Annotated in this window: 58 protein-coding genes (1 of these 58 running past the window's edge); 25 read left to right on the top strand and 33 right to left on the bottom strand. The window is 38.3% G+C overall.

Annotated features, from left to right (window positions below; genetic code table 11):
• Positions 1–291 carry the 3' portion of a Cys-tRNA(Pro) deacylase gene (gene ybaK, locus AC1M9P_RS13670; protein WP_180028959.1) on the top strand. Its footprint begins 180 nt before the window's first position, so the window shows 291 of its 471 coding nt (coding positions 181–471); its start codon lies beyond the left edge, outside the window; its stop codon occupies positions 289–291.
• Between the two features lie 10 nt (positions 292–301).
• On the opposite strand, the gene ppk1 is transcribed toward ybaK, so the two are convergent.
• The 6 genes from ppk1 to AC1M9P_RS13640 all read right to left on the bottom strand — a co-directional run bounded on the left by ppk1 (position 302) and on the right by AC1M9P_RS13640 (position 6590).
• Positions 302–2368 (bottom strand): polyphosphate kinase 1, encoded by a 2067-nt coding sequence (gene ppk1, locus AC1M9P_RS13665; RefSeq protein ID WP_481587970.1) that lies wholly within the window; start codon positions 2366–2368, stop codon positions 302–304.
• Between the two features lie 176 nt (positions 2369–2544).
• A complete protein-coding gene (locus AC1M9P_RS13660) occupies positions 2545–3609 on the bottom strand; it encodes a porin (protein WP_035266542.1) in 1065 nt (354 codons plus the stop codon).
• A gap of 218 nt (positions 3610–3827) precedes the next feature.
• Positions 3828–4241 (bottom strand): HIT family protein, encoded by a 414-nt coding sequence (locus tag AC1M9P_RS13655; protein WP_481587969.1) that lies wholly within the window; start codon positions 4239–4241, stop codon positions 3828–3830.
• A 29-nt stretch (positions 4242–4270) separates the two neighbouring features.
• Complete coding sequence (locus tag AC1M9P_RS13650) at positions 4271–4537, bottom strand: YARHG domain-containing protein (RefSeq protein ID WP_481587968.1); 267 nt, start codon at positions 4535–4537, stop codon at positions 4271–4273.
• An 83-nt stretch (positions 4538–4620) separates the two neighbouring features.
• Complete coding sequence (locus AC1M9P_RS13645; protein WP_481587967.1) at positions 4621–5490, bottom strand: NAD(P)-dependent oxidoreductase; 870 nt, start codon at positions 5488–5490, stop codon at positions 4621–4623.
• A 5-nt stretch (positions 5491–5495) separates the two neighbouring features.
• Positions 5496–6590: an alpha/beta fold hydrolase gene (locus AC1M9P_RS13640; protein WP_035266546.1), complete on the bottom strand. Its 1095-nt coding sequence runs from the start codon at positions 6588–6590 to the stop codon at positions 5496–5498.
• A gap of 141 nt (positions 6591–6731) precedes the next feature.
• Here AC1M9P_RS13640 and AC1M9P_RS13635 point away from each other — a divergent pair, with 141 nt between their 5' ends.
• The 9 genes from AC1M9P_RS13635 to trpB all read left to right on the top strand — a co-directional run bounded on the left by AC1M9P_RS13635 (position 6732) and on the right by trpB (position 14396).
• Entirely contained in the window at positions 6732–7919 is a 1188-nt protein-coding gene (locus AC1M9P_RS13635; protein ID WP_481587966.1) for an O-succinylhomoserine sulfhydrylase, read from the top strand.
• A gap of 24 nt (positions 7920–7943) precedes the next feature.
• Entirely contained in the window at positions 7944–8273 is a 330-nt protein-coding gene (locus tag AC1M9P_RS13630; protein ID WP_481587965.1) for a YbaB/EbfC family nucleoid-associated protein, read from the top strand.
• Between the two features lie 12 nt (positions 8274–8285).
• Complete coding sequence (recR, locus tag AC1M9P_RS13625) at positions 8286–8882, top strand: recombination mediator RecR (protein WP_092768447.1); 597 nt, start codon at positions 8286–8288, stop codon at positions 8880–8882.
• Between the two features lie 209 nt (positions 8883–9091).
• Positions 9092–10234: a ribonuclease D gene (locus AC1M9P_RS13620; protein WP_481587976.1), complete on the top strand. Its 1143-nt coding sequence runs from the start codon at positions 9092–9094 to the stop codon at positions 10232–10234.
• Between the two features lie 129 nt (positions 10235–10363).
• Positions 10364–10669 carry a YcgL domain-containing protein gene (locus tag AC1M9P_RS13615; protein ID WP_035266558.1) on the top strand — a complete coding sequence of 102 codons (306 nt, stop codon included), beginning with the start codon at positions 10364–10366 and terminating at the stop codon, positions 10667–10669.
• Between the two features lie 34 nt (positions 10670–10703).
• A complete protein-coding gene (locus AC1M9P_RS13610) occupies positions 10704–11075 on the top strand; it encodes a hypothetical protein (protein WP_035266633.1) in 372 nt (123 codons plus the stop codon).
• Between the two features lie 29 nt (positions 11076–11104).
• Positions 11105–11956: an AAA family ATPase gene (locus AC1M9P_RS13605; RefSeq protein ID WP_092768445.1), complete on the top strand. Its 852-nt coding sequence runs from the start codon at positions 11105–11107 to the stop codon at positions 11954–11956.
• An 8-nt stretch (positions 11957–11964) separates the two neighbouring features.
• Positions 11965–13152 (top strand): vWA domain-containing protein, encoded by a 1188-nt coding sequence (locus tag AC1M9P_RS13600; protein WP_481587964.1) that lies wholly within the window; start codon positions 11965–11967, stop codon positions 13150–13152.
• A gap of 35 nt (positions 13153–13187) precedes the next feature.
• Complete coding sequence (trpB, locus tag AC1M9P_RS13595) at positions 13188–14396, top strand: tryptophan synthase subunit beta (RefSeq protein ID WP_179999795.1); 1209 nt, start codon at positions 13188–13190, stop codon at positions 14394–14396.
• A 35-nt stretch (positions 14397–14431) separates the two neighbouring features.
• Here trpB and AC1M9P_RS13590 read toward each other — a convergent pair whose 3' ends face one another.
• The 4 genes from AC1M9P_RS13590 to AC1M9P_RS13575 form a co-directional block, all read right to left on the bottom strand.
• Complete coding sequence (locus AC1M9P_RS13590; protein ID WP_481587963.1) at positions 14432–15340, bottom strand: hypothetical protein; 909 nt, start codon at positions 15338–15340, stop codon at positions 14432–14434.
• A 174-nt stretch (positions 15341–15514) separates the two neighbouring features.
• Positions 15515–15946, bottom strand: a complete 432-nt coding sequence (locus AC1M9P_RS13585) for a CBS domain-containing protein (protein ID WP_035266567.1) — start codon at positions 15944–15946, stop codon at positions 15515–15517.
• Between the two features lie 87 nt (positions 15947–16033).
• Positions 16034–16417 (bottom strand): DUF2750 domain-containing protein, encoded by a 384-nt coding sequence (locus AC1M9P_RS13580; protein WP_035266570.1) that lies wholly within the window; start codon positions 16415–16417, stop codon positions 16034–16036.
• A 139-nt stretch (positions 16418–16556) separates the two neighbouring features.
• Positions 16557–16790, bottom strand: a complete 234-nt coding sequence (locus AC1M9P_RS13575) for an SEL1-like repeat protein (RefSeq protein WP_035266572.1) — start codon at positions 16788–16790, stop codon at positions 16557–16559.
• A 225-nt stretch (positions 16791–17015) separates the two neighbouring features.
• On the opposite strand from AC1M9P_RS13575, the gene AC1M9P_RS13570 reads away from it, so the two are divergent.
• The gene (locus AC1M9P_RS13570; protein WP_481587962.1) at positions 17016–17375 is read left to right on the top strand and encodes a hypothetical protein; all 360 of its coding nucleotides are present in this window, start codon (positions 17016–17018) and stop codon (positions 17373–17375) included.
• A gap of 106 nt (positions 17376–17481) precedes the next feature.
• A complete protein-coding gene (locus AC1M9P_RS13565) occupies positions 17482–17802 on the top strand; it encodes a hypothetical protein (RefSeq protein WP_180028944.1) in 321 nt (106 codons plus the stop codon).
• Here AC1M9P_RS13565 and AC1M9P_RS13560 read toward each other — a convergent pair.
• A complete protein-coding gene (locus tag AC1M9P_RS13560; RefSeq protein ID WP_481587961.1) occupies positions 17799–19310 on the bottom strand; it encodes a M16 family metallopeptidase in 1512 nt (503 codons plus the stop codon). The genes AC1M9P_RS13565 and AC1M9P_RS13560 overlap by 4 nt on opposite strands.
• 7 nt (positions 19311–19317) lie before the next feature.
• The gene (locus tag AC1M9P_RS13555) at positions 19318–20625 is read right to left on the bottom strand and encodes a M16 family metallopeptidase (protein WP_481587975.1); all 1308 of its coding nucleotides are present in this window, start codon (positions 20623–20625) and stop codon (positions 19318–19320) included.
• A gap of 252 nt (positions 20626–20877) precedes the next feature.
• On the opposite strand from AC1M9P_RS13555, the gene ftsY reads away from it, so the two are divergent.
• The 4 genes from ftsY to AC1M9P_RS13535 all read left to right on the top strand — a co-directional run bounded on the left by ftsY (position 20878) and on the right by AC1M9P_RS13535 (position 24146).
• Entirely contained in the window at positions 20878–21957 is a 1080-nt protein-coding gene (ftsY, locus tag AC1M9P_RS13550) for a signal recognition particle-docking protein FtsY (protein WP_481587960.1), read from the top strand.
• Positions 21958–22194: 237 nt separating this feature from the next.
• The gene (locus AC1M9P_RS13545; protein WP_179999782.1) at positions 22195–22788 is read left to right on the top strand and encodes a nitroreductase family protein; all 594 of its coding nucleotides are present in this window, start codon (positions 22195–22197) and stop codon (positions 22786–22788) included.
• Positions 22789–22901: 113 nt separating this feature from the next.
• Positions 22902–23543, top strand: coding sequence for a DUF2057 family protein (locus AC1M9P_RS13540; protein WP_481587959.1), 642 nt, complete (start codon positions 22902–22904; stop codon positions 23541–23543).
• A 66-nt stretch (positions 23544–23609) separates the two neighbouring features.
• Complete coding sequence (locus tag AC1M9P_RS13535; RefSeq protein WP_481587958.1) at positions 23610–24146, top strand: GNAT family N-acetyltransferase; 537 nt, start codon at positions 23610–23612, stop codon at positions 24144–24146.
• A 30-nt stretch (positions 24147–24176) separates the two neighbouring features.
• On the opposite strand, the gene AC1M9P_RS13530 is transcribed toward AC1M9P_RS13535, so the two are convergent.
• The 8 genes from AC1M9P_RS13530 to AC1M9P_RS13495 form a co-directional block, all read right to left on the bottom strand.
• Positions 24177–24473, bottom strand: coding sequence for a cyd operon YbgE family protein (locus tag AC1M9P_RS13530; RefSeq protein WP_481587957.1), 297 nt, complete (start codon positions 24471–24473; stop codon positions 24177–24179).
• Position 24474: 1 nt separating this feature from the next.
• Positions 24475–24576 (bottom strand): cytochrome bd-I oxidase subunit CydX, encoded by a 102-nt coding sequence (gene cydX, locus AC1M9P_RS13525; RefSeq protein ID WP_035266590.1) that lies wholly within the window; start codon positions 24574–24576, stop codon positions 24475–24477.
• Between the two features lie 26 nt (positions 24577–24602).
• Complete coding sequence (gene cydB / locus AC1M9P_RS13520) at positions 24603–25748, bottom strand: cytochrome d ubiquinol oxidase subunit II (protein WP_481587956.1); 1146 nt, start codon at positions 25746–25748, stop codon at positions 24603–24605.
• A 1-nt stretch (position 25749) separates the two neighbouring features.
• Entirely contained in the window at positions 25750–27330 is a 1581-nt protein-coding gene (locus AC1M9P_RS13515) for a cytochrome ubiquinol oxidase subunit I (RefSeq protein ID WP_035266593.1), read from the bottom strand.
• On the bottom strand, positions 27330–27521 hold the full coding sequence (gene cydP / locus AC1M9P_RS13510; protein ID WP_481587955.1) for a cytochrome oxidase putative small subunit CydP: 192 nt from the start codon (positions 27519–27521) through the stop codon (positions 27330–27332). Before cydP ends, AC1M9P_RS13515 begins: the two co-directional genes overlap by 1 nt.
• A 413-nt stretch (positions 27522–27934) precedes the next feature.
• Positions 27935–28549 (bottom strand): OB-fold-containig protein, encoded by a 615-nt coding sequence (locus AC1M9P_RS13505; protein ID WP_035266601.1) that lies wholly within the window; start codon positions 28547–28549, stop codon positions 27935–27937.
• Between the two features lie 17 nt (positions 28550–28566).
• Positions 28567–28875 carry a Rieske (2Fe-2S) protein gene (locus tag AC1M9P_RS13500; RefSeq protein WP_481587974.1) on the bottom strand — a complete coding sequence of 103 codons (309 nt, stop codon included), beginning with the start codon at positions 28873–28875 and terminating at the stop codon, positions 28567–28569.
• A 16-nt stretch (positions 28876–28891) separates the two neighbouring features.
• The gene (locus AC1M9P_RS13495; RefSeq protein ID WP_481587954.1) at positions 28892–29896 is read right to left on the bottom strand and encodes an adenosine kinase; all 1005 of its coding nucleotides are present in this window, start codon (positions 29894–29896) and stop codon (positions 28892–28894) included.
• A gap of 258 nt (positions 29897–30154) precedes the next feature.
• On the opposite strand from AC1M9P_RS13495, the gene AC1M9P_RS13490 reads away from it, so the two are divergent.
• Together AC1M9P_RS13490 and AC1M9P_RS13485 are read left to right on the top strand one after the other, a co-directional pair.
• Entirely contained in the window at positions 30155–33094 is a 2940-nt protein-coding gene (locus AC1M9P_RS13490; RefSeq protein ID WP_481587953.1) for an insulinase family protein, read from the top strand.
• Between the two features lie 73 nt (positions 33095–33167).
• On the top strand, positions 33168–34259 hold the full coding sequence (locus AC1M9P_RS13485) for a phospholipase A (RefSeq protein WP_481587973.1): 1092 nt from the start codon (positions 33168–33170) through the stop codon (positions 34257–34259).
• A gap of 37 nt (positions 34260–34296) precedes the next feature.
• Here AC1M9P_RS13485 and AC1M9P_RS13480 read toward each other — a convergent pair whose 3' ends face one another.
• The 7 genes from AC1M9P_RS13480 to AC1M9P_RS13450 form a co-directional block, all read right to left on the bottom strand.
• The gene (locus tag AC1M9P_RS13480; protein WP_481587952.1) at positions 34297–34932 is read right to left on the bottom strand and encodes a CoA transferase subunit B; all 636 of its coding nucleotides are present in this window, start codon (positions 34930–34932) and stop codon (positions 34297–34299) included.
• A gap of 3 nt (positions 34933–34935) precedes the next feature.
• Positions 34936–35640, bottom strand: a complete 705-nt coding sequence (locus AC1M9P_RS13475; protein ID WP_092768413.1) for a CoA transferase subunit A — start codon at positions 35638–35640, stop codon at positions 34936–34938.
• 78 nt (positions 35641–35718) lie between these two features.
• On the bottom strand, positions 35719–36651 hold the full coding sequence (locus tag AC1M9P_RS13470) for a hydroxymethylglutaryl-CoA lyase (RefSeq protein ID WP_481587972.1): 933 nt from the start codon (positions 36649–36651) through the stop codon (positions 35719–35721).
• A complete protein-coding gene (locus tag AC1M9P_RS13465; RefSeq protein WP_481587951.1) occupies positions 36651–38645 on the bottom strand; it encodes an acetyl/propionyl/methylcrotonyl-CoA carboxylase subunit alpha in 1995 nt (664 codons plus the stop codon). The genes AC1M9P_RS13470 and AC1M9P_RS13465 overlap by 1 nt, the downstream gene beginning before the upstream one ends.
• Positions 38646–38658: 13 nt before the next feature.
• On the bottom strand, positions 38659–39459 hold the full coding sequence (locus AC1M9P_RS13460) for an enoyl-CoA hydratase/isomerase family protein (protein WP_481587950.1): 801 nt from the start codon (positions 39457–39459) through the stop codon (positions 38659–38661).
• A gap of 12 nt (positions 39460–39471) precedes the next feature.
• Positions 39472–41073 carry a carboxyl transferase domain-containing protein gene (locus AC1M9P_RS13455; RefSeq protein WP_481587949.1) on the bottom strand — a complete coding sequence of 534 codons (1602 nt, stop codon included), beginning with the start codon at positions 41071–41073 and terminating at the stop codon, positions 39472–39474.
• A gap of 26 nt (positions 41074–41099) precedes the next feature.
• A complete protein-coding gene (locus AC1M9P_RS13450) occupies positions 41100–42272 on the bottom strand; it encodes an isovaleryl-CoA dehydrogenase (protein ID WP_481587948.1) in 1173 nt (390 codons plus the stop codon).
• Positions 42273–42417: 145 nt separating this feature from the next.
• Here AC1M9P_RS13450 and AC1M9P_RS13445 point away from each other — a divergent pair, with 145 nt between their 5' ends.
• The 5 genes from AC1M9P_RS13445 to AC1M9P_RS13425 all read left to right on the top strand — a co-directional run bounded on the left by AC1M9P_RS13445 (position 42418) and on the right by AC1M9P_RS13425 (position 48235).
• A complete protein-coding gene (locus AC1M9P_RS13445) occupies positions 42418–43044 on the top strand; it encodes a TetR/AcrR family transcriptional regulator (protein ID WP_092768402.1) in 627 nt (208 codons plus the stop codon).
• 102 nt (positions 43045–43146) lie between these two features.
• Positions 43147–44838 (top strand): AMP-binding protein, encoded by a 1692-nt coding sequence (locus AC1M9P_RS13440; protein ID WP_481587947.1) that lies wholly within the window; start codon positions 43147–43149, stop codon positions 44836–44838.
• Positions 44839–44940: 102 nt separating this feature from the next.
• Complete coding sequence (locus tag AC1M9P_RS13435) at positions 44941–45615, top strand: class I SAM-dependent methyltransferase (RefSeq protein ID WP_481587946.1); 675 nt, start codon at positions 44941–44943, stop codon at positions 45613–45615.
• Positions 45616–45737: 122 nt separating this feature from the next.
• Positions 45738–46736, top strand: coding sequence for a cysteine synthase A (gene cysK / locus AC1M9P_RS13430; RefSeq protein ID WP_481587945.1), 999 nt, complete (start codon positions 45738–45740; stop codon positions 46734–46736).
• A 182-nt stretch (positions 46737–46918) separates the two neighbouring features.
• A complete protein-coding gene (locus AC1M9P_RS13425) occupies positions 46919–48235 on the top strand; it encodes a flavin monoamine oxidase family protein (protein ID WP_481587944.1) in 1317 nt (438 codons plus the stop codon).
• Between the two features lie 60 nt (positions 48236–48295).
• On the opposite strand, the gene AC1M9P_RS13420 is transcribed toward AC1M9P_RS13425, so the two are convergent.
• Entirely contained in the window at positions 48296–49918 is a 1623-nt protein-coding gene (locus tag AC1M9P_RS13420; protein WP_481587943.1) for a long-chain-fatty-acid--CoA ligase, read from the bottom strand.
• 113 nt (positions 49919–50031) lie between these two features.
• On the bottom strand, positions 50032–51387 hold the full coding sequence (locus AC1M9P_RS13415; protein WP_213032621.1) for a flavin-containing monooxygenase: 1356 nt from the start codon (positions 51385–51387) through the stop codon (positions 50032–50034).
• Positions 51388–51491: 104 nt separating this feature from the next.
• Between AC1M9P_RS13415 and AC1M9P_RS13410 the strand changes: the two genes are divergently transcribed.
• Positions 51492–52109, top strand: a complete 618-nt coding sequence (locus AC1M9P_RS13410) for a TetR/AcrR family transcriptional regulator (RefSeq protein WP_035270045.1) — start codon at positions 51492–51494, stop codon at positions 52107–52109.
• A 4-nt stretch (positions 52110–52113) separates the two neighbouring features.
• Here the strand turns inward: AC1M9P_RS13410 and AC1M9P_RS13405 are convergent, their stop codons facing one another.
• The gene (locus tag AC1M9P_RS13405; protein WP_481587942.1) at positions 52114–52986 is read right to left on the bottom strand and encodes an alpha/beta hydrolase; all 873 of its coding nucleotides are present in this window, start codon (positions 52984–52986) and stop codon (positions 52114–52116) included.
• A gap of 152 nt (positions 52987–53138) precedes the next feature.
• On the opposite strand from AC1M9P_RS13405, the gene AC1M9P_RS13400 reads away from it, so the two are divergent.
• Positions 53139–53807 carry a phosphatase PAP2 family protein gene (locus tag AC1M9P_RS13400; RefSeq protein ID WP_481587941.1) on the top strand — a complete coding sequence of 223 codons (669 nt, stop codon included), beginning with the start codon at positions 53139–53141 and terminating at the stop codon, positions 53805–53807.
• A 4-nt stretch (positions 53808–53811) separates the two neighbouring features.
• Here the strand turns inward: AC1M9P_RS13400 and AC1M9P_RS13395 are convergent, their stop codons facing one another.
• Genes AC1M9P_RS13395 through AC1M9P_RS13385 form a run of 3 tightly spaced genes read right to left on the bottom strand, consistent with a single transcriptional unit; the run spans position 53812 to position 57496 of the window.
• Positions 53812–55125 carry an ATP-binding protein gene (locus AC1M9P_RS13395; RefSeq protein ID WP_481587940.1) on the bottom strand — a complete coding sequence of 438 codons (1314 nt, stop codon included), beginning with the start codon at positions 55123–55125 and terminating at the stop codon, positions 53812–53814.
• Positions 55126–55140: 15 nt separating this feature from the next.
• Positions 55141–55821 carry a response regulator transcription factor gene (locus AC1M9P_RS13390; RefSeq protein ID WP_179999736.1) on the bottom strand — a complete coding sequence of 227 codons (681 nt, stop codon included), beginning with the start codon at positions 55819–55821 and terminating at the stop codon, positions 55141–55143.
• A gap of 1 nt (position 55822) precedes the next feature.
• The gene (locus AC1M9P_RS13385; protein WP_481587939.1) at positions 55823–57496 is read right to left on the bottom strand and encodes a phosphoethanolamine transferase; all 1674 of its coding nucleotides are present in this window, start codon (positions 57494–57496) and stop codon (positions 55823–55825) included.
• Positions 57497–57671: the final 175 nt, after the last annotated feature.

Below are 57671 nucleotides of genomic sequence, written 5' to 3'. Positions count from 1 at the left end.
TTACCAGTGGACCATCAACTTAATTTAAAAAAGGCGGCGAATGCTTTCAGTTGTAAAAAACTTAAAATGGCTGATCCGAAAGTGGCTGAGCGACTGACCGGTTACTTAGTGGGTGGGATTAGTCCAATTGCTCAAAAAAAGCGACTTAATACAGTCATTCACCAATCGGCAAGTTCTCTTAAAAAGGTGTACGTGAGTGGTGGAAAACGAGGGCTAGATATTGGATTAGATCCTCAATCATTGGCCCAAGTATTAGATGCTCAATTTAAGGACATTGTGGATCACACTTAATGTTTGATCACTACATTTGACGTAGATTGGTTAGATATTCTTGAGCGATAAAAATTTCTTGATCATCAGTTGGGCATACTTTGTTCCATTGATGTTCTTGATCTAATTCCCAAGCACGTTGATTATCGTTCAGATAATTCAGTAGACCATCTTTAATAATCGTTTTCTTTAGTTTTTTATCTTCAATCGGAAAACAAGTTTCTACTCTTGAAAATAAATTACGTCCCATCCAGTCTGCACTTGAACAATATAATTTCTCATTGCCTTGATCTAGAAAATAGTAGACCCGTGTGTGTTCTAAAAAACGTCCTACAATGGATCTGACGCGGATATTTTCTGATAACTGTGGTACTTGAGGTCTTAATGAACAGATGGAACGAATGATCAGATCGATTTGAACACCTGCATTTGACGCTTGATAAAGTGCCGCGATTAATTTAGGTTCAGTTAAAGCGTTAACTTTGATAATAATATGCGCTTTATGACCAGTCTTAGCATGGTGGATTTCATTGGCAATGAGTTTTAAAAGCTGTTCATGCAAGGTAAAAGGTGCATGGAACAGCTTTTTAGGCTTTGCCATTTTTCCCATACCTGTCAATTCTTGAAAGATTTTATGGACATCTTCACAAATGTCATCATCAGTGGTCAGAAGACCGTAATCGGTATACATTTTTGCATTACCAGCATGATAATTGCCAGTTCCCAAATGAACATACCGTTTCAGATGATCTGCTTCTCTACGAACAACCAGAATCATTTTAGCGTGAGTTTTATAGCCCACGATACCATACACAACAACAGCTCCAGCTTCTTGTAGGAGGTTGGCGACCATGATATTGGATTCTTCATCGAATCTAGCACGTAATTCAATAATCGCAGTAACTTCTTTACCATTTCGTGCTGCTTCTGCTAAGACCTGAACGATCTCTGAATCTGGTCCGCTGCGATAAAGAGTTTGCTTAATTGCCAAGACATTAGGGTCTTTTGCAGCCTCTTTTAACAGGTTGATGACGGGTGAAAATGAGTCAAAAGGATGATGTAAAAGGACATCACGTTGTTTTAATACATCAAATATACTTTTTGATTGTCTTAGTATCTTCGGTATCACGGGTTGATAGGGTTTAAACTTTAAATCTGGACAATCAAAATCTGAAAATAATCGAGCTAAATTTACAGGGCCTTGAACACGATAGAGTTGTGAAGGTTCTAAATCAAATTGTTCAAGTAGATATTGGTTAATCGTTTCTGGGCAATTGTGATCAATTTCAAGTCGAACTTCACGTCCAAATCTTCGCGAAGAAAGTTCATCTTTAAGAGCAACTGCCAGATCGTCTACATCGTCAGCTAAATTTAAGTCAGCATTGCGTGTAACACGGAATTGGTAGCATCCTGTCGCCTTCATTCCTGGAAATAAGTCATTGATATGTTGTTGCAGAATAGCCGACAACAGGATGTAATGTTGCTTATCTTTGCATAAGTCATCAGGAATTTTGACCGCCCTTGGTAAAGTTCTCGGTGCAGGTACGATCGCGAGCTCAATCTGACGACCAAAAGCATCTTTACCTTCAAGCGTGATAATAAAATTAAGGCTCTTATTGACTAAACGGGGAAAAGGATGGGCAGGGTCTAAACTGATGGGCGTGATTACTGGTTGAATAAATTTACTGAAGTAGTTTTGAATCCATTCAGTATATTTATCTAAAATTCCATGATATTGAATAAATTCGATACCATAAGATTTAAGTTGAGGAATGAGCTCGTTATTAAGTATCTGATATTGTTCTTGAACCGCATGATGCGTTGTTTTAGATATTTGTTCTAAAATAATTTCATTGGGAATAGCATCAGGCGCAGTTGTTATTTGATTTAATTCGATCTGTTTTAAAAGTCCAGCAACGCGTATTTCAAAAAACTCATCTAAATTCCGAGAAAAGATGATTAAAAAATTTAGTCGCTCTAATAAGGGGTGGTGAGGGTCTTTAGCTTGAGCTAAAACTCGTTTATGGAATTCTAATAATGAAAGTTCGCGATTAATGTAAGTGTCTGAATTGTGTTGAAAGTTTTCAAAAGAGTGCATAGTACCAATTATTGCTTTAAAAGCCGTCAGGAAAGACCTTGCAGCGATGGTACGTTTGATGTGTGACAGTAATATTACATTGGTTGGTATATATACGATAAATATAAGTTATTGGATTTATTTTATTTCAATAAAAAAGCACACTTTTGAAGTGTGCTTTTTTTGTCCTTTCTAATTTAGAAGTCGTAGCGGAAACCAAGTGAGAGACCTGTAGAATTTTCACCGTTGGCGCCTGCAACATTATTCGTTCTTGCTTGAGACCATGGATTTAAATTAACATTTTCATCATTAAGTACAGTTGCTAAATTGGCATAAACACGCACAGCTTTGTCTAAACGATGCTCAACACCTAATGCTAATAGAGTTGAGTCTCTTTCATCAGCATCTACACTACGTTGAAAAACTTGACCACGAACTGTAGTTTTTGGTGTTAATTTATAGTCTGCAGCTACACCATACACATCTGAATCACGATTGTCCTGACCGTCAACTTTAGCCATTTGATAGAATGCGCCAAGATTTAAGCTGTCAGTAAGTTTGTAGGCGCCAGCGATACGTAATGCATCACGATCAGAACTAGCACGAGCATTCGTTGCATTCTCTTCATACATCGCATATGCAATAGCAAAATCGATAGGGCCTTCTTTGTAGGTCAAAGCAAGATCGTACGCTTTGTTGTCTTTTTCAGCTTGACCATTCTCTTGTTTATCGATGGTAGTTCCAGAGTGTAGTGATAATGCAGCAGCAACATTAAAACCATTTCCGAATTTTGGAGATTTATATTCAATGGTATTTTCATTACGTTCATCGAAACGTTGATCACTTACACGAGTCACGTTACGTAAATCACCAACTTGATCACCGAAATAATTTACTGGAGAACGAGCTGCTTTAAAGGGTGTGTCGAAACGACCAACTTTTACTTGACCAAAGTTACCTTTCAAACCAACGAAAGTATCACGAGTTGAAAATTCAGTACCACCATCAGTGTTACCACTTGTAAAGTTAATTTGTTGTTCGATTTGGCCAAAAACAGTCATGCCATTTTCTAATTTTTGTTCAGCTTTAAAGCCTAAACGAGATGAGTTAGATGATAGACCTACTTCATTATAATCTTTACCATCATCAAGGTAATCTAATGAAACATGTGCGCGACCATAAATTTTAACGTCAGCTGCCATTGCGATTGCTGGTGTAATAAGTGTTGCCCCAACTGCTAATGCGCAAAGTGTTTTTTTCATTTCTAGCTCCAGTAAAGACTGATTTTTTGTCCTAATAATCATGATCAGTAGTTTTTTTGTAACTACTGTTCTCTATTGGTGCTAAGTATTCATTACAAATAAGTCAGTAATATTAAGAATTTATTTCATTATCATTAAAATGGGTAGAAACAATTTATAGTAATCTAAAGGCATAAAAACAAAAAAGGAGCCAAAGCTCCTTTCTTTATGAGGATCTGTTATAAAGCAGCTTTAATCTTCTCAGCCAAAGCCTTGATACGTTCTTGATCACCCATTTGTGCTGCGTGTTTACCCAGTTCATGAATTGAACTTGGAATAAGATGAAAGTGTACGTGAGGCACGGTTTGCCCAGCTGCAGCACCAGATAACTGCATCAACACTATACCTTTTGCATCTAGTGCTTTTTCAATCGCTTTTGCAATTTTTTGAACGATTTGAATCGTGTATGCTGCAGTGTTTGGGTCCAAGTCGAGTAAAGTTACGGCAGGTGATTTAGGGATGACTAAAGTATGACCATCTGCCTGAGGCATAATGTCCATAAATGCAAGAACTTGCTCATCCTCATACACTTTAATTGCAGGAAGTTCACCTCGTAGAATTCTTGCAAAAATATTTTGATCATCATAAGCCATAGCTATTCCCAGAATGTAATTAGATTGAATTATTTACAGTTTAATTCTTTCTGACGTTGCTTAATAGATTCAAGTTTTTGTTGCTCTTTTTCTGAGAACTTAGGTTTAGTTGTATTGCAATTTTCATTGCCAAACTTTGCCTTAGTATCTGGATCTTTAAAACAGAAGCCTTTTGATGCATAGATGATGTTGTAATCATCTTTAAGTTTTTCACACTCTTTTGTAGTGTCGGCAAAAGCATTAACCCCAGCTGAAACAGATACAGCAGTAATTAAACCTAATAAAAACTTATTCATGAGTATCCTCATTTAGAAATGGACATTTGATATTGTCACATTTCAATTATATGGGCTTTATATTTGAATTCAATGGCGAAAATTTATTCTAAGGTAATTTTGCTCCATGATTCGTACATTTTAACTGCTGTCGAAAAATCACTATTAGGTTCAGCTATTGCATTAGCAGCACCAATTAGACTTTGAGTAAGCGTAATGACAGGTGCGGATAATTTTGCTTGATGAATGAGGTCTACTGCGATACCAGTGTCTTTGCTCAGTAACGGTAAGGCAAAAGTATTTGGAAAACTTCGATTTAATACCCGTTGAGGCAATACATTTTCAGTCACACCACTTTTACCACTTGAAGCATTGATGCACTCTAAAGCTTCATTTAAATCCACACCATGTGCTTTAAGTGCAGTAAAACCTTCAGCAGCGGCACATAAGTGAACAGCTAAGAGCATGTTGTTCACTGCTTTCACAGCAAAACCAGATCCTGAGTCTCCTACATGCTTAATCAGTTTACCCATGGCTTGCATTGCTGGTAATGCAGCTTCAAAAGCAGCTTTTTCACCACCTACCATGAAGGTTAAAGTCGCATTTTCAGCACCTATAGTTTGTCCGCTAACCGGTGCATCTAGAAAAAATACACCTTTTGATTTTAAAAAAGCATGTTGTGCTTTAGCTGCATCAGGCACGCCACTGGTACAGTCTACCCAAATTGATCCAGATTTAATGTCGACTTGATGAATGATCTCATTGACTTGCTGACTCGTTGGTAAGCAACTAAAAATGATATCAGCTTGGGCAGCTTCTTGAAGTGATACAGCTTGTGTTTGATATTCAGTTGCATGTTGTTTGGCTTTCTCGAAATTTCGATTCCATACCAAAACTGATTCATAGTGTTTGGGTAAATGGGCTGCCATACGGTAACCCATTGCTCCTAATCCAATAAATGCAACTGTCGTCATTTTCTTTACTCTATTTGTGTTGAACGCTCTGCTAACCAGTGAGCAAGTTCAGGCCAAAATTGATCGGCACTTTTTTGACTCGACATTAAACCTAAATGCCCACCAGGAATAAGAGTAAACGTGACATCACGACTATTTGTCAATTCAGTCAATGGTCTAACAGCATCAGCTGTGACCATTTGATCGCTTGAACCAGCGCCAATCATAAGAGAGCAGTCTATATTTTTTAATTCGATTTTCTTATCTTGAAGTTCGATATAACCATTTTTTAGCGGATTTCTTAACCAGACATTGAATAACATGTCTTGGTTTACCCCAGCAGGATAATCAATCATATGATTGAGGAAATAACCTAAAGTGGCGTGTTCATGCAAAAGTTTTTTATCATCAAGATTCAGTAATAATTGTTTATGGCCTTCATACCAACCTTTAGGATCTAAAATTTTAAATCCAATTGCATTTAAAATACCTGGGGAGTGAATGAGGCGCTTAGGAATACGACCGTTATAAACTTTATGTTTGAGTAGACGAGTTCTTTCAAGATAGCGATTCATCTTAGCATATAGCTTTCCGATACTGCCTGAAGCAAAGCTATCAATTGGACTACCTAAAACAATTAGATTTTTTACATGGTTCGGCTGTCTGAGCGCTGTGTACAACAGAACAAATATTCCCGCCATACTCCAGCCATGTAAAGAAATTTGATCAGATTTAGCGTGTGTGCGTATTTGATCGATACAATTCGGGATTGCATCATCAATAAAACCTAAAAAGTTGAGATCGCGATCCTTATAGCTAAAGTGTCCCCAATCCAATAAATAGACATCAAAACCTTGCTCTGTATAATATTTAATAAGAGAACGGTATGGATAAAGATCATAAATATCCATCTTGATCGCTAAAGGCGCGACAAAGACCAATGGCTCAACATATTTTTTATTTTCAGATGCGTAATATCGAATTTTACTCGATTTATGAGTACCTATCACATCATACGGCGTTGCTTGAGATAAAACCAAAGATTTACCGTAAAAAATGCGTGTCCCTAAATTTTTTAACTTGCTTTGTTTAGAACGCCAGTTAGTTTTTAAATGTTCCATGAAGGTTGAAGATCTCATAAGCATGTGATTTGAACGAAGTCTAAGCGATATTTATATATTTTACCTTGACCTTAAATGCTTTGGGCGCTCAAAATGTTGGCAATTATTCACAAAGGCAGTTTTTAGGACTGATTTAGAGCAATGAGCCAGCAAGACGACATTGAATACCAACTTGATACATTAGCGCTTCGTACAGGTCATACACGCAGTTTTGAAGGTGAGCATGCTGAACCGATGTTTCTAACTTCTTCATTTGTATATGCAAATGCAGCAGAGGCAGCAGCTAAATTCTCTGGGAAAGAGCCTGGTAATATTTATTCTCGCTTTACAAACCCAACAGTCGCAATGTTTGAAAAAAGATTGGCTGCAATGGAAGGTGCTGAACGTGCAGTGGCAACAAGTACGGGTATGGCTGCGATCATGGCGGTGGCGATGTCATTCTTAAAGGCTGGTGATCATGTTGTATGTTCTCGCGCAGTATTTGGTTCAACCGTGGCCTTATTTGAAAAATACATTTCTAAGTTTGGTGTGACTGTCAATTTTGTTGATTTAACAGATTTAGATGCTTGGAAAGCTGCGATCAAACCAGAAACTAAACTACTATTTGTAGAATCTCCGTCAAATCCATTATCGGAAATTGCTGATATTCGTGCATTAGCAGATATCGCGCATGAAAATGATGCCTTACTCGCAATTGATAATAGTTTCTGTACGCCAGTGCTACAACAACCATTAAAATTGGGCGCGGATCTAGTTGTCTATTCAGCGACAAAATATTTAGATGGTCAAGGTCGTGCGTTGGGTGGTGCTGTCGTAGGTAGTCATCAATTACTTGAAGAAGTTTTTGGCTACGTTCGTACAACTGGGCCTTCTATGAGTCCGTTCAATGCTTGGGTTTTCCTAAAAGGTTTGGAAACGCTTCGTCTACGTATGAAGGCTCATTCTGAAAGTGCACAAAAGATTGCTGAGTGGCTTCATCAGCACGATAAAATCGAAAAAGTATTCTTTGCTGGCTTAGCGGATCATGTAGGTCATGATTTGGCTAAGAAGCAACAAAAAGGTTTTGGTGGTATCGTTTCATTCGTGGTAAAAGGTGGGCGAGAAGCTGCTTGGAAAGTGATTGATCACACTCAATTTATTTCTATTACTGGAAATCTTGGGGATGCAAAATCAACGATTACTCATCCTGCAACCACTACTCATGGTAAATTGTCTGATGAAGCGAAGGCTGCAGCTGGCATTGCAGAAGGTTTGATTCGTCTTTCAGTAGGTTTGGAAGACGTTGATGATATTATTGCAGACATTCAACGTGGTCTTGATTTAGTCTAATTTAAATTTGTTCGGAGTATACAAATGAACATTAACATGCTTATGCAACAAGCACAGCGCATGCAAAAGGAAGTAGAGTCCAACATCAAGAAAGCGAAAGAAGAGCTTGCACAGAAAGAAGTGCATGCTGAAGCTGGTGGTGGTTTGGTTAAAGTGACAATGACTTGCCGTAATGTAGTAAAACGCATTGAAATCAATCCAGAATTATTTCAAGACGATCCAGATATGATTGAGGATTTGATTGCAGCTGCTATGAATGACGCTGCACGCCAAGCCGAAGCGATTTCAGAAGAAACAATGAAGTCTGCAAATAGTGGTATGGGATTACCTCCTGGCTTGTCAGGTTTATTTTAAGGATATTGCCGAGTGTTCAGCGAACGGTTTGACCAACTCGTCCAAGCACTGCGAATATTACCAAGCGTTGGGCCTAAGTCGGCTCAGCGCATGGCGTTGCATTTGATCATGAAGAATAAGCAAGGTGCTTTGGCATTATCTGAAGCACTTAGCGATGCCGCTGATCATATCCATGAATGTTCTATTTGCCACTCATTGACTGAGAATGAGGTGTGTGACATTTGTCTGTCGCAAGACCGAGATGATACCTTGCTCTGTGTGGTTGAATCTCCTGCAGACGTGATGGCAATTGAGCAAAGTGGAAGTTTCAGAGGCAAATATCATGTATTGGGGGGGCATTTATCTCCTTTAGATGGTATAGGGCCTGAAGAGGTTGGCATACCTGCATTAGTTCAACGCTTAGCTGAAGGTCAGGTAGCAGAGGTTATTCTCGCTACCAATGCAACGGTTGAAGGACAGGCTACGGCACATTATTTGGTAGAAGCTACACGTCATTTGAATATCAAAATGACACGTATTGCTCAAGGTGTACCACAAGGGGGTGAGCTTGAGTATGTCGATAGTCACACATTAAGCCAAGCAGTTCATAATCGTATGCAAATGAAATAAGCACAAATTGTGCTTATTTTTTTGATTGGAGAAATATCACTTTTCTGAATTGTTTTTTAGTCAAAAAAAATATTAAATTTTTCATGTTTTATAACTATTTACACTGTATACATAGATTTGCTTGACGCTTTAATTGAAAATTTATATTTAAAATTGATAATTTAAGCTAAAATACATCCCGATACCAATCTAGCACATTGTTTTTTATGATGTTTCAATTTATCCAAGAGCAAAAAGAACTCGAGCATGTTTTGACACTAATGAGTCAACAAGATGTTTATGGTTTAGATACTGAATTTATCAAAGTTGATACACTATGGCCAAAATTGGGTGTCTTGCAAATCAATGTCGCAGATCAGGTGTTTTTATTAGATGGTACACGTCTAGATTTTTCGAGTTTCTGGCCTAAAGTTTTTGCTGCAAAGCAAAATATTTTCCATGCTTGTGGTGAAGATATTGATCTGATTTACCATTATTCAAAAGGTAATCATCTTAATAATGTATTTGATACTCAGGTGGCTTTGTCTTTTCTCGGACACGGATTACAGGTCAGTTATCAAAATGCGCTTAAAGAAATTTTAAATATAGAAATTGATAAAGATCAAACACGTTCAGATTGGCTTGCACGTCCTTTAACTGAAGAGCAAAAAGCATACGCAGCGAATGATGTCTTATATATTGTGAATTTAGCCGATGCGCTAAAAAATGAATTAGAGAAAAAAGGGCATTATCAGTATGTACTAGAGGACTGTAAGAGCCTCACGCTTGAGATTGCGACAGAAACGCCGAAAGAGAAACTATACGAAGATGTCGGAAATTATAGACACTCTCGAAAGCAGTTAATGCAGCTACAATTGCTCAGTGTTTGGCGTGAAGAAATGGTGAAGGCTTTAAATCAGCCTCGAAGTTTTATTCTGAAAAATGCCACTATGATTGATTTGGTGGAAAAAAATCCAAAAAATACATTTCAATTATCCCAAGTTAAAAATATTCGTCCGAATGTGGTTCGTGAGCACGGTAAAACGATTTTGGATATTATTGCGTTGCTGCCCCCAATGGAAGAATGGCCATTACGAATTGCTCGACCAATTAAACACTCATCTAAAGATATTACACATGATGTTGATAACATGATTGGTAATCTTGCAGAAGAGTTGGTGATCCCCAAAGAAGTGTTAATGCGAAAAAAATGGCTCGGGGCTTTATATCAGCATGTGGTTTTTCATGGCGATGAACAAGATTTACCTCAATATTTACTCGGTTGGCGTTATGATTTACTGACGAAGCCATTAATTGAGTTGCTTCATAAAGATGCACAATATTTGAGTATGCAAATGAAAGTCAATGAATGACTTCTCTCAAAATTTGATTAAAGAATTACCAGTCATCCTAAACTAGACTGATGCGTTAACAAACGCTAATGTTTCGCCGTTTTTTTTGATGTATGCTTTGCTTTGAGTTTAAAAGGTGTTGTTTGAATCATGTGGTGTGAAATCTACAAATCTAGTAAGAAAGACGAAATGTATATTTACGTTGCGCGTCCTGAACAAGCGGAAAACCAAGAAGCTGTTGATCCGTTATCAGTATTATCTGATGCAATGAAAAATGCATTTGGCCGAGCGACATTTGTGATGTCACTGGAATTACATGCAGAACGCAAATTAGCGCGTGCAAATGTTTTACATGTGATGGATTCAATTCAGACGAAAGGATTCTTTTTACAATTGCCGCCTGAAGGATTGATCAATCCTAATGCGGTAGAGCCAGAGGGACTACGCGGTGCGTGATAATCAAGTTGGAGGATGGGATCAGTTTGTTTCAATGTTGGATTCAATTCCAGAATATAACATTGCAATTACCGTCTATATTCTCGGAACTTTGATTATTCTGTGGTGTTGGTACGGCATAGCGAAACGCCTACCTTCACCTTTAGGTGGAGTGACTTGGATTTTTGTGTTTGCTATTTTGGCAACACCAACGATTTCTGAAGGTCCTAATTCCGCCTTAGCACCTGCAACTTTTGGTTTGATCTTTGGGGTTTTAACAAAAGATTCACCGTTGATCTGGTCCAATTTCTCATTGATTGCCTTTGTTATTGCTTTAGGGTTATTGGCAGGTTATTTCTGGTCTAAGTACGCTTCTAAACAAAAGAATCCAAGACACACATCGTCAGTGAAGACACCACCACTTTAATTATCCAAATAAAAAAATAAGGTTTCATTATGTCTGTTGATGCACATCAATTTACGGGTACAGATCAATATATCGCCACAGATAGTCTCAAGCTTGCTGTGAAGGCCGCTCGAGCGTTGCAAAAGCCTCTTTTAGTGAAGGGTGAGCCAGGTACAGGTAAAACATTATTGGCTGAACAAGTTGCTGATAGCCTGGGTTTAAAACTGATTACTTGGCATATCAAATCAACGACGAAGGCTCAACAAGGTCTTTATGAATACGATGCCGTTTCGAGATTGCGCGATAGTCAATTGGGCGATGAGCGTGTTTATGATATTAAAAACTATATTAAACCAGGTAAATTGTGGGAAGCATTTACCTCTGAAGAACGTTGCGTTTTATTAATTGATGAAATTGATAAAGCAGATATCGAATTCCCAAATGATTTGCTTCATGAACTAGACAAAATGTCATTCTTTGTTTATGAAACTGGTGAAACAATTACTGCAACACAGCGTCCAATTGTGATCATCACTTCAAATAATGAAAAAGAACTTCCTGATGCTTTCTTACGCCGTTGTTTCTTTCATTATATTGAATTCCCAGATGAACAGACCATGCGTGAAATTATTGCAGTTCATTTTCCAAGAATTTCAACGACATTGGTCAGTGAGGCACTTCAGGTCTTCTTTAAGCTTCGCCAAATACCTGGTCTTAAGAAGCCACCTTCAACTTCTGAATTAATTGATTGGTTAAGCTTATTGATGGCTGATGATATGCCTGAAGATATTTTAAGAAACCATGATAAGTCAAAAGCAATTCCACCGCTGTATGGTGCGCTCATCAAAAATGAGCAAGATGTGCAGCTACTTGAGCGCCTCGCATTTATGACTCGTCGATAGGTGATACTATGTTCGTAAGACTGTTTTACACCTTGCGAAAATACGGAATTCCCGTAACGACGCGCGAGCTGATTGATCTGAATCAAGCAATTAGTCTAGGTTTGGTTTTTGCAGATCAAGATGATTTTTATCAGCTTGTGAAGACAGTCATGGTCAAGGATGAGCGTTACTTCGATAAGTATGATCGTGCTATGAAGGATTATTTTCAGGGCATTCAAACCTTTGATGTAGATGATTTACTCAGTAAAGTTAATCAACTTCCTAAAGAATGGTTTGATTTAGAACTCCTTGAAAAACACTTAACGCCCGAGCAACGTGAAGCATTACAAAAAGCAGGTTCTTTAGAAGAGCTTATGAAAATGCTAGAAGAGCGTTTGCGTGAGCAACATAAAAAACACCAAGGTGGTAATCGTATGATTGGCACTGGTGGTACTTCACCGTTTGGAGCTTTTGGTGATCACCCAGAGGGGGTGAGAATTGGAGGGCCGGGACGTAAAAAATCTGCGGTGAAAGTGTGGGAACAACGTAAATACCAAAATCTTGATGATGATCAAATTTTGGGAACACGTCATATGCAAATGGCGTTGCGTCGTCTGAGAAAATTTGCGCGTCAAGGTGCGGAAGAAGAGCTTGATATAGATCAAACGATTCGCGAAACGGCTAAGCAGGGAATTCTTGATGTACAGATGGTGCCAGAGCGTCGTAATCGAATTAAAGTTTTGATGTTGTTCGATGTAGGCGGTTCTATGGATGCCTATATTGCACAATGTGAAAAACTGTTTAGTGCAGCCAAAACAGAATTTAAGACCTTAGAATATTTCTATTTCCATAACTGTCTTTATGATTACGTGTGGAAAGACAATCATCGCCGTACTTCGACAAAAATGAATACCTTAGATTTATTTAATACCTATGGTAAAGATTATCGAGTGATTGTTGTTGGTGATGCAAGTATGGCGCCATACGAATTAAAATCTGCTGGTGGTTCTGTCGAATACATGAATGAAGAGTCGGGGGAAATTTGGTTGCGTCGTTTGCGCCAGCATTATGAAAAGACGGCTTGGTTGAATCCTGAAACTGAGAATTACTGGCATTACACTCAAACGATAGGAATGATCAAAGAAATATTTGAAGATCATATGTATCCAATGACTTTAAAAGGCATTGAAGATATGACTAAATTCCTCTCGCGCTAACTTTTTTAAATTATATTCATCTAAAGGATCTTGATATGAGCTATCAAATCAATGGTGTGGCATTGCCAAATGAAGAAGGTTTTTTTGGTGAATATGGTGGTCAATTCATTCCACCTCATTTAAAAGCAGCAATGGATCAAATCAATGTTGCTTATGAAGAAATTCGTAAAACACCTGAATTTCAAAATGAGCTTTCAGAGCTGTTTGCGCATTATGTAGGTCGTCCAAGTCCTTTATTTCATGCCAAACGACTTTCAGAACAATTGGGCGGTGCTCAAATTTATCTGAAGCGTGAAGATTTGAACCATACAGGTGCGCATAAAATTAACCATTGTTTGGGTGAAGCTTTACTTGCTAAATACATGGGCAAGAAAAAAGTCATTGCTGAAACTGGGGCAGGTCAACATGGTGTCGCATTAGCCACCGCTTGTGCCTTGGTTGGTATCCCGTGTGAAATTCATATGGGTCAAGTTGATATTGAAAAAGAACATCCAAATGTCGTGAAAATGAAAATTTTGGGTGCGAATCTAATTTCAGTCACTCGTGGAACAGCAACATTAAAAGATGCTGTTGATAGTGCTTTCGAAGAGTATTTGAAAGACCCTGATAGCTTTATTTATGCCATCGGATCAGTCGTTGGTCCACATCCATTTCCTAAAATGGTGCGTGATTTCCAAGCAATTATCGGTGATGAAATTAAAGTTCAATCACAAGACAGATTTAACAAATATCCTGATTATATTGTTGCTTGTGTTGGCGGTGGCTCAAATGCAATGGGAGCATTCAGTGCATTCCTTAATGATGATAGTGTGAAATTAATTGGTGTTGAACCAGCAGGACATGGTTTAGATACGGATCAACATTCGGCAACATTAACTTTAGGTAAACCAAGTCAACTTCATGGTATGGCGTGTTATGTACTGGAAGATGAAAATGGCGAGCCATTACCTGTGCATTCAATTGCTTCTGGATTAGATTATCCTGGTGTGGGGCCTCAACACAGTTTCTTAAAAGATATTGGTCGTGTTGAGTACTCAACAGCAACTGATGAAGAATGTCTGAATGCATTCATGACTCTATCTCGAGTTGAAGGGATTGTGCCTGCATTAGAAAGTTCACATGCTGTTGCTTGGGCGATACGCGAAGCTCCACAACTGTCCAAAGATACCATTGTGGTAGTGAATTTATCAGGTCGAGGTGATAAAGACTCGGACTATGTGGCAGAAAAATTAGGTTTAAATTAACACATAAAAAAACCAGCTTAGGCTGGTTTTTTTAATTACATTTCTGGTGGTTCTTCATTCAAAGGCGTAAGAATATTTTCAAAGGATGAAATTTCAATTGGAATGAGCGGCGTTTCGATTGAAAGATCTTGAACAAGTGTTTCAGTCGCTTGTTGAGCTTGTTGAGCTTGTTGAGCTTGTTGAGCTTGTTGAGCTTGTTGAGCTTGTTGAGCTTGAACCATGGTTTTCATAATTTCATCAGCTGGTGCACTTAGTTCGTGTGCTTTTTTGCTGTCATATTTGGTGGCAAGTTCTTTTAAAATTGCGTAAGACAAATAACTCGTAAATGCTGGATTCTCAGATTTAGCCTTGGATGGAAGTAGAGAAACGCAAGCGGCATGAAATAAACCATGTTGTACGTATGTTGCATTGTATGCAGGATCTTTAGCTTTATCAGGATCACCTAAATAACCAATTTTGAAGCCAATTTCAGATGCAGCACAGGCATTGGTCACTTCAGAAGAGGGATTGCGATAGTCAGCATTTTTTTTGAAATATAGCACTTCTGCGATCGACATCATTTCATCTTGAATTTCTTTGAGTCGGCCATCTAAGTTTGGGACTGCAAAATAATTTTTTAACTTAAATAGCGTTACAGTACCTTCGAGCCATTTTTGGGGTTGTTCTGTATAATTCAAATTTGTATAACAGGCAGAAGTTTGCAGAGCGGCTTCAACAAATTCTTTGTTTTTTCTTGGATTTTTCATATCTTGATCAGCCCCTAAATATCCCATTTTGTAGGCTTTTTCATAGGTATTACATGCAGGCGTGATAAGTGTCTTTTTTTGATATGTTTTTGCTTTTTTTAGCAGCTCTATTTGATTCTTTATCGTTGGTTCAAGTTCAGATGCATAAGTGGAAGCAGTTACAAATAAAGCGGTGTAACACAATAACTTTTTATACATCATCAGTCCTTAGGCAAAAAATTCCATAATGTAATGACTTTACTGATGCTGTTTAAATAGTTCAATGACTCAATAAAAGAAAATCATTGTAAAAGATGACCAATTTCAATCTATTGTTCAAAATTGAGATCATGATGGAATTATCAAAAAAGCCCCCGAGATGGGAGCTTAGCTTTATCCTGAAATATACTGTTGAAGTTGTTCGATCAACACTTTTTGGTCTTCCATCGCGGCTTTAACTAAGTCACCAATAGATACAATTCCGACGAGTCTATCGTCTTCTAATACTGGCAGATGGCGAATATGACGTTCTGTCATTAAATCTAAACACTCATCTACGGTGTTGCTTTTACTTACAGATAAAACCGTACCAGTCATAATTTCTGAGACTGTAGTTAAGTCAGATGTACGTTGCATAAGTGCAATTTTACGCGTGTAATCCCGTTCAGATAAAATTCCAACAAGTCTTTCATCCTGTACGACAACAACGGCACCAATACCTTTTGTTGCCATTAATGTGATTGCTTCTAAAACCGTAGCATCAGGTGTGATGGTAGAGATTTCTGAATTGTTTTTATTTTGTAGGACTTGAGCTACTGTTGTCATAAAGTTTCCTCTTATTGGTTATTCGTCCATGTATAAGTTAATAACTGAAATCTAAAATCTTTACAATCGTTTTAGTGGAATTTTCTGCTAAATAGAAGGGCTTAAATGATTCTGAAAAAATAGCATCTGCATGTGTGGAATAGTGAGCTTAAAGTGGCGATCTCGATGATTGCACAGGGCAGGTGTGACTTTTAATCGCGTTAGGGTTGGGAGTAGTGAATTTTTAAAATCATCAGGCGTTATTTTTCGAGGCTGATAGTGCGGCCAGTGAATTTTTGCATAATGTAAAGCCTGCACTGAATTGAGCCAGAAGGGGAATATGTATTCTTGATTGATTGATCGGATGGCCCAACCTTGATGTTCTGGATTGTACAGTCCCCACAGTACTCCACAATACATCATGGTTTTAAGGATATTAACTTTGAGTAAAAAATGCTTTGAATTTGGTTGCAACTGTACAAAGGTGTTCATGATCGTTCAATGATTCAATACCAATGATGATAAGTTCAGTCTAATGTTTTTTTCTTAAAGTTTAGTTGCATTAATTTAAAGTTTGGTAAGCAAATATGTAATGAAAAAGCTAAAAAAACGCCACGAATGTGACGTTTATTTATGCTTGCATTGTGGCCATGTTTTGCCAATACTGTGCTTTCAAAGAATCACGTTCTACACGGAAACCTTGAAGATAGAGTTCAGCTAGAAACATCGCTGCTTTACCGTGACCCGCACGTGCTGCATTCTCAAGTTCTGAAACTGCGTCTGTAAAATTCATTTCAAATTGAATGGTATTTACAGCATTCGAATACATATGTTCGAGGTCTTGTTGAGAGAATTGTTTAATCATATAAAACTCCTTATTCTAATTATGATTAGTACTACAGTTATAAAGACCTAAATTAGGTCAAAATGGAATATAACAAAGTAATATTAAACTAATATTACAATTTGCGTTAATTGTCAAATAAATTTTCAAGATAAATCTTTTAAAAAATACTTACATGATTAAACTTTAATCATTTTATATTGGGTTTATGATAAAACTGTAAATAACTATAAAGGAGAATGACTTATGACTAATACCATTGATGGTTTCACATTTGGCAATCCACCAGAGCCATCCGATATTATTGCGCTTGCACATCATCATAAAAAACAACTTGATGAAGCAATTTTTCATCAAGAAATCCATTTAGGTCACTACTGTTTAGAGCAGCGTAAACGTGTGCATGATTATACGCAGACGCTTGATCCTGCAGCAAAAGCTGAATTTTATCGCTACTATGACGGCGAATTAAAACGTATCGCCGTCATTGACGAAGAACACCCTGATGATGCTGAAGGTGGTTTAAGTGTTTTCACTATTTTTATCGTACTCGCGGTGATCGCTGCTATCTTATATTTTGGTGTTGTGCAGAATGTTGTCTCTTAAAGGTGAATAAGCGCCATTTTTTGCATAATGGTTCTTGTTTAAATCAACGTTAACACTATATTTTTAAAGCATCTCGGATTACACTTAAGCTAATCCGAGGTTGTACATGCTCCATTTAAAAAAAATTTCGTCTGATCTTTTCTCACAATTAAATATTGAGCAGATTCAAAATGCTTTCATCATAGGCATTGTACTTTTTATTCTTATTGTCTCTAGTATTGCACTGAATCGTCCAATTAATTCAGCTCACTTTGAACAAGTACAAGCGCTCGCGGCTCAAAATCGTTTAGAGCGAACGCATGAAATGGCAACTTTGTTACTTGCAAAACCTAAGATTAAAAATATTGAATTTTATCGTTTGCTGAATGCTTATCATATCGAGAATGCTCATATAAAAATTTATCCAGCGATTGAAAAGTTGGATTAGTTTTCAATCTTATTCAGCTTGAGCCCAAGATTTTGATTCAGTATTTCTTCGATCTCCTTGGCAGTGACACGGTCAGAGACAGCAATAACAGTCATTTGATCGGGGTGTAAATGTTTTTGTATTGCATTTTGAATATCTTGGCGAGTTAATTTTCGAATCTGCTCCTGATACTCATTTAGATAATTGGAATTAAGTCCGTAAAAACCAATTGATGCGATTTGGGCATTAATATTTGCATTGCTATTTAAGGTCATTGGAAAAGACCGAAGAATACTTTCTTTATTTTCTTTAAGCAAAGAGTCAGTAATTGGCTGTTTTTTGAAGTCAATGAATACTCGATGTGCGAGCTTTAAGCTTTCGAGCAATTGGTCTTGTTGTGTCGCATATCCAAAACTAAAAACGCCAGGTACCTGTGGTGTAGTCAGCGTACTCGATGCGCTATAGGTGAGTCCTCGTTTAACTCGTAACTCTTTTGATAAGATTGAATTAAAACTCCCACCACCAAACATTCTGTTGGCAACTTCCAAAGCGGCACGGTCTGGATGTGCTCGTTCTAAAGATAAATGACCCAATAATGCATGTGCTTGTAGGCTTTCGCGTTTTAGTACTGAAATTTTAAAACCTGATTCACTGACGGGAGTTGGAAGGTCGGGCTGCTTTTGCCCTTGCGGTAAATTGATACTGATCAGTTCCGAGATCTGTTGAGCTTGATCTTGAGTGAGTTGTCCTGTGATTGCTATATTGGAATTTTGAGCGACAAGCAATCGATCTCTAAATTCTTTGAGTAATTCAGGCGTAATGTTTTTTAAACTACCGACTGTCCCAGCTGTTGGTTGAGCATATGGATGATCTCCATACAGCATACGGTACAGTTGTATTGACATTAGTCTAGATGGATTCTCTTGAAGTTGTTTTTGACCAATTTGAGTATTACTGAGCGCGAGATTAATGCCTGATTGTTTGAAGGTGGCATGTTTGATTAAATGCAGTAGTAAGTTCAATGCAGGGTCAAATTTTTCAGGATCATTTAACACTCTTAGTCGAACAACAAACATATCGCGATAGGCATTGAAAGAATATTTGGCGCCTAATCCCTCAAATGTGGTGGTAATCTGTTTGGCACTGAGCTGATCTGTTCCTTCAAGCATAAGGCGAGCTGCCATATTGGATATACCGTAAAGTCCTTTACCTATGACTTCATCTCGTGCAGATCCAGCATAAAATGTAATTTGAATGTCGACCATTGGCAGATCATTCGTTTCGACAAATAAGGTTCGTACATTTAAAGAGTTTTTAAGTTCTTGAACAAAAGGCGCTTGATAATTGTGCGAATTTTTTTTGATCTCTTTTAAGCTTAACAAGTTTTTGATTGAGCTTAGACCACTGGGATCTTCTTCGATGATTTGTTCGATTGGTTCAGCTTCTATAAGTTCCTCCGCATGTGACAGTGAACTCAAGATGGCACCACACAATACACTCGTTAAAAATAGAGAAGACAAATAATTCATAAAACGCCTAGTTGTTGTTTTTCTGTTCAGGATAAAGATGTAAAACGCTCAAATTGTCACGATTAAAATAAATATTGGCAATGCGTTGTAAATCATGCGGTGTGACTTTATCGAAGTAATCAGGGAGTTGATCAATCATGCGATAGTCTAGATCATTGATGCTGAGCAAACCAATGAGTCGAGCTTGCCCAATAATATCATCTTGGCTATACACTAAATTGGAAACGAAATTCGCCTTGACCCGATTGAGTTCTTTTTCATTGATCAATTCTGATTTGAATAAATCTAGTTCCTGCTGTATGCGTTTTTGCGCTTGATCAAGACTGATACCCTCAGCAGGTATGGCAGAGATTAAAAATAGGCTATCCCCACGATTATATGGATCATAACTCACATTAATTGAGGTCAGAATTCGCTTATCTCGGATCAGTCTCTCTTGTAGACGTGCTGAAATTCCGCCGTCCAATAGATTTTGAATAATGGTTAAAGCGTAGGCGTCTTGAGGGTTTTTTGCTGTTTTAATGGAATTGACATTCCAAGACATAAACAAGTTGGGTACATGTACAGCCTGATATTGCTCCATGAAGCGATATCCAATTCTTGAAAATTCAAGCACATCATTTCGTTCAGGAACGGATTTTTTTGGAATCTTATTAAAATATTTTTTGACTTCTCGAATGGTTTGTTCAGGATCTACATCCCCAATAATGACTAATGTTGCATTATTCGGCGCGTACCAAGTTTCGTACCATTGTTTTAAATCATTCAATTGAATGTTATTCAGATTTTTCATTAAGCCAATCACTGGTTGGCGATAGTGACTGGTCGGGTATGCAATCCATTTAAATCTTTCAAAAGCAAGGTTTCGAGGATTGTCCTCTGTTCGTTGCCGTCGTTCAGCCATTACAACTTTAATTTCGGGTTCGAAATCTTCTTGGCGCAGAACTAAATTTTGCATTCGATCTGCTTCTAACTCTAATGCCAGTGGAAGATATTTTTTAGGATAGAATTGATAGTAATTGGTGTAATTTGTAGATGTGAATGCATTGACACTACCACCATAAATTCGACTAAGGCGTGTGAATTCATCATTCGGTACTTTTTTAGTGCCCTTGAACATCATATGTTCTAGGACGTGTGAAATGCCGAGTAAATTCCCTGACTCGTCACTACTGCCGACGGCATACCAGATTTGGCTGATTACTACAGGTGCGCGATGATCTTCTCTAATAATGACTCTTAAACCATTGTCCAGTGTTGTTTCGACGGTATTTCGAGAGAGTTGAGCTGTTTGCTGATTTGCAAATGTCATCATCGGTGCTGATGTAATCGCAGCAATGATGATTGTCTGTTTGAAAATGAGTTGCAGAGAGAATTTGAGCCGGCTGAGAGACACAATTAATCCGAATAATGACTTTAAAATTATTCTTGATGATGTCGTATATTTATTCAAGATTGAACTGTTGCAATTTGGTTGATCGTTTTAAAAGTAATTGCAGATCGTGAATTTAAAGCAATCTATGCTAAACTCTATTCTTTTAATCGCAATGCTTTTCAAGGAATCGGCATGCAAGAACAGCAAAATAAATTCTTGATTGATGCGGATATTGGTGATGACGATGTCACCTTACCGAGCCTCCCGGCCGTTAATGTGCCTATTATCGAAAACAATGAAGTAGAAAAGCTGGAAACGGTGCCGGCCTTAGAAGAATCAAAACCGAAAGGTGGCTTCTTCAGTCGTATGAAAGAAGGCTTATCAAAATCTCGTAAAAATTTAGCTGATGGAATGATGAACATTTTAGTCGGTGGTAAAGAGATTGATGATGAGCTGCTCGAAGAAGTTGAAGAGCAATTATTGGTCGCAGATATTGGGGTAGAGGCGACGAAAACAATTATTGCCAATTTAACTGAAAGAACTGCGCGTGGCGATTTGATCTACTCTCATTCTCTCTATAAAGCTCTTCAAGAAGAATTAGTTGCTTTATTAGCACCACGTGTCAAACCGTTACATATCGATCCGAATAAAAATCCCTATGTGATTTTGGTTGTGGGTGTAAATGGTGTAGGTAAGACAACCACGATTGGTAAACTCGCAAAACGATTACAAGGTGAAGGTAAAAAAGTCATGCTCGCGGCAGGCGATACTTTCCGTGCTGCGGCGACTGAACAGCTACAAATTTGGGGTGAACGTAACGATATTCATGTCGTTGCACAAGGTCATGGTGCAGACAGTGCTTCTGTAATTTTTGATGCTTTTGAAAGTGCACGAGCGAAAGGGATCGATGTATTGATTGCAGATACCGCAGGGCGTTTGCATAACAAAGGTCACTTGATGGAAGAGCTCAAAAAAGTAAAACGTGTTATGCAGAAAATTGATGCGACTGCACCGCACGAAGTGATGCTTGTTGTGGATGCTGGCACAGGACAGAACGCGATTAACCAAGTTGAAATGTTTGATGAAGCTGTAGGTTTAACGGGTCTTACTATTACCAAATTGGATGGTACGGCAAAGGGTGGTGTGCTATTTAACATTGCGAGCCGTACACATGTGCCAATCCGATTTATTGGTGTAGGTGAAAAGATTGATGATTTGAGACCTTTCTCAGCAAAATCATTTGTCGCTGCATTATTTGATAACGAAAAATAATCATTCTTGGGTTAATTTAAAAAGCTCCATATACGGAGCTTTTTTTATAAATATTTAAAATTCATAAAGTTAATCAAATATGAGAAAGCCGAATCTTTTGACTCAATACATTAAATACGCAATTTGTTCCAAAAATAGAACACTTTGTTATAAAGATAAGGCTGAAAAGGTTTCGTAATATGAATAAGATAGCATCATCGTTAGCACACAATGAATGTTAAAAATAAGGAATAAGTTATGTCTTTTCTAAATCAAATTAAAAATCGCCGTACCATCTATTCAATTGGTAAGAATGTTTCTTTAGACAATACTCAGATTGAAGAAACCATTAAAGAAGCGGTACGTCAAAGTCCATCGTCATTCAACTCACAGACATCACGTGTTGTGACACTTTTTGGTGAGTCACATGACAAATTTTGGAATATCGTTTTAGAAACGTTACGTAAAATTGTTCCTGCAGAAGCATTTGAGGGAACTCAAAATAAGATCAATAGCTTTAAAGCGGGTCATGCAACAGTATTGTTTTATGAAGATCAAGATACGGTGAAAGGTTTACAAGAGCAATTCCCACTTTACGCTGAGAATTTCCCAATTTGGTCTGAACATTCAACAGCTATTGCTCAATTTGCAGTGTGGACAGCATTGTCAGAAAAAAATATTGGAGCATCATTACAACATTACAATCCAATTGTGGATGAAGAAGTGGCTTCAACATTTGAAATCCCAGCCTCTTGGAAACTTCGTGCACAGCTTGTGCTTGGTTCAATCGAAGCGCCTGCAGGAGATAAAACGTTTATTGATGACGAGATTCGTTTTAAAACTTTTAATTAATCCAAATCATATAAAGGCACTTCGGTGCCTTTTTTTATGACGAGTTCTGTCATTAAATTGTCATCGCTTGGTAGCATAGTAGTCATATCTAACAATCTAATATTGAGTTATTTATGAAATTAAAAATTGCGTCTGCATTGATATTTACGGGTTTGAGCAGTCAAATTTTTGCAGCGGCGACCTTGGTGGTTCCAGAGGAACTGGTCGTAATTTCAGTGAATAATCAAGAGGTTAAATCAGGACTATTTAAATCAAAAAAACAATACCAAATTGATGCGAATCAACCTTTGGTGAATGTTCGATATAATCAATACTTTGAACTACCTTTAAATAATCATGAGATCGTAAAGTCGGATATTCTTACTTTGAAATTGCCAACCCTAGAGGATAATAAGTCATACAAATTGGATTTAATTCATCCACCACGAGATTTGGACCAAGCAAAAACATTCGCCAAAAATCCTCAATTGGCAATTTATAATCAAAATAATCAACTCATTTCAAATAATCTGATTGTCCAAATGACCTCGCAAAGTTTGCTAGGCGGTACGATCAATCAGATATTGCATAATGAGCCACAAGCTAGCCCAATGATCAAGTCAAGTTCATCATCAATAAATACTCAAACAGTGGAACATGTTGACATTAAAAATACAAATTCAAATACTCATGATGGTCAGACGTTGATTGAAGTATGGAAAAATTCTTCAAAGCAGGAACGTCAAAAATTTATGACTTGGCTTGCAACGCAATAAAACATTTAATATTACAAAATGTGGCCATCTGAATGTATGCTTAAGTAAAAAAATTAGAGCTTAAAATTGAAAGATTTAGTATTTCAAATTGCTTCATCTCATGATCATGCTGAATTATTTAAGTTAATTAATTCAGCATATCGTGATCAACATGTTGGATCATGGACCAATGAAGCAATGTTAGTTGAGGGTTTACGCATTACTGAAGAAGCTTTATTCAATCTGATTTTAGGATCACAGCAACTTGAATCATCTGAGATTTTATATGTTGCTCGGGATGAAAATCACTCTATTGTAGGGTGTATAGCTTTAACGGTTTCTGATTGTGCTGCTGAAATAGGGACATTTGCCGTTAATCTAGATCTGCAAAATTGTGGATATGGAAAAAGATTACTTGAGTTTATTGAGAATCGAGTCGAATCAAACTATTCACATTTAGACTTCATAAGAATGTGGGTGCTGAGTCAACGTGTAGAATTGATTCAATTCTATCAAAGACGTGGGTATGAAATAACAACAAAAACGGATAGCTATCCAGTTGATTCGGGTGTTGGGCAGCCAATTCAAGAAGTTCACTTAGTCGAAATGCTTAAACAGATATAAAAAAGCCCTCATAGAGGGCTTTTTTATAAATTAAGTGAACAGCCAAGTATAGTAACCATAAATCATCAATGGCCATGCTACATATGGACTAAATAAATACTTCCATATCCAATAACGTGGTATAAACCCTACGCCATGGATAAATCCACCAGATATTCCTACCATAATCAGCATCATGGCACGATGACTGTAATTACCACTTGCATCCAACATCAGACTTGGGTGGATGAGTAATATGGTAGCGAGAGGCAATGCCATCAGAAATGAAATGATCATTGCGAATGAGTATTTACGTTTTTCAGAATTCGACATTGCAAGCTCACTCATTTCATTCACCGTCTAAGTCTTGATGTTGTTCCATGTAAATGGCTGCAAGTACACTCGCGAAACATGCCATTAACACACCTAGAATCCATGCAAAGTACCACATAATTTTCTCCTAACAGTAATTCAGTTTTAATACAGACTATGTGTGTGGTCTTGAATATGTTTCTTGGTGATCACACCCCACATTTTGTAGTAACACCAAGTGGTGTATGCCAAGATCAGTGGAACAAAAATACACGCAGCAACAGTCATTACTGAAAGCGTCATTTGGCTAGATACTGCATCCCACATCGTCAAGCTAATGTTTGGATGAATACTAGATGGCATCAGGAATGGGAATAGGGCAAAACCAGCAGTGAGAATTGCGCCAATCACAGCGAACGATGTACCCAGAAAACTAAGTCCCGCTTTATTTTTAGACGATGCTAAAACCACAATTATTCCTCCGATAATTGCCATCACTGGTGCCAATATTGTGATTGGATAAATAGAATAATTGTTCATCCAGCCATGATTGGCATCAGTAAGTACTTCTTTAGCGAGTGGATTAGCTACACCATTCGTATCATAAGGTGTTACAAGTGTGTAGCCTTCGATATTGCCGAAATATAACCAAGCACCAGCACCAATAAAACAGATGAGAAAAAGAATACCCATATATCGTGTAGCTTGAGCAGAGCGTGTTCTTAATGCACCTTCAGTGCGTAGCATTAACCATGCACCACCATGCGCAGCAAGCATCGTTAAACTGACCAATCCACAGACCAAGGCAAATGGATTTAAAAGTGCAAAGAAGCTTCCTGTGTAAGTTGAACGCACAGTTTCATCAAGTGTAAAGGGGACGCCAAGGAACATATTGCCAAATGCAACACCAAAAACGAGTGCTGGTACTGCTCCGCCAATACATAAGCCCCAATCCCAAGCATTACGCCATTTAGTATTTTCGAGCTTAGAGCGATAGTCAAAACCAACAGGTCTAAGGAATAAAGCAAATAATACGAGTAACAGCGCCCAGTACATACCCGAGAAAGCTGTTGCATATACCATTGGCCAAGCTGCGAAAAGTGCACCACCCGCCGTAATAAACCACACCTGGTTTCCATCCCAATGTGGTGCAATCGTGTTGATAGCAGCACGACGCTCTTCATCGTCTTTACCGACAAACGGCATCAGTGCCATAGAGCCCATATCAAATCCATCAGTCAAAGCAAACCCAATAAGGAGGACGCCGACCAATACCCACCAAATGATTTTGAGAAGTTCATATTCAATCATGTTAAATCTCCTCAGTTGACTTATTGGCTGCTGCTAGTTTTTCGAAATGATACTTACCAGTATGTAAAGAGCTTGGTCCTAATCTTGAGAACTTGATCATTAAATACATTTCTATAATGAGTAGTACTGTATAGAAAGCAGCGAGTGCTAAAATTGAACCCCATACATCAGCTGAACTAATACTTGATGCAGATAGGTGTGTTGGTAAAACTTCACCAATAGTCCATGGTTGACGACCAACTTCAGCAACGTACCAACCTGTTTGAGCTGCAATCCATGGAAGTGGAAGGGCGATCAGTGCAAACTTGAGCAACCAAGTTTTATTTTCAGCATTACGTTTCATGACAGCGTACGTTGCAAGAATGAACAACAAGAGCATCAAGAAACCTGACGCCACCATCGCTCTAAATGCCCAAAATAAACTTGGAACATGAGGGATAGTATCTAAAGCTGCAGATTTAATTTGTTGTTCAGTAGCATCAACCACAGTTGGTGTGTATTTCTTCAACAATAGACCATAACCCAAATCTTTTTGAGTCTCGTCAAATGCAGCTTTGAGTTCTGGTGATTGATCTCCAGCACGAAGTTGTTCAAGCTGTGCATAAGCGACCATACCATTACGGATACGTTGCTCATGTTGTGCGATTAAATCTTTGATCCCTGTGACTTGTTCAGTTGTAGAGCGAGTCGCAATTAAACCCATCACATATGGAATTTTCACAGCATAGTCTGTTGTTTGCGTCTCAGGATTGGGGATACCAAATAATGTGAATGCAGCTGGTGCTGGATGTGTATCCCATTCGGCTTCAATTGCAGCGAGTTTAGTTTTTTGAACATCACCTAATTCATATCCTGATTCATCACCCAGTAAAATTACGGATAATGTCGAAGCAAGACCGAAAATAGCAGCAATGGCAAATGAACGACGCGCAAAGGCCAAATCACGTTTTTTAAGTAGGTAATAACTTGAAATTGCCAATACAAAAATTGCACCAGTCACATAACCCGCAGAAACAGTATGGACAAATTTAACTTGTGCCACTGGGTTAAAGATTAGTGCGGCAAAATCTACCAGCTCCATTCGCATGGTTTCATAGTTAAATGCGGCCCCGACAGGGTTTTGCATCCAACCATTTGCAACCAAGATCCAAAGTGCTGACATATTAGAGCCTAAAGCCACTAACCATGTCACACATAAATGTTGGACTTTAGAAAGACGTTCCCAGCCGAAAAAGAATAAACCAATAAAAGTAGATTCTAAAAAGAAGGCCATTAATCCTTCGATTGCTAATGGCGCTCCGAAAATGTCACCTACATAATGTGAGTAGTAAGCCCAGTTTGTACCAAACTGGAATTCCATCGTTAGTCCAGTGGTTACCCCTAAAGCAAAGTTGATCCCGAATAACTTACCCCAAAACTTGGTCATGTCTCGGTAAATCTCTTTGCCTGTAATGACATAGGTGGTTTCCATGATGGCAAGGATAAATGCCAAACCTAGAGTGAGGGGTACAAATATAAAGTGATACATTGCGGTCATTGCAAATTGAAACCGCGATAGATCGACCACGCTTTCAGAAATCATCAACGTGTCTCCTTCATTTTAAGTTCGCTGCCCGTAATTCGTTCAGCGACTTGATGGTCAAAGTTTTTGGGAATGGTAGGTGCATCAAACCAGATATTTTTAATCACGATAAGAATGATTACTTTGATAATAAGAATCAAAGTAATCTCTTTGATTAAATTTTTATTTAAACTTGAAGGTTTAATCATCATATTTAAATGCATTATTTAAATCTATTCTAAATATTATTATCTTTTTTTTATTTAAAATAAATACTTTATAGTCATAAATATTTTTAATATAAAAAATATAATAAAAACAATATTTTGTTGTTTTAATTTTTAATTATATTAAATCCGACTAAAATGGTTATATTTAAAAATAAAATAGACTAAATTACTTGGTATTAATATTTTAATTCCAACTAAAATAATAGGATTGTTGTTTTAAAGCTTATTAAATTGGTTGGTTTTAAATCTGATTAAAATAGTTGGTTATAAAGATTTTATTAATTTTATATAATCGTTGAGTGGGTTGGATTTAAATTTAATAGGCGTCACAAATACCTTGAATGAACTATTTTCAAATCAAATGCATATAATTGAAGTGGGGTGTTAATAGCTCATTAATGCTGATCAACATTGAAAAGTTGATTTGTTTTGGCAATTTTTTTAGCAATAAAATGAGATCTTTTTGCACGGATCAGGAGGATTTGAGATTGGAATTCAAGTTCCCCAAACTCTGGTTCAACTTGTACATAATGTAATTGACCGAATTCATCGCGAACGCGTGCTTGAGCAGAGAAACCAGGTCGTGCATTACCACTGGAAACAGTTGCTAGTCGACCAAGCAAATTTGAGTGCTCTGATTTGTACTTGGGTTTGATCACTTGATCCAAACAATGAATCATAAATACCGTAAAGAAGATTGCGATAATTAAAGCGGGTAATAAAACATAGTACCAAGCTAGAAAGGTTTTCTGGCTTGCAAATACAATGAGCTGAAGAAAATATCCAGCAAAACTAAAATTGATCAGAAAAAAAACAAGAATGAGAACTTTGGAAAATTTAACTTGAAGCAAAGGAAGGCGAATAAGCCAATAAGGTGTTAATTTTTTTATAAATTGACTAGGTCTTAATCCCACAAAATAGCCTAAGGTTTCAGCCATGCTGAGCATTAGCAATGCAAACACGCACATATGAAATGGCATTAAATCAATTTCCATTAAAAATGCCAGCATGTCCTTCACCTCATGACTTAAGATTCTAAGTAAATTCCACCATCAGAATGAACTTTAATCTCGACTTTTTCTAAAGATTCACCTTGGCATGGGCCTGAAATGCACACACCAGTTTCTACATCAAATAAAGCACCATGAGTAGAGCATTCAATGAACTCTTGATCACGATCTAAGAATTGATTTTCAAGAAACTCGAGCTCAACTTGCAAATGTGGGCATACATTTTGATACGCATAGAAGCAACCATCTCGTTGCGTAATGAAAATGTTTTCACCATTTTCAGTTTCAAAAGATCGAGATTCTCTTTCAGGAATGTCTTCAGTCATGCAAATTTTATTCATTTTATGCGACTTCTATTTGAAATTCTTTAAGAAATTTAGCGTAATCAGCTACGTCTAAACGTGGACCAAATTGAGCAACCACTTGGCTTGAGATTAAAATAGCCAATTCAGTCGCTGTTTGTAAATCTTTACCAGCATTTAATGCATATAAAAATGCACCAGAGAAAGCATCACCAGCACCGTTCGTGTCTAAAGCAACAACTTTACGTCCTTTCACTTGAAGTGCAGTTGATTCCGTTGCTACAAGAGCGCCGTCTGCTCCAAGCGTAATAATGACGGTAGAGCTTAATTTTTTAAGTGCAGCAAGAGCATTTTGTAAGTCATCAGTTTGTGTATACATCAATGCTTCTTGTTCATTACAGAATAGAACATCTACACCATCATCTAATAATTCGTCCAAGCCTGTACGCGCGTACTGCACCATAGCAGGATCAGAGAGCGTTAACGCAATTTTAACATTATTTGCTTTCGCAATTGCACGCGCTTGCTTCACGGCAGCTCGTGCCGTATCACTCGTAGAAAGGTAACCCTCTATATATAACCATTTAGCGGTTTTTAGCGCTTCAAAATCAATTTGTTCATTACTGAGTTCAGCTGTAATACCTAAGAAAGTATGCATGGTACGTTCTGAATCAGGACTGACCAAAACCATGCAAGTCCCAGTTACGCCTTCACTGATCGAACGTTCAGAGGTTTGTATTCCTGCATCATTTAGACCTTTTAAGTACAACGCTCCAAGATCATCATTGCCGACACGGCATCCATAAAACGCTTGACCACCTAAGGCACTAAAAGCCACTGTTGAGTTGGCTGCAGATCCCCCAGAGGCTTGACCTTTATATTCTTGAGAATTTTTTAAGTTTTGAAATAGACGGGCTTGAGTTTCCCCATCTGTAAGCTGCATAGTACCTTTTTGCAAATTTTGCTCTAAAAGAAATTCATCAGATACTTTGAATTCTTGGTCAATGAGGGCATTGCCAATCGCAAAAAGGTCAACTTTAGCCATGTCTAAATTCACATCACGAAAAAAGAAAACGATTTTACACCAATGCGATTGAATTCAGTAGCGTATAGCTTGATTTTCAAGCTTTAACCCACATTTAATCGAAATGAATCATTTAATTCAGATATAGTTTTATTGATTTAGTTTTAATCTGACTATTTTACTCGGAAAATAGTTGGAGTTTGTTGTATAAATGATGAATTGTATTGAACTATCAGTATAATGATCTTTGTTAAAATTTATGTAAATTAAGGAGCACACATGACCGTAGATGTTACTGAAACAATTCAAAACACCGTTCATCCCGCGTTTCAGTTGGTACGTCAACATCATGTAGCCGCACTCGATATATTAGTTTCAGAATACCGTCATAAAGAAACTGACGCTGTGCATTTTCATCTAGCAACTGAACATGATGAAAATGTTTTTTTAGTTGCTTTCCGTACACAACCGATGGATTCAAAAGGCGAAGCACACATTCTTGAGCATACTGCATTATGTGGTTCTGAAAAATTTCCTGTACGTGATCCATTTTTTTTAATGATTCGTCGTTCTCTAAATACGTTTATGAACGCATTTACAGCTGCCGATTGGACAGCTTATCCATTTGCGACACAGAATAAAAAAGATTTCCAAAACTTACTTTCCGTCTATTTGGATGCAGCATTTGCAGCCAATTTAAACCCTTTGGATTTCGCTCAAGAAGGTATCCGAATTGAGTTGGAGAATGGTGAGCCTGTTTACAAGGGTGTGGTTTTTAATGAAATGAAAGGTGCAATGAGTTCACCTTCAGATCAGTTATATCACCAACTTGCTCATCATTTATTCCCTAAAACGACTTACCACTATAATTCTGGTGGTGATCCGAAGGATATTCCTGATTTAACTTACGAAGAGTTAGTCAGTTTCTATAAGTCACATTATCATCCAAGTAACGCTATTTTCATGACTTTTGGTAATCAATCTGCTTATGAGTTACAAGAGCAGTTTGAAACTTTAGCGTTATCTAAGTTTAAGAAAGGTCAAACCTTATATTCGACACCAGAACAGCGTTTAGAAGCACCTATTGAGGTGACAGAGACTTACGCGGTAGATGCTGAAGATTTGAAAGATAAAACCTACCATGTACTGGCATGGTTACTTCCTGAATCTAGTGATATTCAACTTCGTTTAGGCTTACGTTTGGCTGAAGGGATCTTATTGGAAGATTCTGCTTCACCATTACGTCACTATTTAGAAACGTGTGGTTATGCTCAATCTACAGGACCAATTTTAGGTCTTGATGATTCTAACTATGAAATGACTTTCTACTGTGGTATTCAAGGTTCAAATCCTGAACATGCAGAAACATTCAAAAACGGTGTGTTGAATGTGCTGAACGAGGTTGCCTCGAAGCCTGTAGATCAGTCATTCGTTGATGCGATTTTGCATCAAATTGAATTACACCAACGAGAAATTGGTGGAGATGGCACGCCTTATGGTCTAAGCCTCATCCTCAATGGTTTAAGCAGTGCAATTCATCATAATGATCCAATACATGTTTGGGACGTAGATTCGACCATTGAGCAAGTGAAAGAGCAGTTGAAAGACCCGATGTGGTTGCCTAATCTGATTAAGACCCACTTGATTGATAATCCGCATCGTGTACAGATGACGCTTGTACCAGATGCGAATAAGTCGAAATTAGAGGCTGAAGCAGAAAAACAGCGTTTAGCTGATATAGGTGCACGCTTAACAGATGCCGAAAAAGCGGAAATTGTACGCCAGACTGAGGCATTAAATGAAAGACAGGCAACTCCTGATAACTTAGATTTATTGCCGAAAGTTGGTTTAGAAGATATTCCTGCTGAGCTTCCAGTCGTTCAAGGTCAATTGCGAGAAATCATTTCTAATAACTTAGATACACCCTTGAACTTATACCATGCTGGTACTAACGGAATTTATTATCAACAAGTGATTATTCAAATTCCTGATCAAGTCGTGAAATCACCTTACTTTAACTTACTCTCAGTGCTCATGGGCGAGGTCGGTGCAGGTCAATATAATTATTTAGAATTACAGCAATTACAAACAGCGGTAAGTGGTGGCCTTGGGATGGGGGCATCTCTACGTAGTAAAGTTGATGATAAAGGTAAAATTAGCGCATTTTTAACGCTGACAACAAAATCGCTTGCCCACAAACTAGATACGATTCAATTGTTAAAATTGGCATTTGAGAAACTGCGTTTTGATGAAAAGGACCGTATTATTGAACTCTTACAACAACGTAAGACGCGTTGGGCATCCCGTTTGTCTGGTTCTGGACATAGCTATGCCATGCAGATCGCTTCTCGTAATATGAGTGCATTGGCATTACGTGATTATAATAATACTGGCTTAGGTGCGCTTAATTGGTTGAGCGAGCTTGTTCAAAGAATTGAAACAGATGAGCAAGCTTATGCGCATCTCATTGAAGAACTGCAAAATATTCACCGTTTGTTGTTACTCGCGCCTAAACAGTTCCTACTGGTCTGTGAAGAGCAGCAGTCTGAACGTTTAATTGAAGAAATTCAAAATGTTTGGGATAAACTTGAAGTGAATCGTGAACCAGTGCGTCTTACTGAAGTTAATTTTGAACAAACACAAAATGATGAAGCATGGCTGATTCAATCCAATGTCCAATTCTGTGCTTCTGCTTATCCAGCAGTTGAAGTTTCTCATCCGGATGCAGCACCGTTAATGGTGCTTGCGGGTTATCTACGTAATGGTTTCCTACATAGTGCAATCCGTGAAAAAGGAGGCGCTTATGGTGGTGGTGCAAGCTATGATGGCAATGCTTGTGCATTTAGATTCTATAGTTATCGTGATCCACGTTTAGCAGAAACTTTCCAAGATTTTGAAGCAAGTATTGATTGGTTATTGAATACTGAACAAAAACCACACCAACTTGAAGAGGCGATTCTTGGTCTTGTATCGAGCATGGATAAGCCAGGTTCTCCAGCAGGTGAAGCTATTACTGCATGTTATGCATTATTGCATGGACGTACGCCTCAATTCAGAAAAACTTTACGAGAGCGTTTGCTCAATGTAACGTTAGATGATCTAAAACGTGTAGCAGAAACGTATTTAGTGAACCAAAAACCAACGAAGGCTGTTGTAGCACCAATGGCTAAAAAAGAGCAACTTGCAGAACTTGGGTTTTCAATAAAACAAGTGAATTAAAATTAAAAATGGGGCTTAGCCAATGCGAAATAGAATAAAACGTTCACCAATATGGTTGGGTGTGTCGTCGTTTATGTGTTTGCCTATACAGACTGTTTGGGCAACAGATGTGGTACCAGCGAATCCAGCGTCACCACAAGCGTGCGTTGCACTTGATTCAAATGCAGAGCGTTTAGCCTGTTATGATGCATTGTTCAAAGCCCCTGAACTTGAGCAACCTGCGTATGTTTCTGAGCGTCAGGCTGCGCGTGAAATACCAGCACCGCAGGTTGAACCACAGGATTTAAAGTCTAAAATCGAACAAAAAGTTGAAAACTTGTTTTCAGTGGAAGGTCCTGTAATTACACCAAATTCATCGTTGCTTGATAAACGATGGGAATTGGCTGAAGACAGTAAATTAGGTACATGGAATATCCGTGCACATCAACCTGTGTATTTGCTTCCTGCATTTTGGACGTCTGATAAGAACGAATTTCCATCGAGTCCAAATCCTCAAAACACCGTAGAAGATGAACAAAATTTAAAGTCTTTAGAGTCTAAGTTTCAAATTTCACTGAAAACCAAAGCTGTTGAAAACTTAATCGGGAATAATGGCGATATTTGGTTAGGTTATACCCAGTCGTCTCGTTGGCAGGTTTACAACTCTGAAGAATCACGACCATTTCGTGAAACGAATTATGAACCTGAAGCAAGTATTGTGTTTCGAACCAACTATGAATTTTTAGGTTTAAATGGTCGCTTACTCGGTTTAACGCTGAATCATCAATCAAATGGACGTTCGGATCCTTTATCACGTAGTTGGAACCGTGTGATGCTGAACTTAGGATTTGAGCGTGATAATTTCGCTATGATGATTCGACCTTGGTATCGAATCGAAGAAGATTTTAATGATGATAACAATCCTGACATTAAAAACTACATTGGTCGTGGTGATTTGACGACTTTTTACCGTTGGAATGATCATGATTTTAGTTTGATGTTAAGACATTCACTTAAGGGTGGGGATGATTCTCGAGGAGCTGTACAATTTGATTGGGCATTCCCAATCAGTGGGAAACTTAGAGGTCATTTTCAATTATTCGATGGGTATGGTGAGAGTTTGATTGATTATAATCATCGTGCTACCTATGCGGGTATTGGCGTCTCTTTGATGAATGCTTTCTAAATAAAAAACCACGCTTAGCGTGGTTTTTTTAGAGATCTTATTTCGATTGAATTAGGGGAACACCAGTCACTTTCTGTATCTCATCAAAGGTGACGTCATGAGCCAGTTCTATCAGTTTTACCCCTTGAGGCGTGATATCCAAGACCCCTAGATCTGTGATCACGCGATGAACGACTGCTTTACCTGTAAGAGGCAGTGAGCATTCCGGAACAATTTTTGGGGTGCCATCTTTGGCACAATGTTCCATCAGCACGACGACTTTTTGTACGCCAGCCACCAAATCCATTGCTCCACCCATACCTTTGACTTTTTTCCCTGGAATCATCCAATTCGCAAGATCACCTTGCTCAGAGACTTCCATAGCGCCAAGTATAGCTATATTCACATGCCCACCACGGATCATGGCAAATGAATCAGCACTGGAAAAGAATGCAGCGCCTGCTCGCGCCGTAACGGTTTGCTTACCCGCATTAATCAGGTCAGCATCTACGGTTTCTTTTGTCGGAAATTCGCCAATTCCTAGCAAACCATTTTCAGATTGGAGCCAAACATTGATATTTTCAGGAATATAGTTCGCAACCAATGTTGGCAATCCAATCCCTAAATTGACATAAAATCCATCTTCGAGCTCCAAGGCAGCTCGTTGTGCCATTTCATTACGCGTCCATGCCATAACTTATGCCTCCGCCTTTAAGGTCATTTGTTCGATTCTTTTTTCTGGTGTGGTGTTAAGAACGATACGATTTACATAAATGCCAGGCAAATGTATCGAATCGGGATCGAGCTCACCGATCTCTACAATTTCCTCAACTTCAGCGACTGTAATTTTCCCAGCCATCGCACAAACGGGATTAAAATTTTGAGCTGTTTTCCTAAAGATTAGATTACCCGCCTTATCTGCTTTATACGCTTTGACCAAAGCGACATCTGCAGTTAAAGAGGGTTCTAAAATATATTCTTTTCCATTGAACTCACGTACTTCTTTACCTTCTGCAATCAACGTGCCTACGCCTGTTTGGGTAAAAAATGCAGGAATCCCAGCTCCACCAGCACGGAGTTTTTCAGCCAAAGTGCCTTGAGGGGTTAGCTCGACTTCAAGTTCACCATTTAAGTATTGTCGCTCAAATTCTTTATTTTCTCCGACATAGGACGAGATCATTTTTTTAATTTGTTTCGTTTCGAGTAATAATCCTAAACCAAAACCATCTACACCCGCATTGTTTGAAATACAAGTCAGCTCTTTAGCTCCTGTTTGTTTCAGGGCAGCAATCAAAGCCTCAGGAATACCACATAAGCCAAAACCACCAACAGCTAAGGTTTGACCATCTTGAATGATATCGTTCAGTGCACTTTCAGCACTTTCATACACTTTGTTCGTCATTGAACACCTCATTGTATTTTTATTTTGTTCATCCTGAATCAGCTTCCGATCTTCATCATTTCATAATGCTGATACGTACTAAGCACATTTTTTTTGCCAATATGCATTGGCATAGTTAGATGGATTGTTTCGTTGCAAAACTTGACTAATGTTACGACTCGCAAGCATCAGGGCATCTAGGTCAATGCCAGTTTCATAGCCCATATTGGACAAGAGATAAAATAAGTCTTCAGTGGATACATTACCCGAAGCACCTTTGGCATAAGGACAACCGCCAAGTCCTGCAATCGATGAGTCAAATATGCGAATGCCTTGTGTCAGTGATTGATAGATATTGGCAATTGCCATGCCGTAGGTATTGTGAAAATGACCAGCTAAAAGTTGTGGTTCAATTCGTTCCAAACATGCATTCCAAACTTTGGAAACACGATCAGGTGTAGCTGTGCCGATGGTTTCACCCAAGGATACTTCGTAGCAACCTAGATCAATTAACTTTGCACTGACTTCAGCAACCTTAGATGGATCAATTGGACCTTCATAGGGGCAGTCGACGATACATGAAACGTATCCGCGTACTTTAATATCATGTTTTTGAGCAAACTGTAATACATCAGCAAACTTCTCAAAACTTTCCTCAATTGAACAATTTATATTCTTTTGAGTGAAGCTTTCAGAAGCAGCGGTGAAAACCGCAACTTCTTTACAGCCTACAGCTAAAGCTGACTCGAATCCCTTAAGGTTTGGTGTCAGTAAGCTGAACTGGATATCTTCATCATGTGGTAGGCTAGCATAGAGTTGATCACTTTCAGCCATTTGAGGTACCCACTTTGCAGATACACAAGAACCGACTTCGATATTCTTCAAACCAGTTTTCATCAAATCAAGAATAAGATTGCGTCTGTCTTCGAATGTTAAGGGTGTTTTTTCATTCTGAAGACCGTCACGAGGTCCAACTTCAACGATTTTCACAAAATTATCGTGATTTGGTGTGGTTTGATTGGTTGTTTTCATCATGCCGCATTCTCCTCAGCAGCTTGAAACTCAACCAGCTCATCACCAGCTTTCACTTGATCACCTTGTTGGAAATAAGCTGCGACTACGACACCATCAAATGGTGCACGTATAGCGTATTCCATTTTCATTGCTTCTAACGTTAATAACACTTCATCCTTTTTTACACGTTGATTTGCTGAAACAAATACTTGTGTCACTGCACCCGGCATTGGTGCTTTTAGATTTGAGTCAGATGAAGATTGATCATTTGTATTAAAATTAGGTTTGATGAGTTCAAATTTAAAAGTCTGCCCATTTTTAAATAGGGTGACCGCATAATTGGTTTTTTTAAAACTGATTTTCTCTTGACCGAAAGAGGTATAGATCGCCATGAGATTTTCATTGAGCAACTGACCTGAGATAGCGTAGCTTTCGCCATCAAGCTGTGCTTCGAACCCTTGTGAAGTTGAGATAAATTCAACTTGATACGTTTGTCCGAGATGTTCAAGTTTTATCGGTGTACGCGCATCAACATTACTTCTCCACAGGGGTTTTGCTTTCCAAACTGGATGGCTTGTACGCTTGGATTCATTTAACTGAGAATGCAGTTCAATAAATGCTGCTGTGACAATTGTTTCAGACGAAGAAGGAGTAGTGGTTTTAAATAGGAACTCATCTTCGCGCTGAATTAAATTAGTATCTAGGTTGGCATTTTTGAAAGAGTCACATGCCACTAAGCGATCTAAAAATGCAATATTGTTGCCTAAGCCTTCGACATGAAAGTGGCTCAAAGCATGATGCATTTGGACGAGTGCTGCTTCACGATTTTCTCCCCATACGATGAGTTTAGCAATCATTGGATCATAGAACGTTGTGATCTCATCACCTTGCACAATGCCACTATCAACACGGACACATTCATTTTGAGTCGGATAATGAAGATAATTAATTTTTCCAATTGCTGGGAGAAATCCTTTCTCTGGCTCTTCTGCATAAACACGAGCTTCAAGTGCATGGCCATGAATTTTTAATTCAGACTGTTGTTTTGGCAAAGGTTCACCATAAGCAACACGTAATTGCCATTCAACCAAATCTTGTCCTGTGATCATTTCCGTCACAGGGTGTTCAACTTGAAGGCGAGTGTTCATTTCCATGAAGTATGCTGTACCATCTTGCTCAACAATGAACTCAACCGTTCCAGCACCGACATAGTCTACTGCTCGGGCAGCATTAATCGCAGCTTCACGCATCGCATCGAGTTTAACTTCGGCCATTTTAGGGGCTGGGGCTTCCTCTAGGACTTTTTGGTGACGGCGCTGCACAGAGCAATCACGTTCAAAGAGGTGAACATAATTGCCATGTTTGTCACCAAAAACTTGCACTTCAATATGACGAGGATTGACAACATAACGTTCAATTAGAACGTCATCATTGCCAAAGCTTGATTTCGCTTCACTTTTGCATGAGTTGAGTGCAGGAAGAAAATCTTCAGCACGCTCAACTAAGCGCATGCCTTTACCACCACCACCTGCACTGGCTTTAATCAGTACAGGATAGCCAATCTGATCAGCTTGTTGTTTAAGAAAATCTGCATCTTGATTGCTGCCATGATACCCAGGTGTAAGTGGTACACCTGCTTTTTCCATCAATGCTTTAGACGTTGCCTTTAAACCCATGGCTAAGATGGCAGCCACTGGAGGCCCTATAAAAGTAATGTTGTTTTTTTCACAGGCTTCAGCAAATTGATCATTTTCAGATAGGAAACCATAACCTGGATGGATGGCTTCCGCTCCAGTTTTTAGTGCAGCTTGAATAATACGATCTGCTTGTAAATAACTTTGTGCAGCAGGGGATTCACCAATACAAATAGCTTCATCTGCTAATTTGACATGCTGCGCTTGGGCATCTGCATCTGAGTAGACTGCAACGGTTGCGATACCTAATTTTTGTGCACTACGCATCACACGACATGCAATTTCGCCACGGTTTGCAATGAGAATTTTTTTAAACATATTGAATTCCTTTTTATTGTTCTGCCGTTGCTTGAATCCATGCTGGGCTTTGTTTATTTAAAAAAGCAGTTAAGCCATTTTTGGCTTCATCACCTTGACGTACGTGCGCAATGTGTTGAGCGGTTTGAATCAGTAAATCTTCTGTGACTTCTTGATGATCAACTAAACGAATCAAAGACTTTGACGCAGCTTGAGCTTCAGGGCCACCAAGCAAAATTGCATCAATGATTTCCGATACGGTGGCATCCAACTGTTCTGGCTGACAAACTTCATGGACGAGACCAATATGCTTTGCTTGTTCTGCAGAAATACGTTCAGCAGTGAGAAAATATCGAGATGCTTGACGAGCACCGATGGCACGGATCACGTATGGACTAATCGTTGAAGGTGCTAAACCTAATCTCACTTCTGAAGTGGCAAACTTAGCATCAGCGGAAGCCACACAAATATCGCATGCTGAAGCAAGCCCCATGCCGCCGCCAAATGCAATACCATGGACACGTGCGATAGTCGGTTGTTTCAGCGTGGCTAAACTTTGTAACATTTTGGCAAGTTTCAAAGCATCCTCTTCATTTTCCACTTTTGATGCTTGACCTGCTTGTTTCATCCAATTGAGGTCCGCACCTGCAGAAAAGCTTTTACCACGACCTGCCAAAACGACAACACGGACGTCATCATTAGCATTTAAAGTTGTGAAACAGTGATTCAGCTCTTCTATCACTTGTGTATTGAATGCATTGTGTAATTCAGCACGATTAATCCATACGGTCGCAACTTGGCGTTCAATTTCAAGCTGTAAAAATTCATAACTCATGTCATTTTCTCCTTACATGCGGAACACGCCGAACTGAGTTGGTTCAATTGGTGCATTCAATGCAGCAGCCAAACTCAGACCTAAGACATGACGTGATTCTGCTGGATCAATCACACCGTCATCCCACAACCGTGCAGATGCATAATAAGGGTGTCCTTGCTTTTCAAATTGATCACGATAAGGTTGTTTGAATTGATCTTCTTCTTCAGCTGACCAAGTTTCACCACGTTGCTCAATTTGATCACGCTTAATCGTGGAGAGAACACTAGCAGCTTGTTCACCGCCCATCACGGAAATACGTGAATTCGGCCAAGTCCATAAGAAGCGAGGAGAATATGCTCGACCGCACATTCCATAGTTGCCTGCACCAAAAGAACCACCGACCACCAAGGTGATTTTAGGAACATTTGCGGTCGCTACTGCCATGACCAATTTGGCTCCATTTTTGGCAATACCTTCATTTTCATATTGGCGACCGACCATGAAGCCTGTGATGTTTTGGATAAAGAGCAGTGGAATATTGCGTTGCGTACATAATTCGATGAAATGCGCGCCTTTCTGTGCAGACTCTGAAAATAAAATTCCGTTATTGGCAATGATTCCGACCTTCATGCCGTAGATAGATGCAAAACCTGTAATTAAGGTTGTACCAAAACGAGCTTTAAACTCATCAAGTCTTGAACCATCCACGATACGTGCAATCACTTCACGGATGTCAAAGGGCTTGCGTGAGTCACTCGGAATGACACCATAGAGTTCCTCAGCACTATAAAGTGGTTCTTCAATTTCTGTCTTAAATGCTTTCGGTTCGATATTTAGGTTTTGAACAATATTGCGTGCAATTTGAATCGCATGTTCATCACTTTCTGCAAGATGATCTGCGACACCAGATAAACGGGTATGAACATCGCCACCACCAAGGTCTTCAGCAGTCACCACTTCACCTGTTGCAGCTTTTACCAAAGGTGGACCACCGAGGAAAATCGTACCTTGATTGCGGACAATAATTGTTTCATCGGACATGGCAGGGACATATGCGCCACCCGCAGTACAACTCCCCATAACCACGGCTATTTGTGCAATACCTTTACTCGACATGCGTGCTTGGTTGTAAAAAATTCGTCCAAAATGATCGCGATCAGGGAATACTTCATCCTGCATTGGCAGAAATGCACCGCCTGAGTCGACCATATAAATACAAGGAAGATGATTTTGTTCAGCAATTTCTTGCGCACGTAAATGTTTTTTTACAGTTAAAGGATAATATGTCCCCCCTTTAACCGTTGCATCATTGGCAACGATCATGCAAGTCACACCATGCACTTGACCAATACCTGCAACCACACCTGCAGCTGGAACATCATCAGCATAAACTTGATAAGCAGCGAGTTGACCAATTTCAAGAAAGGCAGTTCCTGCATCAATGAGTTGATCGATCCGCTCACGCGGTAATAATTTGCCACGTGCTAAATGTTTCTGACGTGCTTTTTCTCCACCGCCTAAGGCAATGGTGTGAGCTTGTTTTTTTAAGTCTGCGACCAATTCAAGCATCGCAGCTTGATTGATTTTAAACTCTTCACTACGTGGATTGATTTTGCTTTTAATTTCGTTCATCAATGACTTCCTTGTATTAACTTGAATTATTTGGTTTCGTTGAATAACTCACGACCAATTAACATGCGTCGAATTTCAGAAGTTCCTGCACCGATTTCATAGAGTTTGGCATCACGCCATAATCGACCTGTGCTGTAATCATTGATATAACCATTGCCCCCAAGGGTTTGAATTGCTTCACCAGCCATCCAGGTTGCTTTTTCAGCTGAGTAGAGAATGGCACTTGCTGCATCTTTACGTAAACCACGATCATGATCAGCTTTATCACATGCTGCACCCACGGCATAAACCAAAGCCTTGCTCGCCAACCATGCAGAATACATATCCGCAATTTTGCCTTGCATGAGTTGGAATTCACCTAAACATTGACCGAATTGCTTACGTTCATGAATGTATGGGATGACCACATCTAAACATGCATCCATAATGCCTAGTGGTCCACCACTGAGAACTGCACGCTCGTAATCCAATCCACTCATGAGCACTTTTGTACCGTTACCCACACCACCCATGACGTTTTCTTTAGGCACTTTGACATTGTCAAAGAACAGGGGATAAGTATTTGAACCACGCATTCCGAGTTTGTCTAAGTGACTCCCATGACTAAAGCCTTCCATGCCTTTTTCAATAATGAAAGCAGTCATGCCTTTGGCACCAGCATTGATGTCAGTTTTGGCGTAAACCACCAGCACGTCAGCATCTCCACCATTGGTAATCCACATTTTTGAGCCATTAAGTACAAAGTGATCACCATGCTCTTCAGCACGTAATTTCATACTAACGACATCTGAACCCGCATTTGGTTCAGACATTGCCAAAGCACCGACATATTCGCCAGAAATTAATTTAGGAAGATATTTTTGTTTTTGTTCTTCGCTACCATTACGGTTAATTTGATTCACACAAAGATTTGAATGTGCCCCGTATGAAAGTCCAATGGAAGCAGATGCTCGTGAAATTTCCTGCATGACAATGATATGAGCCAAATAACCCAGATTGACACCACCGTATTCTTCACTCACGGTAAGTCCAAGTAACCCCATATCACCAAATTTTTTCCATAAGTGAGCTGGAAATAAGTTGTCTTGATCAACTTGTTGAGCAATAGGTGCGATTTCCTTTGCACAGAATGCAGCTACAGAATCACGTAAAGCGATTAGTGTTTCGTCTAGTCCAAAGTCGATACTCTGTAAATTCATTTTCATTCATCCTAAAATTTAATTTTTATTTCCAGTGAAGCATTTTGTCCTTGCTTGAGAAATACAATACAGTTATTTTTTAAAAAAGTGAATATAGATTCAGAAAATGATTTATAATTCATTTTAGTTGATTGGGTGAACAATTATGAGTTATAAAAGATCCACTTTGATGCAAGAGCGTATGGAGCAAAATCGTCAATCGATATTGCAATCCGCGCGCGAACTTATTGCGGGTGGTGGTTTTAAAGATGCACAAGTGCAAGCGATTGCAGATAAATCTGGTGTCTCGAGTGGTTTGGTCTATCGCTATTTTGAGAACAAAAATCAGATTTTGATTGAAGTGCTTTCACAGGCCATCAAAGGTGAGGTCGATATTCTGAATCAGATTGCAAAAAATGATTGGACTTCGACTGAGAAGTTGACAAAGGCCGTCACTGCTTTCGTAAAACGTGCTCTGAATAGCCCTCAACTTGCATATTCACTCATGTTTGAGCCCGTAGACCCAACGATTGAGCATGAACGTTTTAGAAGTAAGCAACTGATAAAACAATCCATTAAGGAGATTCTTGCCGAAGGAAAGGTCAATGGTGAGTTCGAATTTGAAGATTTAAATACAGCTGCATTATGCGTGGTTGGTGCGATGACATTCGTTGTGATTGAACCTTTAAATCCATCGCGTAATGTGATGTTTGATGACGGTTATAAAGGTTATTTCGTTAAGCAAATTGCAGACTTTTGTGTCAATGCAGTTAAGGCAAAGGAGGAAAATTAATTTAATTCACACAAAAGGATGTCATGTTTAAACGAGTAATCGCGTAATTAATAACGAAATATTGGATTGATATAAGAAAATAGAATCAAGGAGTATGATTCAATGACGCAATTACGACTCAGTTATGCCTATGGCACCAGTGAGCAACCCTTATTGGGTATGACCATAGGCCATAAATTTGATCAAGCATGCCTACAATATGCCGATCAGGATGCTGTGGTCAGTGTGCATCAAAATGTACGTTTGACCTATCAGCAGTTACAAGAGAAAGTAAATGCTTTTGCATGTAGTTTATTAAAAATCGGTTTAGAAAAGGGAGATCGTCTAGCGATTTGGTCCCCTAATTGTGTGGAATGGACGATCGCACAATTTGCAGCCTTCAAGGCTGGAATTATTTTGGTCAACTTAAATCCTGCGTATAAAAGCTACGAGCTAGAATACGTACTCAATCGAGTATCTTGCAAAGGATTGATCATTGCATCGACCTTTAAGACGACCAATTATCAAGAAATTTTGACGCAAATTGCACCAGAAATTTTACATACGACCAATGGCGTTTTAAATGCTGAAAAATTGCCGCATTTAAAGTATTTGATCAAAATAGATGATCAACAACATACTGGGTTTTATCGCTTTAGTGATTTATTGGCTGAACCGACTTCAGAGCAGTTAGATCAACTTAATGAGATAGCATCTGGTCTTCAATTCGATGAAACCATCAATATCCAGTTTACCTCCGGAACGACAGGTAGCCCCAAAGGGACCATGCTGACACACAATAATATTCTGAATAACGGGTATTTTGTGGGAGAGGCAATCAAACTGACTTCTAAAGATCGAGTTTGTATTTCTGTACCGTTATTTCATTGCTTTGGTATGGTGATGGGTAATCTTGCCTGTATTACACATGGATCAACCATGATCTATCCATCAGCTGTATTTAATCCTCTTGATAGTCTTAAAGCGATTGAACAAGAGAAATGTACCGCAGCTTATGGTGTGCCTACCATGTTTATTGCCATGCTTGATCATGAGCAATTTGACGAATTTGATTTGACCACATTACGTACAGGCATCATGGCTGGCAGTCCATGTCCAAAAGAAATCATGAAGCGCGTCATTGAGCGTATGCATATGCGAGATATCACGATTTGTTATGGCATGACTGAAACAGCGCCAGTAAGCGCACAAAGTTCGATCACAGATTCGCTAGAACAACGAGTGAGCACTGTTGGTCGAGTTCATCCACATATCGAAATTAAAATAGTCGATGAACACGGTAAAGTAGTGCCTCGTGGCAAACTCGGAGAGTTGTGTGTACGAGGATACTCAGTCATGCTGGGCTATTGGGATGAAGAAGAAAAAACTCGAGAAGTCGTAGATGTCGCAAAATGGATGCATACCGGTGATATCGCTGAAATGGATGATGAAGGCTTTATCAAAATCAAAGGTCGCATTAAAGATGTTGTGATTCGGGGAGGTGAGAATTTATTCCCTAAAGAGATTGAAGACTTCTTATATAAACATCCTGCTGTTAGCGATGTCCAAGTGATTGGACTTCCTGACCCGAAATATGGCGAAGAGTTATGTGCTTGTATTATTTTGCATGAAGGACATGAATGTTCTGAACAAGTGATCAAAGATTACTGCAAAGCCAATATCTCACATAATAAAGTGCCACGATATGTACATTTTCTTAAAGAGTTCCCAATGACTGCTTCTGGTAAGGCTCAGAAGTTTAAACTCCAAGAATATATGCGTGAGCAATTCAATATTTTTGATGAGAGTGCTTAATCGTCATTGAGGGATATTTTTTAACTTCAAGCTAGAAAAACAACAAAGCCGAACTTAGTTCACTAAGTTCGGCTTAATTTTAAAAAATAGTAGAAGAGCGATATGGCAAAGAATTTTGATCACCCAAAAATCGTAGAAAACTATGATGAACATATCAGGCAGCTCATACCAGGATATGAACTCATGCATCTACATATACTGGCGCTACTTGAAACTCATCTCAAAGAAGAAGCTAAAATTGCCATTGTCGGGTGCGGAACTGGGTTTGAACTGAATTATTTATTAGATCATTTTCCAAAGGCGGAGTTTGTTGTGTTTGATCCATCGGCAGCGATGCTTGAAAAAACAAAACAGATCGTTCAGTTTAAGCAGCAAATGCACCGAGTCACAATTCTGCAAGGTGACACGACGGTGCTCCAGAAATATCCTGAAAATTTTGATGCAGTATTGAGTATTTTGGTTTTTCATTTTGTTTCACATGCATGCAAAAAGAGTTTTTTAGGTGATATTTACCATGCTTTGAAACACGATGGCATGGTTCTGAGTTTCGATCTGATGCAATTCGAAGAACCAAATGATCAGTTAGTATTAAAAAATTTGGTGACAAAAATAGGATTAAGTGAAAAACAAAGTCAGGTCATGTTGGAAAGAATACATGATGACTTTAATTTAATGACGGTGAAAGAGATGAAGAATCTATACCTTCAGACTGGTTATAAAAATTTAAGAACTTTTTGTCAAATGTCTAATTTTTATGGATTAAAAGCAGTAAAGTGATAATTTCATATTTAGAATAACCTATTCATTTTATCTTATATGAAAATCGTACAAATGGTTATATATCTAAAATGAAAAAGGATTATGATAAAAGTATTGTTTTATGAATATAAGGATTGTTCATGACCACAGAGACTCAATTTCCACAAACTTCTAATCGTGGAATCGCTGTATACAGTAATAACGCTGAAGCGATTGGTAATACACCGCTTATTCGCATTAATCGTGTGATACAGGGTGGGGCTACAGTTCTTGCTAAAGTGGAAGCACGTAACCCAGCATTTTCAGTAAAATGCCGTGTTGGTGCAGCTTTGATTGCAGATGCAGAACAACGTGGTGTGCTTAAAGCAGGCATGCATATTGTTGAACCGACGAGTGGTAATACCGGAATTGCGCTAGCTTTTGTTGCTGCTGCTAAAGGTTATGACATCACACTGACTATGCCTGCAAGTATGAGTATCGAGCGCCGTAAAGTACTCAAAGCATTAGGTGCTCATTTAGTATTAACCGATCCTGCTAAAGGGATGAATGGTGCTGTTCAAGAAGCTGAACATTTAGTTGCTGAGAATCCTGAGCTTTATTATTTACCTCAGCAATTTGAAAATCCAGCAAATCCTGCCATTCATGAAACTACAACTGGACCTGAAATTTTTGAAGCAACGGGTGGTAAGGTTGATATTTTAGTGGCTGGTGTAGGTACGGGAGGTACGATCTCTGGTATTTCGCGTTATTTTGAGAAAGTTAAAAATCAAGCCCTATACTCAGTTGCAGTTGAACCAGCAGACTCACCAATTATTGGACAAGCGAAGCGTGGCGAAACACTGACTCCGGGACCACATAAAATCCAAGGCATTGGTGCAAACTTTATTCCTAAGAACCTAGATTTAGATTTGGTGGATGAAGTTATCGCGATTGAAAATCAAACTGCAATTGATTTTGCGCGTCAATCTGCAATCAAAGAAGGGATTTTTGTGGGGATTTCAAGTGGTGCAGCATTAGCGGCCGCTCATGAACTTGCTCAACGTCCTGAAAATGCCGGTAAAACCATAGTGGTGATTTTACCTGATGCTGGAGAGCGCTATTTATCTTCAGTTTTATTTGAAGATATCTCAGCAGATTAACGAGAAAATCAAAGCATTCTAAAAAAACGGTCTTCATGGCCGTTTTTTTGTGATTTATTCGATTCAAACAATTTTAAACTCTTCTTAAGATTACCAATCTTTTTAAATTCATTACATCACACGACTATTTTAACAGTTTTGAAAGCGATATCTTTAAGCCAATTCCCTCAAATAAAAAACCAATGAACGACTTTAATCATCCTATTTATATTATCGGCGCTGGTGTTGCAGGATTAAGTTGTGCTCAGCATTTAAAATCAGCAGGATTTAATGTTGTTGTATTAGAAGCACGTGATCGTATAGGTGGGAGAATACATACACAAAACATTAATGGTCATTATTTTGACCTTGGTGCATCATGGATACATGGTATTGTTAATAATCCGATATGGAAAATTGCAGAGTCCAATCGGATAAGTACTCAAGTTTTTAATTATGATCAAGTGGATTATTTTCTTGCCAATGGTCAGCCATTTACCGAACAAGAGAGCTTAGAATTTGAAAAATGCCTTCGTGATGTTCAGAAGGTTTTTCAAAATACATCAATAGAGCAGGATATCTCAGCTTTTGAGCAACTTGAGAATGTTTTAGGAACGATACGTTTTCAACTTCATTATTTTGATCGAGACGTCATCACACACAAAATTAAGCAGTATTACTCAAGGCTTGCCAATGATCCTTTTGCAACTGATTTAGAGCAATTAGCCCATAATTTTATGGATTTTGAAGGCTACTTCTCAGGCGATGAAGTGATATTTCCAAAAGGTTATGAACAGATTGTTCAAGTTCTGGCTACTGATTTAGAGATTCATACGAATGCAGATATTGTTGAAATCGATCATGACTCTCATCAAGTGCAGATAAAAACAGTATGTGGACAGCTTTACGTAGGTTCTCAAGTTGTGGTGACAGTTCCACTCGGTATTTTAAAGCAAGATAAAATTAAGTTTGAGCCGCCTTTGCCTAGTGGATTAGTCCGATCTATTCAAAAGCTGGGTTTTGGATCTTTCAATAAAATATTTATACAATTTTCAAAAGCTCTAGAATTTAATGGGAATGCACTTAAACACAATACGGCATTTTTTTGGGATGAGCGTGAGCTGTATAGTATTTTAGATTTTAGTCATTTATATAATAAACCGACTTATCTCCTTCTCGTTGGAGGTACAAAGTCAGAATGGGTTGATCAAGCAACGGATCAACAGGTGCATGAATATATTAAGAAAATATTGAAGATTTGCATTCAATCCAATGACATTCAAAATATTATAATTACTCGCTGGGGGAGTGATCCGTTTAGTTTAGGTTCATTTAGTTTTCCAAAAGTTGATCATACTAAAGATGATGTAGAGATCTTCAAAAAAGAGCATCCAGCGCAAGTATATTTTGCAGGTGAACATTGTCATACCGATTATGCAGGTACTGTGCATGGTGCATATCTGTCAGGTCGTGACACTGCTAATTTAATTATTCGTAATGGCTCAAATATAAAGCTGTAACTGATGTACAGTTACAGCTTTATTTAGTTAGTATGAGTAAGTTGAGAAATTAACCTAAACTCACATTAATACATGTCCATATTCTTCGCGAAGTTTTCTTTTTAGCATTTTTCCAGTGCCGCTGAGCGGTATGGCATCGACAAAAATCACTTTATCTGGGGTTTGCCATTTAGCAATTTTATCAGCATAGTAATCAATGAGTTGTTGTTCAGTGATTTCGCTATCAGGATGTTTAACGGCGATTAAGACAGGTCTTTCATCCCATTTCGGATGTTGTGCTGCGATGACCGCAGCCATCGCAATTTCTGGGTGACCCATTGCGATATTTTCAAGCTCTACAGAAGAGATCCATTCTCCACCAGATTTAATCAAGTCTTTCGCACGATCACTAATATGCAGATAACCATCTGCATCTATGGATGCAATATCTCCAGTATCAAACCATCCATCACTGGTCAATGGTGAGTCGGACTGACCAAAGTATTTGTCAACAATCCAATGTCCTTTGATTTGTAAATTACCAATAGTCTCACCATCATGTGGAACAAGATCGGTTCCTTTTTCTTCAGACACTAAACGAATACTGACTCCAAATGGTGGGCGACCTTGGGAAAGACGTAGTTTTGCTTGTTGATGCTGAGAAAGTTGTTTATGTTTGGCTTTGAATTGATTGGCAGTGCCAAGTGGACTAGCTTCAGTCATCCCCCAAGCATGTATGGTTTCACAATCATATACATCACGGAATGTCGCTAACATGCTTGGTGGGCAAGCCGAGCCACCAATGACATTACGTTTTAAAGAGGTCAGTGAACTGTTCATTGCTTTTGCAGCGACTAATAAGCTTTGCCAAATGGTAGGAACACCAAGTGCAACAGTCACTTCATATTGATCAATGAGTTTAACTAGACTCTCACCATCAAGACCCGGCCCTGGTAATATAATTGAAGCACCTACCATCGCTGCGGCATAAGGTGTTCCCCATGCATGAACGTGAAACATCGGAACTACAGGTAAAATAATATCTTTGGCTGATAGATTGAGTGAGTCAGGTAAGCTGGCCGCTAAACTGTGAAGAACAGTTGAGCGATGAGAATAGAGAGCACCTTTAGGATTGCCTGTTGTTCCAGAGGTATAACATAGTGAACTAGCAGTGGTTTCATCAAATTCAGGCCATGTGTATTCTGCAGTTTGACCCGCAATTAAGTCATCGTAGAACAAGACTTCGAGTAAGGCTTGATGAATCTTTTCATCAGGTGCATCTAAGCAAATGAAATGTTGCACCAGTGGAATATGTGCTTTTATTCCTGTAATCAAAGGTAGGAATGTTTTATCAAAAATAATCGCTTTATCTTGTGCATCATTAATAATGAAAATCAGTTGTTCTGGAAATAATCTTGGGTTAATGGTGTGACAGATTAAACCACTCCCAGAAATAGCATACCAAGACTCTAAATGACGATGATTGTTCCAAGCTAATGTTGCAATACAATCGCCGTGAATGAGTTTAAGTTCATTTAATGCCTTTGCACCACGTTTAGCATTATCCGATACATCGCCCCAATTGGTTTCGTAAAGTGTGCCATCGGTGTTTTTTGAAACGATCAGGGTGTCTTTATGAAATTCAGCAGCATGTTCTAGTAAACTGCTGATTAATAAAGGTTGAAACATCATACGTCCGTGCATGCAAAGCTCCTGCTATTGATCATTTAAGTTGTTATTTTGAGTTGATTATACTTATGTAAGGTGAGTGCTCACGATTAACGTAACACTCACTGATGATCTAGAAATACACTAAATTATGCAGTCAGTAAAGAACCAACTAATTTACGGATTGAAACCAAAGGTTTACGCTCTGGAATGATGACACCAGCAGTTTTAAGGTCAGATACAAGTTCTGCACGGAAGTCATTATAGTCAACTTCTGCTGCATGTCGTTGACCGCCTTCAAAGTTGTAATGTGGATGATCTAACTCATGCTGAATCGCTTTTTTCATATCAGCTGGACGTTTATATTTTCCTAAGATTTCCTGACATGCCAAATTGGCTTGGTGATCTGAAATTGGCCAAATACAACCTAGTGGCTGGAATAAACCAATGAAATAAAGATTGTCATGTTCTGCATGCATCATTTTACGGTAAAGCGGTAATTTTTCAGCATGTTGGAAATCTATAAAATCTTTATCGAAGAAAGGGAAGACGGTCCAGAAACCAGTACAACAACAAATAATATCAAACTCTTGTTGAGTACCATCGACGAATTCTACAATTTTACCATTGAGACGCTTGATCGCTGGTTTTGGTTTGATTTTACCGTGACGCACATAGTCAATGAAGTCAGAGTTCGCCGTTGGATGTTGTGTCAGCATCGGTTTGTCATTTACAGGCAAGCCAAAATCTGCGTAATTTCCACTGAATGCTTTTACCAATTTGGTCAGAATTTTTTGGCGCATTTTGGGCGGAAGTTTTTCCATTGACTTGACGAGTATGTCTGCGGGATGTCCAAACATAAATTTTGGAACAAACCATTGTGGGCTGCGCATCGATATATACACATCTTTTGAGACACGTGCTGATTCTACGGCAACATCACAGCCTGAATTACCTGCACCAATGACTAAAATTTTCTTTCCACGCCAGTCGTCATTTACACCTTTAAAATCATGTGAATGCATCCACTTGCCAGTAAATTCACCTTCATACTCAGGGTATTTCGGTTTCCAGTGATGACCATTTGCAACCATTAAATAGTCATATATTTTCTGTTGTTCTTTACCTTGATCATCGGTGTAATCCACCACCCATTTTTTATTTTCATTTTTATGAATATGGTGAATAGTGTGATGAAATTTAATTTTGTCATATACACCAAAATGTTTGGCATAATTTTCAAAATACTGCTGTAGATGATCATGTCGTGGATAGTCAGGATAACTGTCTGGCATTGGATAATCTTCATATTCAGACATTGTACGCGAGCTAATAATGTGTGTATTCTCATAGACTGAAGAATGACCAGTTTTAGAATTAAACACCCAATTCCCACCGACTTTGTCATTTTTCTCGAAGATATCGTATGCAATACCATTTTGTTGACAATTTTTAGCAGCCGTAATTCCTGACGGACCTGCACCAATGATACAGACTGTGTTCATATTCATATCCTTGAATGATGTTCTTTTTATTCATAACCAACTATAGTTGGTTTTATGACTATAATCGATTTATTTTTAAACAGCAAGACAGGGGATTTGTTTAAATGCTTTTTGATGAAATTAAGCTTCCTGTACAAAAAAGAAGTAAAGCAAGGTTAGAACTTGTATTAGAAACAACGAAGAAAATATTAGAAGAACAAGGCATCAATCACTGTACTATTCCCGAAATTGCAGCACAGTCCGATCTTCCTAAGATTACGATTTATCAATACTTTCCAACAGTTAATCATTTGTTCAGCATATTGGTGAAACGTTATTTAGATGAACTGCAGGCCTATGTTTTGTTTAAAAATGAGTGCTATCAAACTTGGTCAACACGTGATATTTGTTTTGATCTAATTTCTAAGGTGGCAGAGTTTTACAATTCAAATCCTGCTGCAAGTATTTTGATTTTGGGTGGGCCAGTACATGTTGATGGTTTTAATTTACAGGAAATCGTCATTGAGAAGATTGCTCATGATTTACAAGCGGTATTTGAGCAGAAAGTACATCCGCTGAAATTGAATAGAAAAGAGGAAGCGGTGTATCTGGTTGAAATGGTTTTTGCATTAATGAAACACAGCTACTATCAGCATCAACAAGTCACTGATGACATTCTAAAAGAATGCCATTTCATCAGTGAATTTTACTTAAGCAGTAAGGGATATAACTACCAACTTTAAAAGTTTATTTTAGTTTTTCCAAAAAACGTTGATGCGCTGCGATGAGTTGATCAAAAACTGGCGAATGGAATAGATCGAAGTGACCGCAGACGAACTCACGATATTCACCTTGTTTTAGTTTTTGTGCGAGTTTACGTGTTGCTTTGACAGGAATAAGTGAATCTAGTTCCGCACCTGACACAAAAACAGGGCATTGAATTTTATGAACGATCATTGTTGGTCGATATAAACCAATGGTTGCAACGATTCGAGCTGGAACAGCATTTTTCCAATTCATTCCGTCTGGGATCAGTCGATAATATGCATCATAGCAATCTTCACCCGCCAAAATGGCAAACCGATCTTTTGCAACTACAGGCATGGTTTTGACTCTACCTATTTTTGCTAGGGCTAAATCTTGTAATGCAATCATGGTTGCAGGCAATAAATATTTTTTCGGATACAGTGTCAAGCTCGCTAAACCATCAACGTGTGGAAAATTAGAGATCACTGCTTTAAAGGTGTGTTCACTTGCTAATGTTAGAACATGCGCACCACTGAACGAATACCCCCATAAAATGATATTTTTTTTCGGGATGTAGAATCGGGTTTGAATATAGTCGATAACGACGTTCCAATCCTGAAGTTGACTATTTTTATCAACAAGATGCTGAACAGGACCACTGCTTAATCCAAAACCAGAATGATCAAATACGCATACGTTATATCCCAATTCTGCATAAGCTTCAGCGAAAGAGTTTAAGCCACAGCTTTTTTCTCCACCTAAGCCATGAGCCATAATGATGATACTAGAATCTTTTGTGATCGGCTCTGGCATATAAAAATCCGCTTGGATTTGATAGTTGCCATTCGGAATGAGTAATTCTTGAGTTTGCATCGTGGTTATCCTTAACACTTTTTTATTTTTAAAACCCAACTCAGGTTGGTTTAAGCATATCGTTATGCAGTATAAAAGTCTATTTGATGTCAAATCGTTCAGAAAATTTTAAGCCTGATTGATTTAAATACATTTTTATTCGATGAATTAGTATGAGTTTTTTCTATCGCAAGCAATGTATCGCCTTAATCTTGAGCTATTTAATTTTGGTCAATCTATTTCCAGTACATGGTGCAGCCGACATGAAATTGATTCAATTAGGCTTAAATTCAAAAGGAGTATTCTATTTAAAGGATGCATTTTGGCCAAGTGTAGTCGGGCATGAATGGGTTAAATATGTGCTAATCGCGATGTACTGCAGTATGCTGATATATGCATTAATCGTTGCTCATCCCAAATCGAGAAATCATAGTTTGGAAACCTCTAAAAATTACATCACAATTTTTGCAGTTGCTTTAATTTCAATTATTTTAATAGCATTGTTCAAATCACAGTCGAACTTGATGTGTCCATGGGATGCAGCTCAACCTCAGGGAATGACAATTGTCTGGAGTCTCAGTAGTAAAGTTGGGCATTGTTTTCCTGGAGGTCATGCTTCTGCAGGTTTTGCATTATTGAGTGGGTATTTTGTGTTCAGGAACAAAAAAACAAAATTAGCTCAATTTTACTTATTGAGTGCAATTCTCTTGGGAATGCTTATGGGATGGACGCAAATGCTTAGAGGTGCACATTTTTTTAGTCATAATCTTTGGACAGGTTGGTTGATTTGGATGTTCAATGTCGTAATATTTAGTCTAAAAGATAAGGTTAAATTAGCCTAAGCAATTAATGTAGTTTAATTTCTACTCTCACCAATAAACCACCTAATTGAGGGCTGCGATCAAAGATAAGATTACCCCCCATACGTTCTACAGCTTTTTCAACAATTGATAAACCTAAGCCACTACCAATTTCTTGGTGTTGCTCGACTCGATAAAATCTTTTTTTAATACGTTCATAGAGATCTGCTGAAATTCCTGGACCACTATCTTCGACTTGAATGATAGCTATATCATTCTCTTGAAATGTCGAAACATTAATGATGCCATTGGGAGGCGTGTATTTAATCGCATTCTCTATTAAGTTGGTTAATATTGAATCTATAGCAGATGAATAATTTATAATTTGAACGTGTTCATAACGTTCCATACCTAAATCGATTTCTTTGGCTAAGGCTAAATGAATCAATTGTTCAATAGATTGATAAGCACGTTCATCTAACCGAATACTCATTTTTTTCTCGTTACTGGCATTCAATGAATCTTGTTGAGCGAGATTTAAAAGCTGTCCGACCAAATGCTGAGTTCGGTGTAAACCATTATTCATTTTGATTAACGATTCGTGATGGGGGAGCTCTTTGAGTAAAATTTTAGTTTGAAGATTTAATGCTGTAATTGGTGTTCTTAATTCGTGAGCGGCGTCTGCAATAAATTGTTTTTGTTCTTGTTGGGCATCAGAGATCCTTTGAAATAATTGATTGATCGCTTGAATGCTGGGTACTAGCTCAATAGGGTACTGTTGAGGGTCGATTACGGTCAGCTCATTTGGTTTACGTGTACTTAATTCGGATTTAAATTGCTCAAATGGAGCAAAATTTCTTCTAATTATAAAACCTAAGCCATAAATCGCGAAGGGCATAATAATTAAATAAGGTAAAAACATATTGATTGCGAGCTCTATGGCTAAAGCTTGTCGAACAGAGTCTTGTTGGCTCACTTGGACTTGAACAGTTTTCAATGGAATCACATAGGTATGCCATTTACCATAATGATTAGTGTGATGATAAAAACCTGAGTTAGCGACGGGCTCAACCAACTGTTTAAACTTTTCGTGTAAATGTGATTGTTGGTCATAGGCCCAAACATCTACAAATAAATCTTCTTCATGGTACTGTTTTAAATGTGAAAATTTACTCTTTACAGGATCTGGATTAAATTTTGCAACACGCTCTGCCAGATTTTTCAGCTGAGCATCAAGTATTTCATTTGTTTCTTCTAAAGCTGTTCTATAGGCTGAAAAAACCAATATGCATCCCATCACCACACTAAAAATTGAGGTAAATACAACAAGTTGCTTTTGTAAAGAGTAGGGTTGCGTCATGTATCAATTCTTGATTTATGGTGTAGGCTGACCTAGCCGATAACCTAATCCTCGCACATTACGAATAAAATTTTTACCTAATTTTGAGCGTATGCGATGAATATAGACTTCAATGGTATTACTGCTGATTTCATTTTCAATATCATACAGTTTTTCTTCAAGATTAGACTTAGAAAAAATCTTATTTGGATAAGTTAAGAGTGGAATTAATAAAGCCCACTCACGGTTTGAAAATTCAACCGTCTGATTTTCAAAACTCGCGATATGTTGTTCAAGATCTAACCTGAGTCCGCCAAATTCTAAAATTTGTTTTATCTGAGATGTATTTTGTTGAGATGCACGTCTGAGTATGGCGTGAATACGCGCTAATAACTCCTCAAACTCGTATGGTTTTACTAGATAATCATCAGCACCTTGATTTAATCCATCGATACGGTGCTGAAGTTGATCTCTTGCTGAAATAATGAGTACAGGAATTGAAGGAAATAGTGAGCGAAGATGTTTGAGTACTTGCATGCCATCCATCATAGGTAATCCAAGATCGAGCAGCACTAAATCAAATGCTTGTTGATTTAATTGTTTTAAGCCATCGATGCCATTATTGACCCAGACTACTTCAAATGATTGATATTGGAGCAACTTTTGAGATGACTCTGCAATCATAAAGTCATCTTCAATCATCAGGATTTTATTCATATTAGGCTCTGTTCTGTAATTGAGGTTTGCATTGTTGGCTGAGGTCTAATGCGGGTTGTAATGTTGTAGTATGAATATTCAATAAACTTAGCATGGTGTGAAAGACATTGTCTTGGCTAAGTACATCATTTTTCTGAGATTCAATGCATCGTACAGTTGACGCTTGATGTTTTCGCCATGCTGTTGAAAACCACATGATCATCGGCACATGAGTTTGTTGTGATGGTGCAATTTGATAAGGCGCGCCGTGTAAATACATTCCATGTTCACCCGTGGATTCACCATGATCTGATAAATACCATAAAGCGGATTGAAATTGAGTTTGTTTGTTTAATAAATTGATTGTCCAAGCGAGAATATGGTCTGTATATACAATTGAATTATCATACGTATTGATCAGAGCTTGTTGACTACATCCCTGAATTGCGCTCGTGTTACAGGTCGGCTGAAAGGGTGTGTATTGATGAGTGGACCGTTTATAGTAAGCTGGGCCGTGACTTCCCATTTGATGGAGTACGATAAGTCTTGGCGTTTTATCATTTTTGGGAATGGCTTGAATATAGGCATTAAGGCTATCAATCAATATTTCATCTTTACATTCACCCTTAGAATCGCACCATTGCTTACGAATAGATTCGGGAATTTCATAACGCTCAACCCGATTACAAACCTCTTTGCATCCTGAATTGTTATTGATCCACGTGACTTTGTAGCCCGCACGTTGAATAATATCGAGTAAGTTCTCCCGTTGTCTTGCGACTTTTTCTGTATATGCTTGTCGAGTCATACCAGAAAATAAACAAGGTACGGATACCGCCGTTGCAGTACCACAGGAACTGACGTTACGAAAATTGATTATATTTAATTTGCTTAATTCTGGATTTGTAGCTCGATCATATCCATTCAACTGAAAACTTTCTGCACGTGCTGTTTCTCCTATCACTAAAACCATCAGTTTTGGAGTTTGATGGGTCGCCGTTTGAATAAATTGGTGTGCATCACGTCCGTAGGGTTGAATTATAGTATTTTTGGGAGGTTGAAGATGTTTATAATAACTGAAGGACGCTGCAACGACATTTTGAGGGCTGATCATTCCTTTCAACTCTCTGTTTTCTCTAAAAATAGCTGCATAGTCAACATAATATAAATAAGCGCAACCTAACACTAAAATTAAACTGATTGCACTGTGTAACATTTTCCTGCAAAGGGTATGAGAAAACGTTGATTTTTTGATATTCACCCAATAAATAAAAAAAAGAGGCGCTAAAATAAAAAATACAACCCAAATAAATAATCTTATATTTATCAGATCAAATGCTTCCATCGTATTGGTTTGCATCATATTTTGAATCTGATCAGCATTAATAATAATGCCTAAACTACTTACAAAATATGCAGACATACCGCCTAATACAATCCAGATACTTGCAAATATCTTTACGTTCAATCTCCAATGAATAAGGTTGAAAATAAAAAAATAAGCAGCTGTGATTAAGACAGATGAACCTATTAAAAAAAGAATTGCTGGGTAACCTTGATAAGGTGTGAGTGAAGTAAGTTGTTTGTAGAACGCAATATTTAAACCAATGCCAACCCATACTGAGAGTACTAAATTGAATAGTGCTAGGCTTATCGTTGGTTTTTTCCATTGCTGAATGATAGATGTGTAGCGCATACGATGAGTTCTAATATTTAACTACGCTGAGATTAGGTTTTATTTCTTAAAATTTACTGAATAAATGATTGAAGTCTAGGACATAAAAAAAGCCAGACTGGTGGAGCAATCTGGCAAAGCGTCAAGATGAGTCACCCGTGACAAGTGATGTTTCCTGAGTTCAGGTTTGAGTTGT

It is taken from the genome of Acinetobacter sp. 25-47-122 (assembly GCF_056779695.1).
This window is presented reverse-complemented; position numbering and strand designations above follow the sequence as displayed.

Coding starts and splice junctions, on each gene's coding strand:
- ftsY (WP_481587960.1), top strand. CDS start 20,878: ATGCAAGAACAGCAAAATAAATTCTTGATTGATGCGGATATTGGTGAT.
- AC1M9P_RS13480 (WP_481587952.1), bottom strand. CDS start 34,932: ATGGCATGGACGCGTAATGAAATGGCACAACGAGCTGCCTTGGAGCTC.
- AC1M9P_RS13490 (WP_481587953.1), top strand. CDS start 30,155: ATGACCGTAGATGTTACTGAAACAATTCAAAACACCGTTCATCCCGCG.
- AC1M9P_RS13630 (WP_481587965.1), top strand. CDS start 7,944: ATGAACATTAACATGCTTATGCAACAAGCACAGCGCATGCAAAAGGAA.
- AC1M9P_RS13420 (WP_481587943.1), bottom strand. CDS start 49,918: ATGCACGGACGTATGATGTTTCAACCTTTATTAATCAGCAGTTTACTA.
- AC1M9P_RS13410 (WP_035270045.1), top strand. CDS start 51,492: ATGCTTTTTGATGAAATTAAGCTTCCTGTACAAAAAAGAAGTAAAGCA.
- AC1M9P_RS13585 (WP_035266567.1), bottom strand. CDS start 15,946: ATGACAACAGTAGCTCAAGTCCTACAAAATAAAAACAATTCAGAAATC.
- AC1M9P_RS13605 (WP_092768445.1), top strand. CDS start 11,105: ATGTCTGTTGATGCACATCAATTTACGGGTACAGATCAATATATCGCC.
- AC1M9P_RS13565 (WP_180028944.1), top strand. CDS start 17,482: ATGCTCCATTTAAAAAAAATTTCGTCTGATCTTTTCTCACAATTAAAT.
- AC1M9P_RS13505 (WP_035266601.1), bottom strand. CDS start 28,549: ATGCTGGCATTTTTAATGGAAATTGATTTAATGCCATTTCATATGTGC.
- AC1M9P_RS13660 (WP_035266542.1), bottom strand. CDS start 3,609: ATGAAAAAAACACTTTGCGCATTAGCAGTTGGGGCAACACTTATTACA.
- AC1M9P_RS13385 (WP_481587939.1), bottom strand. CDS start 57,496: ATGCGCTACACATCTATCATTCAGCAATGGAAAAAACCAACGATAAGC.
- cysK (WP_481587945.1), top strand. CDS start 45,738: ATGACCACAGAGACTCAATTTCCACAAACTTCTAATCGTGGAATCGCT.
- trpB (WP_179999795.1), top strand. CDS start 13,188: ATGAGCTATCAAATCAATGGTGTGGCATTGCCAAATGAAGAAGGTTTT.
- AC1M9P_RS13495 (WP_481587954.1), bottom strand. CDS start 29,896: ATGGCTAAAGTTGACCTTTTTGCGATTGGCAATGCCCTCATTGACCAA.
- AC1M9P_RS13440 (WP_481587947.1), top strand. CDS start 43,147: ATGACGCAATTACGACTCAGTTATGCCTATGGCACCAGTGAGCAACCC.
- ppk1 (WP_481587970.1), bottom strand. CDS start 2,368: ATGCACTCTTTTGAAAACTTTCAACACAATTCAGACACTTACATTAAT.
- AC1M9P_RS13500 (WP_481587974.1), bottom strand. CDS start 28,875: ATGACTGAAGACATTCCTGAAAGAGAATCTCGATCTTTTGAAACTGAA.
- AC1M9P_RS13395 (WP_481587940.1), bottom strand. CDS start 55,125: ATGACGCAACCCTACTCTTTACAAAAGCAACTTGTTGTATTTACCTCA.
- AC1M9P_RS13465 (WP_481587951.1), bottom strand. CDS start 38,645: ATGTTTAAAAAAATTCTCATTGCAAACCGTGGCGAAATTGCATGTCGT.
- AC1M9P_RS13570 (WP_481587962.1), top strand. CDS start 17,016: ATGACTAATACCATTGATGGTTTCACATTTGGCAATCCACCAGAGCCA.
- AC1M9P_RS13655 (WP_481587969.1), bottom strand. CDS start 4,241: ATGGCTTATGATGATCAAAATATTTTTGCAAGAATTCTACGAGGTGAA.
- AC1M9P_RS13485 (WP_481587973.1), top strand. CDS start 33,168: ATGTGTTTGCCTATACAGACTGTTTGGGCAACAGATGTGGTACCAGCG.
- AC1M9P_RS13405 (WP_481587942.1), bottom strand. CDS start 52,986: ATGCAAACTCAAGAATTACTCATTCCGAATGGCAACTATCAAATCCAA.
- AC1M9P_RS13475 (WP_092768413.1), bottom strand. CDS start 35,640: ATGACGAACAAAGTGTATGAAAGTGCTGAAAGTGCACTGAACGATATC.
- AC1M9P_RS13530 (WP_481587957.1), bottom strand. CDS start 24,473: ATGAGTGAGCTTGCAATGTCGAATTCTGAAAAACGTAAATACTCATTC.
- AC1M9P_RS13545 (WP_179999782.1), top strand. CDS start 22,195: ATGTCTTTTCTAAATCAAATTAAAAATCGCCGTACCATCTATTCAATT.
- AC1M9P_RS13620 (WP_481587976.1), top strand. CDS start 9,092: ATGTTTCAATTTATCCAAGAGCAAAAAGAACTCGAGCATGTTTTGACA.
- AC1M9P_RS13540 (WP_481587959.1), top strand. CDS start 22,902: ATGAAATTAAAAATTGCGTCTGCATTGATATTTACGGGTTTGAGCAGT.
- AC1M9P_RS13415 (WP_213032621.1), bottom strand. CDS start 51,387: ATGAACACAGTCTGTATCATTGGTGCAGGTCCGTCAGGAATTACGGCT.
- AC1M9P_RS13635 (WP_481587966.1), top strand. CDS start 6,732: ATGAGCCAGCAAGACGACATTGAATACCAACTTGATACATTAGCGCTT.
- AC1M9P_RS13610 (WP_035266633.1), top strand. CDS start 10,704: ATGTTGGATTCAATTCCAGAATATAACATTGCAATTACCGTCTATATT.
- AC1M9P_RS13515 (WP_035266593.1), bottom strand. CDS start 27,330: ATGATTTCTGAAAGCGTGGTCGATCTATCGCGGTTTCAATTTGCAATG.
- AC1M9P_RS13450 (WP_481587948.1), bottom strand. CDS start 42,272: ATGAATTTACAGAGTATCGACTTTGGACTAGACGAAACACTAATCGCT.
- AC1M9P_RS13560 (WP_481587961.1), bottom strand. CDS start 19,310: ATGAATTATTTGTCTTCTCTATTTTTAACGAGTGTATTGTGTGGTGCC.
- AC1M9P_RS13575 (WP_035266572.1), bottom strand. CDS start 16,790: ATGATTAAACAATTCTCTCAACAAGACCTCGAACATATGTATTCGAAT.
- AC1M9P_RS13435 (WP_481587946.1), top strand. CDS start 44,941: ATGGCAAAGAATTTTGATCACCCAAAAATCGTAGAAAACTATGATGAA.
- AC1M9P_RS13470 (WP_481587972.1), bottom strand. CDS start 36,651: ATGAAAACAACCAATCAAACCACACCAAATCACGATAATTTTGTGAAA.
- AC1M9P_RS13400 (WP_481587941.1), top strand. CDS start 53,139: ATGAGTTTTTTCTATCGCAAGCAATGTATCGCCTTAATCTTGAGCTAT.
- AC1M9P_RS13390 (WP_179999736.1), bottom strand. CDS start 55,821: ATGAATAAAATCCTGATGATTGAAGATGACTTTATGATTGCAGAGTCA.
- cydX (WP_035266590.1), bottom strand. CDS start 24,576: ATGTGGTACTTTGCATGGATTCTAGGTGTGTTAATGGCATGTTTCGCG.
- AC1M9P_RS13425 (WP_481587944.1), top strand. CDS start 46,919: ATGAACGACTTTAATCATCCTATTTATATTATCGGCGCTGGTGTTGCA.
- AC1M9P_RS13580 (WP_035266570.1), bottom strand. CDS start 16,417: ATGAACACCTTTGTACAGTTGCAACCAAATTCAAAGCATTTTTTACTC.
- AC1M9P_RS13455 (WP_481587949.1), bottom strand. CDS start 41,073: ATGAACGAAATTAAAAGCAAAATCAATCCACGTAGTGAAGAGTTTAAA.
- AC1M9P_RS13600 (WP_481587964.1), top strand. CDS start 11,965: ATGTTCGTAAGACTGTTTTACACCTTGCGAAAATACGGAATTCCCGTA.
- AC1M9P_RS13590 (WP_481587963.1), bottom strand. CDS start 15,340: ATGTATAAAAAGTTATTGTGTTACACCGCTTTATTTGTAACTGCTTCC.
- AC1M9P_RS13640 (WP_035266546.1), bottom strand. CDS start 6,590: ATGGAACATTTAAAAACTAACTGGCGTTCTAAACAAAGCAAGTTAAAA.
- AC1M9P_RS13460 (WP_481587950.1), bottom strand. CDS start 39,459: ATGAGTTATGAATTTTTACAGCTTGAAATTGAACGCCAAGTTGCGACC.
- AC1M9P_RS13555 (WP_481587975.1), bottom strand. CDS start 20,625: ATGATGACATTTGCAAATCAGCAAACAGCTCAACTCTCTCGAAATACC.
- AC1M9P_RS13615 (WP_035266558.1), top strand. CDS start 10,364: ATGTGGTGTGAAATCTACAAATCTAGTAAGAAAGACGAAATGTATATT.
- AC1M9P_RS13445 (WP_092768402.1), top strand. CDS start 42,418: ATGAGTTATAAAAGATCCACTTTGATGCAAGAGCGTATGGAGCAAAAT.
- AC1M9P_RS13645 (WP_481587967.1), bottom strand. CDS start 5,490: ATGACGACAGTTGCATTTATTGGATTAGGAGCAATGGGTTACCGTATG.
- AC1M9P_RS13650 (WP_481587968.1), bottom strand. CDS start 4,537: ATGAATAAGTTTTTATTAGGTTTAATTACTGCTGTATCTGTTTCAGCT.
- cydB (WP_481587956.1), bottom strand. CDS start 25,748: ATGATTGAATATGAACTTCTCAAAATCATTTGGTGGGTATTGGTCGGC.
- cydP (WP_481587955.1), bottom strand. CDS start 27,521: ATGATGATTAAACCTTCAAGTTTAAATAAAAATTTAATCAAAGAGATT.